This window comes from Chelativorans sp. (assembly GCF_031180965.1).
In the GTDB taxonomy this organism is placed as follows: domain Bacteria; phylum Pseudomonadota; class Alphaproteobacteria; order Rhizobiales; family Rhizobiaceae; genus Chelativorans.
Genome location: NZ_JAPSLH010000007.1, coordinates 76,782 through 133,504, shown reverse-complemented (window position 1 = coordinate 133,504; position 56,723 = coordinate 76,782). Strand labels below are relative to the sequence as shown.

Below are 56,723 nucleotides of genomic sequence, written 5' to 3'. Positions count from 1 at the left end.
CGCGTCGCTTGCGGTGATGAAGCCTTTCCTACGCAAGGCCGACAAGGATGCGGCCGCAGGCGAGCATGATATCGCCGTCTATCGCGATCAGCTGCGCGAGTTGGACGAGGAGGTCCGCCGCGGCCTCATCTCCGAATCCGACGCCGCCGAGGCGCGCGCGGAGATCGGCCGGAAAATCCTGCGGCTGACTAAGGCGCAAGAAAAAAGCGGCGCAGCGCCCCAGCACGCGAAGCTGGCGGGCGCGATCGCCATGGCCGCCGTTCTCGCCGTGCCGGTGGTCAGCTGGGGCCTTTACGCGATGCTCGGCTCACCGGGCCTGCCGACCCTGCCGCTCCAAGCCCGGCTGCAGCAGGACCCCTCCGGCGCCTCGCTCGACGAGCTGATCGCGCGCACGGAAGCCCATCTGGCCGATAATCCCGAGGACGCACGCGGCTGGGAAGTGCTGGCGCCGGTCTATGCGCGGCTCGGACGCTATGGTGATGCGATCGCCGCCTACCGCCGTACCATCGCCCTCGCGGGCGCTACGGCCGACAGGGAGGCGGGACTTGGCGAGGCGATGGTAGGGCAGAGCGGGGGCGTGGTGACCGCCGATGCGGAAGCGGCGTTCCGGCGCGCCATGGATCTGGACAAGGCCAATTCCCGCGCGCGCTTTTACACCGCGATGGCGCGGGCGCAGGAAGGCAGACACGAGGAGGCGCGCGCGATCTGGCAGGAGATGTCGGAGAGCCTTCCCGACGATTCCCCCTGGAAAGGCGTCGCCGGCCAGGCGCTTGCGAATCTGGCGGCAGCGCAGCAGCAAAGAGCCGGAGCCGGTGCGGCCGGGCCATCGCAGGAAGATATCGCTGCCGCCGGGAACATGGAGCCCGAGGCGCGCCAGGAGATGATAGAAGGCATGGTTGCCAGCCTCGATGCAAAACTGCGCGACAACCCGGCCGATCCGGAAGGCTGGCGCAGGCTGCTGCGCTCCTATGTGGTCCTGGGCAGGAGGGGCGAGGCTGCCGATGCCCTGGGGCGAGCGCTCGCGGCGCTGGGCGCCGAAAGCGCCGAAGGGCAGGCGCTCACCGAGTTTGCCGGCACGCTCGGCATCACGGCGGTGAGGTAGGCCATGACGCGCAAGCAGAAGCGGCTGGCCATCATCGGCACGGGGATGGGCTTTCTCGCCCTGGCGGCGGGCCTGACCTTCTATGCGCTGGGACAGCAGACCTCCTATTTCTACATGCCGGCCGACCTTCTCTCGCAGCATGCCGCGGCGGGCGAGCGCATCCGTCTCGGCGGCCTCGTCCAGCCCGGTTCCATCAAGCGCGGCGAGGGGACCCGCGTCCGCTTCGTGGTCGCGGACAGCGAAAACGAGGTCGAGGTGGTCTATCAAGGCATCCTGCCGGACCTCTTCCGCGAGGAGCAGGGGGTGGTCACCGAAGGAACGCTGGGATCGGACGGGGTATTCGTGGCGGACACGGTGCTCGCAAAGCACGACGAGACCTATATGCCGCGCGAGGTGGCCGAAAGGCTGAAGGAGGAGGGTGTGTGGCAGGAGCAGTGAGGGAGCGGATGTGAGCGTCGAACTCGGCCATTTCGCCCTGGTGCTGGCGCTCGCGCTGGCGCTGGTGCAGTCCGCTGCGCCGCTCATGGGCGCGCGCATCGGGAGCCTTCCCCTGATGCGTGTCGGCGAGCCGGTGGCCATCACCGGCTTTGCCTTGGTCGCGGCCGCCTTCGCGGCGCTCGTGCTCGCCTATGTCCAGTCAGACTTTTCCGTCTTGAATGTCTGGGAGAATTCCCACTCTGCCAAGCCGCTTCTCTTCAAGATCACCGGCGCCTGGGGCAATCACGAAGGCTCGATGCTGCTCTGGGTGCTCATCCTGGCGCTGTTCGGCGCGCTGGTCGCCGCCTTCGGCCGCAACCTGCCGCCGACGCTCAAGGCCAATGTGCTGGCCGTGCAGGGGCTCATCGCCAGCGCCTTTCTCCTTTTCATCCTCTTCACGTCCAATCCGTTCAACCGCCTGCAGCCCGCGCCGATCGAGGGGCGCGACCTCAACCCGATCCTGCAGGATATCGGCCTCGCCATCCACCCGCCGCTGCTCTACCTCGGCTATGTCGGCTTCTCCATCTCCTTCTCCTTTGCCGTTGCGGCCCTGATCGAAGGGCGCATCGATGCGGCGTGGGCGCGCTGGGTGCGGCCTTGGACGCTCGCAGCCTGGGCATTTCTCACCGGCGGCATCGCCATGGGTTCCTACTGGGCCTATTACGAGCTCGGCTGGGGCGGCTTCTGGTTTTGGGACCCGGTGGAGAACGCCTCCTTCCTGCCCTGGCTCTCCGGCACGGCGCTGCTCCACTCGGCCATCGTGATGGAGAAGCGGTCGGCGCTGAAGATCTGGACGGTGCTGCTCGCCATACTCACCTTCTCGCTTTCGCTGCTCGGCACCTTTCTGGTGCGCTCGGGCGTGCTCACCTCCGTCCACACATTCGCCAGCGATCCGACCCGCGGCGTCTTCATCCTGGCGATCCTCGTCTTCTTCATCGGCGGGGCGCTTGCGCTCTTCGCGGTGCGCGCGGCCGCGCTTGCGCCCGGCGGGCTGTTCCACCCGATTTCGCGGGAAGGCGCACTCGTCCTCAACAACCTGCTCCTGACCACCGCGGCAGCGACGGTCCTGGTGGGCACGCTCTATCCGCTGCTCATCGAGGCGCTCACGGGGGAAAAGATCTCCGTCGGCGCGCCCTTCTTCAACCTCACTTTCGTCCCGCTCTTCCTGCCCTTGCTGGTGGCCGTCCCGTTCGGGCCGCTGCTTGCCTGGAAGCGCGGCGACCTTCTGGCGGCTGCGCAGCGGCTGCAGATCGCCTTTGCTGCGGCGGCGCTGAGCGGGATCGTCAGCTATTTTCTCATGGACCGCGCCTCGGCTTTCGCGGCCCTCGGGCTTGCGCTCGGTCTGTGGCTCATCTTCGGCGCGCTGACGGATCTTTGTTTGAAGATCGGCATCGGCAAGGTCCCGCCCTCTGTCGCCCTCGGCAGGCTTGCCGGCCTTCCGCTGTCCATGTTCGGCACCGCGCTGGCACATGCTGGCCTCGGCCTGACGGCGCTCGGCGTCGTCGCCGTGACGACGCTGGAAGCCGAAAGCATCCTGACCATGCGGCCGGGCCAGGTCGCCGAGATCGGCGGTTATTCGCTGACTTTCGAGAATCTTCGGCCCTTCACCGGCCCCAACTACACCGAGGACCGCGCTGTGTTCGCCGTGACAGGCGAAGGCGGGGCATCTCTGGGCGAGATCGTCTCGTCCAAGCGGTTTTACGCCGCGCGGGGCATGCCCACCACCGAAGCAGGGATCAGGACGTTCGGGCTGAGCCAGCTCTATGTCTCGATCGGCGACGAGACGGCGAGCGGCCTCGTCGTGCGCATCTGGTGGAAGCCGCTGGTCACCCTCATCTGGCTGGGCGCACTGGTCATGATGGTCGGCGGGGCGGTTTCGCTGTTCGACCGCAGGCTGCGCGTCGGTGTTCCGGCAAGGCGCAAGCTGGCGGTGGCGGCCGCGGGCGAGGGGGCATGAAGAGGGCTGGGGCAGGACTGGCTGCCGTCGGCCTCCTCCTGGCCCTCTGCGGCCCTGCCGTCGCCGTTCAGCCGGATGAGATGCTCGCCGATCCCGCCCTCGAGGCGCGGGCGCGGGACCTGTCCGCCGAGCTGCGGTGCATGGTCTGCCAGAACCAGTCCATCGACGATTCCGACGCGGAGCTTGCGCGCGACCTGCGCGTCCTGGTGCGCGAACGCATCGAGGCCGGCGACAGCGACGCGGAGGTGCTGGACTATGTCGTTTCCCGCTACGGGGAGTTCGTGCTGCTGAAGCCACGCTTCAGTCCGCGCAACGCGGTGCTCTGGGCGACTCCGGCCCTCTTCCTTCTGGGCGGAGGCATTCTCGCCTTTCTCGCCTTCCGCAGGCGCGGCGGCAAAGCCACAGCCGGACTTTCGGCGGAAGAGGAAGCGGCGCTACGCAAGGTGCTGGAGCGGAACGAATAGGCTCCGAGCCGGCACTGACAACATTACGAAAGTTTCATGCCGCGGAAATGGCATCGTAAGGTGCCCGGTCCTATCTGATGCACAGCGGAGCTGCAAGGCTCGATAGGATTTGCCAGCCAAGAGGAGCTGATATCGCCATGAATGCAGGCAACAAGGTAACTTCAAAGACACGCACCCGGCTCGCTGCCGCCGTGGCGTCGGTGGCGATCGCGGGCGCGATCGGCTTCGGCGCCGTCAGCACCGGAACGGTTCCGGTCTTTGCCGAACCCGTCAAGCTCGAGCGGCCGGTCCAGGCGCCGAGCTTTGCCGATGTGGTGCAGGCGGTCACGCCCGCCGTGGTCAGCGTGCGCGTGAGCGGCGATGCGCCAGCGGCGGGCACGGTGGCGACGCCTTTCTTTGACATGCCGGGCTTCGAGAATCTGCCTGAGAACCACCCGCTGCGGCGCTTCTTCGACGAGTTCCAGGGGCCCCGGAGCGGGGCTCCGCGCGGTGAGCGCGCGCCCCAGCGCCCGCGGCCGATCTCTCAGGGCTCCGGCTTCTTCATCTCCGACGACGGCTATCTCGTCACCAACAATCACGTGGTCGAGGGCGGCAGCGAGTACACGGTCGTGCTTGATGACGGCACCGAACTCAAGGCCGATCTGGTCGGCAAGGACCCGCGCACCGACCTTGCCGTGCTGAAGGTCGATGCCGACCGCGAGTTCACCTATGTGAGCTTCGGCAGCGACGACAGCGTGCGCGTCGGCGACTGGGTGGTGGCTGTTGGCAACCCCTTCGGCCTCGGCGGCACGGTGACCGCGGGCATCGTCTCGGCGCGCGGGCGCTATATCGGCGCGGGCACCTATGACGACTTCCTGCAGATCGACGCCGCGGTCAACCAGGGCAATTCGGGCGGCCCGACCTTCAACCTAGCCGGCGAGGTGGTCGGCGTGAACACCGCCATCTTCTCTCCTTCCGGCGGCAATGTCGGCATCGCCTTCGCGATCCCCGCCTCCCTGGCGAAGACCGTTGTGGAGGACCTCATCGACGACGGCACGGTGGAGCGCGGCTATATCGGCGTGCAGATCCAGGAGGTGACCCCGGAGATCGCCGAGTCCCTCGGTCTGAAGGATCAGAAGGGCGCCCTCATCGTCGAGCCCCAGGAAGGCCAGCCCGCCGCAGAGGCCGGCATTCAGGCCGGCGACGTCGTGATCGCGCTCGACGGCAAGCCGGTCGCCTCGCCGCGCGAGCTTGCGCGCATCGTCGCGGAGCAGGACATCGGCAAGAACATCAACGTGACGGTGTGGCGCGACGGCAAGTCCCAGGAGATCACCGTCAAGGTGGCCGAGATGCCCGACACGGACCAGGTGGCTTCCGCCGCGCCCGAGAGGCGAAGCGATGGGCAGGCCGAGACCACGAGCTTCGGCATGACCGTCACCCCGTCCGATGACGGCAACGGGCTTGTCGTCACCAATGTCGAGCCTGGCAGCGCGGCGGAGGACAATGGCATCATGCCCGGCGACGTCATCCGCGCCGTCAACTCCAGGCCGGTGAAGTCGGCCGAGGATCTGTCGGCAGCGGTGGAGGCTGCGGGCGAGGCGGGCCGCGGCGCGGTTCTCCTGCAGGTCGTCCGCGACGACGCGAACCGCTTCGTCGCTCTGCCGATCGGCTGAGCCGCGGGCGCGGACCCACGGACGCTTTCCGGCGGCGGTGGCGGGGCGAACCCGCCGCCGCTTTCACATGGGCGGCCGGGATGCGCGGCAGTTAGTGTATAGTCGGGCGCCATGAAGATTCTGATCATAGAAGACGATCGCGAGGCGGCGAGCTTTCTCAAGAAAGCCTTTTCCGAGGCCGGGCATACGGCCGATCTCGCCGCCGACGGAGACGCCGGTTTCGCGCTCGCCGACAACGGGAACTACGACGTATTCGTGATCGACCGCATGCTGCCGCGCCGCGACGGCCTGTCGGTGATTGCCGGCCTCCGGGCCAAGGGGAACACCACGCCGGCGCTGATCCTCTCCGCGCTGGGCGAAGTGGACGACCGCGTGACGGGCCTTCGCGCCGGCGGCGATGACTACCTGACCAAGCCCTACGCGTTTTCGGAGCTTCTCGCGCGTGTCGAGGTGCTGAAGCGCCGCGCCGGCGCGCGCGACGTGGAGACGGTCTACAGGGTGGGCGACCTTGAGCTCGACCGTCTTTCGCACACCGTGCGGCGCGGCGGCCAGGAGATCACGCTTCAGCCGCGCGAATTCCGCCTTCTCGAATATCTGATGCGCCATGCCGGGCAGGTGGTCACGCGCACCATGCTTCTGGAAAATGTCTGGGACTATCACTTCGACCCTCAGACCAATGTGATCGACGTGCACATCTCGCGCCTGCGGGGGAAGATCGAGAAGGGTTTCGAAAAACCCATCCTCCATACAGTGCGCGGCGCGGGCTATATGCTCCGGGCCGACTGAATGGCCGCTCTCCCGGCCATCATGAAGACGACGGCCGCGCGGCTTTCCGCGCTTTATCTGGTATTGTTTGCCGCCTGCGCGGTCGTGCTGGTGATCTATGTCAGCTCGCTCTCCGCCCGCATGCTGACGGCGCAGACCCAGGACGCCATCGTCGAGGAGGTCTCCGACCTGGCGCGGGCCTATCAGCGCGCCGGCCTGCCCGGCCTCGTGCGCCTGGTGGAGATCAGGGCGCGCCAGCCGGGCGCCAACCTCTATCTCATCGCCGATCCGAACGGCCTCATCCTGTCGGGAAATGTGGAGAGCATCCAGCCCGGCGCCCTCGACGAGCCGGGGTGGACCGAGCGCCCCTTCTTCTACCGCCGCTACGGCGAACGCGGCGCCATGCGCAGCGACAGCGATCACACGGCGGTGGCGCAGGTGATCCGCCTGCCCAACCAGATGATCCTGCTCGTCGGCCGCGATCTCGGCGAGCCGGAGCAGTTTCGCCGGGTCATCCGGCGTGCGCTCGCCGCCGCCCTGGGCATGATGGGGCTCGGCGCGCTTCTGATCTGGTTCTTTGTCGGCCGCCACGCGTTGCGGCGCATCGACAGCGTTTCGGAGGCAAGCCGTCAGATCATGGGAGGCGACCTGTCGCGCCGGCTTCCCGTCACCGGAGCCGGCGACGAATTCGACCGGCTTTCGGAAAACCTCAACGCAATGCTCGACCGCATCGCCGCGCTGAATGAGGGGCTGAAGCAGGTCTCCGCCAACATAGCCCATGATCTGAAGACGCCGCTGACGCGCCTGCGCAACCGCGCCGAAGCGGCCCTGAACGGCAATGCGGGGCCGGCCGCGGCCCGCGAGGCGCTGGAGCAGACCATCGCCGAGTCCGACCAGCTCATCCGCACCTTCAACGCCATCCTGATGATCTCGCGGCTCGAGGCCGGCTATTCGGCCGAGAGCACGGCGCAGGTCGATCTCGCCGCCATCGTCGCCGATGTGGTGGAGCTCTATGAGCCGGTGGCGGAGCAGATGGGAGTGGACCTGCGCGCCCAAGCGACCGAGACCGTGCAGGTGGAGGGAAATCGCGAGCTCATTGGCCAGGCCCTGTCGAATATCGTCGACAACGCCATGAAATATTCGGCCGGCTTCGGCGATAAGCCTTCCGTCGTGGTCTTCCTGCGCTGGGAGGCTCAGGCGGTGCGGCTCGGCGTGCGCGACAACGGGCCGGGAATACCGGAAGAAGACCGGGAACGCGCGACCGAGCGCTTCGTGCGGCTCGAAGCAAGCCGCAGCCAGCCGGGCTCCGGCTTGGGTTTAAGCCTCGCCAAGGCCGTGATGACATTCCACGGCGGACGGCTGGAACTTTCCGGGGAGGGCGGCGGTCTCACGGTTGCGATGGTCTTCCCCACGGGCAAGAATGGGTGATGGCGAGCAGTATGGCTAATGGCAGAAGAGACCACGGACGGCGCGCCGCCGCTCGAAACCTCGTTGGCTGCCATGGCCGATGACCAACCGCTGAATGGCGCGGACGGCGCCGCCTGGTTCGGCATGCCCATGCGCAAGCTCGTTCCCCTCGACGCGGCCCATGCGAGGGAGGAACTGGCCTCGCTCGGCAAAGTCGCGGGAGAGCGGGACTGCCCGCAGCTGGCCGCGCTCCTTTCGGAAGGCGGGCCGCTGGCGGACTTCCTCGGCGCCGTGTTCGATCTTTCGCCTTATCTGCGCGATTGCGCCCGGCGCGCGCCGCAAAACCTTGAAGCGCTTTTCGGCGAAGGGCTGCAGGCGCGGCTCGACCGGCTGAACAGCGAGATCGGCGCGGCGGGACTGGCGGAGGGTGCCAGCGAGGCAAGCGTCATGAAGGCGCTGCGCCGGCTGAAGCGCGAGGCACATTTCCTGATCGCCCTCGGCAGTCTGGCTGGAGAGGCGAATGCTGCCAGGACCGTCTCGCGGCTCAGCTTCCTTGCCGAGGCCTGCATACGCTCGGCGGCCGATTTTCTCCTGCGCGACGCTGACCGCCAGGGCAAGCTGCGCCTGCCCGATGCATCGGAACCCGCGAAGGGGAGCGGATGGATCCTGCTTGCCATGGGCAAGCTCGGCGCGCGCGAGCTCAACTATTCCTCCGACATAGACCTCATCGTCCTCATCGATCCCGCCGCGCCGGCTATCGTCGAGCCGCTGGAGGCGGTCGATCTCTTCGTGCGGCTTACGCGGCGGCTTGTGCGCATCCTGCAGGACCGCACGGAGGACGGCTATGTCTTCCGCACCGACCTGCGGCTGAGGCCGGACCCCGGCTCGACGCCGCTGGCGCTGCCAGTGGAGGCGGCCCTCAACTACTATGAGGGCCGTGGCCAGAACTGGGAACGCGCGGCCATGATCAAGGCCCGGCCCATCGCCGGGGACCTTGAGGCAGGGACGCGGTTCCTGGGCGAACTGCAGCCCTATGTCTGGCGCAAATATCTCGACTATGCGGCGATTGCCGACGTGCATTCGATCAAGCGCCAGATCCACGCCCATAAGGGCCATGGCGAGATCGCTGTTCTCGGCCACAATGTGAAGCTTGGGCGCGGCGGCATCCGCGAGATCGAGTTCTTCGTGCAGACGCAGCAGCTTATCGCCGGCGGCCGCTTTCCGGAACTGCGCGGCCGCGAGACCGCCGCGATGCTGGAAAAACTCGCCGAGCGCGGCTGGATCACCGCCGAGGCGGGGGAGGAGCTGACCGCACAGTACTGGTTCCTGCGCGAGGTCGAGAACGCCGTCCAGATGGTGGCGGACGAGCAGACGCATCTTCTGCCCGAAAGCGCGGAGGACCTGGAGCGGATCGCCCGCCTGCTCGGCTACCCCGGCGGCGAGGCCTTCGCCGGCGCCTTCCGCCAGGCGCTGCACACGGTCGAGCGCCACTATGCAGCGCTGTTCGAGACGGCGCCGCAGCTTTCGCGCGGTGTGGGCAATCTGGTCTTCACGGGCGATGTGGACGATCCGGGCACCTTGAACACGCTCTCCGAACTCGGCTTCGAGCGTCCGAGCGATATCTGCCGGGTCATCCGCGGCTGGCATTTCGGGCGTTACCGCGTGACCCAGTCGGCCGAGGCGCGGGAGCGGCTGACGGAGCTTGCTCCGGCACTGCTCGAAACCTTCGGGCGCACCCAGCGCGCGGACGAGGCGCTGCTGCGCTTTGATGAGTTCCTTTCTGGCCTGCCGAGCGGCATTCAGCTCTTCTCGCTCCTGCAGTCCAATCCGCGGCTCCTCAACCTGCTTGCCACCATCATGGGGACCGCGCCTCGGCTTGCCGCGATCATCACGCGCCGGCCGCACGTCTTCGACGGCCTGCTCGATCCTGCGCTTCTGTCGGAGCTGCCCAACCGGGCCTATCTTTCCGAGCGGCTGGAGACGTTCCTTTCCGGCGCGCGCGCCTTCGAGGACCAGCTGGATCGCCTGCGCATATTCGCTGCCGAGCAGAAATTCCTGATCGGCATCAGGCTGCTCACCGGCAGCATTGATGCCAGCCGCGCCGGCAAGGCGTTCTCCGACCTTGCCGACCTCACGATCGGCGCAGCTTTCGAGGCGGTCCAGGAGGAATTTGCCCGCTCCCACGGGCGGGTGACGGGCGGCCACGCAGCGATCCTCGGCATGGGCAAGCTCGGCAGCCGCGAGCTGACGGCGGGCTCCGACGTGGATTTGATCCTGCTCTACGACCATGCGCCGGACGCGGAGGAATCGGATGGCGGGAAGCCGCTCGCTCCGTCGCATTATTACGCCCGGCTCACCCAGCGACTGATCGCCGCCGTCTCCGCACCCACGGCCGAGGGCGTGCTCTACGAGCTGGACCTGCGGCTGCGGCCCTCCGGCAACAAGGGGCCGGTGGCGACCCACATCGATTCCTTCCGCAAGTATCAGCGGACCGAAGCCTGGACCTGGGAGCACATGGCGCTGACGCGCGCGCGGCCGGTGGCCGGTGACGCTTCCCTAGCCGAGGAGGCCAGGGAGGAGGTGCAGGCGATCATCTCCATGCCGCGCGACAGGGCCAAGCTGGGACGCGACGCGGTGGAGATGCGCGATCTCCTCGAACAGGAGAAGCCGGCAAGGGACATCTGGGACCTGAAGCTGGTCAAGGGCGGCATCATCGATCTGGAATTCATCGCCCAGGTCGCCTCGCTCTCCGGCCAGTGCCTCGCCGATCCCCGCCCGACCGGGACAGGGGAGATCCTGGCCGCGCTTGCGCCCGACTTTGCCGACGCGCAGATGCGCGAGGAGCTGGTGGAGGCGCACCGCCTCTATATGATGCTGACGCAGATCGTGCGCCTGTGCCTCACCGGCCCGCTCGACCCACAGGACGTGCCGCCTGGCCTTGCCGACATTCTCCTGCGCAGTGTCGATCTGCCCGATCTTACCGTCCTGGAGGCACATCTTGCCGATACCGCCAGACGGGTGAGGGGGCATTTCGACCGCCTGCTGCGGAAGGGCTGACGGCGCCCTGCAACCAGCTGGAATTGGGCAAGGATGGAACGGGGCCGTTATGCCGCCGCTTTCGCCTGGGGGCGTAGCGGCAGCCGCACGCAGACGGCGGTGCCGACGCCCTCCGCCGAGCGGATGCGCAACGCGCCGCCGTGAAGCTCCGCAAGGGAGCGCGAGATGGCCAGCCCCAACCCCGAGCCGTTGTGGCTGCGCGAATACTGGTTCTCCACCTGCTCGAACGGACGCCCGAGCTTGCGCAGCGCCTCGCGCGGGATGCCGCAGCCCGTATCGACGATGGTCAGCATCAGCGAGCCGGCGACCCTGCGCGCGCGCAGCGTGACCTTCCCGCCCTGCCCGGTGAATTTCACGGCGTTGAAGAGCAGGTTGATGAGGATCTGCTTCACGGCCCGGCGGTCGGCGAAGAGAGCGACCGAGTCGGGAATGTCGGTGGTAAGCTCGATCGCCTTCTTGCTGGCCTGCAGGGTCACCACGCGCATCGTCTCGCGGATGAGCGGGGAGAGGTCGATCATCTCGCGGTGGATGGAGAACTGGCCGGCCTCGATCTTCGACATGTCCAGGATGTCGTTGATCACGCCGAGCAGATAGGTGCCGCTGGCGTAGATGTCGCTCACATATTCCTTGTAGCGTTCGCTGCCGAGCGGCCCGAACAGTCCCTGCTGCATCAGCTCGGAGAAGCCGATGATGGCGTTGAGCGGCGTTCTGAGCTCATGCGACATGTTGGCCAGGAATTCGGACTTGGCCCTGTTGGCGGCCTCCGCCCGCTCCGTCTCGCGCATATATTTGCGGTTGAGCTCGACGAGCTCCTGGCCGCGCTCCTGCTCGGCGCGCCGGGCGACGGAGAGGTCGTGGATCGTGGCCATCAGGCGCCGCTCGCTGTCCACCAGCTTCTCCTGGTGCTGCTTGAGCTGCGTGATATCCGTGCCGACGGAGACCGTGCCGCCGTCGCGCGTCTTCAGTTCAGTCACCTGGAGCCAGCGTCCGTCCGCGAGCTGCCGCTCATAGGTGATGCCGTCGCTCGGGTCGGTGGAGCCGGGCAGCCGCCGCTCGAAACGCACAGGATTCATCCGCGCCTCGATATCCTTCCGGGAGAGGCCGCGCACCACCTCGCTGGGGTCGAGCCCCGTGTCCTTCAGATAGCGCGAATTGCACATCACCAGCCGCTCTGAGGCGTCCCATAGGACGAAGGACTCGGTGATATTCTCGATCGCCGTGCGCAGCCGCTGGTCGGCCACCTCCGACTGCTGGACGAGTGTGCGCTGCTCCGTCACATCGACGGCGATGCCGATCAGGTGGATCTCCGACGCATCCGGATCCACGACCTGCGCCCTGGCGCGCACCCACACCCATTGCCCGTCCGCATGGCGCATGCGGAAGATCTGGTCGATATGGCCGATCTCGCGCGCCACGATTCCGTTGGCGACGGCGAAAAGGTCGCCGTCATCGGGGTGGATGAGGCTCGCCACGTCGCCGAAGGAAAGCATCACGTCGGCGGCCTCGTAGCCCAGCATCTCGTACATGGAAGCGGACCAGTACATCTTGCCGCGCGCCATGTCCCAGTCCCACAACCCGCATTTGCCGCGCACCAGGGCAAGGTCGATGCGCTGATGCGCCTCGAGATAGATGCGGTCGGCGGCCTGTGCCCGCGCCGCCTGGCTGAAATAAGCATAGAGGATCGCCATCAGCACGCCGGCGGTGAGCGCGAAGAGCGTCACATTGAGCGAGACCGTGCTGCGCCACTCGGCGAAGACAAGGTCATGCTTTGCAAGGGCGACAGCCGCCCCGCGCCCGTCCGGAAGCAGGCTCACGGACGCGAACCACGTGGCCCCGCCGATCTGGACGCTCAGCACCCCGGCCCGTTCGCCGAACATGAAGAGCGGCTGGCCGCCCCAGGCGCTTGCCTCCAGAGACCGTCCCCGCAACTCCTCTCCCCTCGGTGTGGTGGCGGTCACGACAAATTTTGCATCCGTGAGCGCCAGCACCCATTCCCGCTCCTCTCCCGTCATTCGGGCGGCCTGGTCGATCAGCGCTTCGGCCGTGTGCGGGTCGGGCGTCCCTTCCGGCACGGCGAGCAGCACCGACTGTTCAAGGCTGTGCGCGGCAAGGCCGAGAAGCCGCTTCGTGTCGCGTTCGATATCGTCGCGCCAGTCGAGCAGTGTCAGGAGCCGCGCCGCGGCGACGACGAGCAGGAAGATGACGATGAGCACCGGGATGGCGCGGCGCAGATAGGGCTCGACCGCGAGCAGACGCTCATAGGCCGGTGCGGCAATGATCTTCGCATTGCCCGCGACCTCTGTCCCGAATGTCCTCGGCTTGCCGCGCCTGGAAAACAGGGCGGCAGGCATTGCCCACGCGAACGCGCTCGCCATCCGGCGGTCCCCTCTCTCTTTTACGCTTGACCGATCCGCGAACGCGCACCTGCGAATCGTCCATAAGGAATCAAAGCCGATTCGCCTTGTCTAGGGGCCGCCGCGAAAATTGATTCGCGCGAAGCGGCGAAGATGCCCCCGCTAGGCCAGCGTACGCTCGACGATGTCGCGCAGATCGCGCGAAAGCCGGGGCTGCCTGGCGATATTGGCCAGCGCCGCACGGGCATGTTCCTGCCGCTTCTTCTCCAGCGAGCGCCAGGAGCGGAAAGCGACGGCAAGCCTTGCCGCGACCTGCGGATTGTGCCCCTCGATGCGCAGGATCGTCTCGGCCAGGAAGCGGTAGCCTTCCCCGTCCGCCCGGTGGAAACCGGTCTGGTTGCTGCTGCCGAACCCGCCGATCAGCGAGCGGACGCGGTTGGGATTGGTGAGCGAGAAGGCCGGGTGCGCCATCAGCCGCCGCACGAGCTCGACCGTTGCCTCGCCCGGAATGGTCGCCTGTATGGCGAACCACTTGTCGAGCACCAGCGGGTTGTCCCGATATCGGTCCTCGAATGCGGCAAGCGCCTTTTGCGCCGCCGTGGTGCCGGGAAACTGGTGCGCGAGGACGGTCAGCGCCGCGGCGCGCTCGGTCATGTTGCTCGCCTCGTCGAATTGCCGCGACGCGCGCTTCGGATCGTCCGATCCTGCCGAAAGATATTCGAGCAGCACGTTGCGCAGCGCCCGCCGACCGGCGCTTTCCGCGTCGGGGCTGAACGGGCCGTCGTCCTTCAGCTGGTCGTACACCTTTGCGAAGGTGGCCTCGGCTTCCGCCGCAATCGCCCTGCGCAGCGCCTCGCGCGCCACGGCGACGGCGTCGGGATCGATATTGCTGCCGATCTCGCGCGCGATGTCCGCCTCGGCCGGCAAGGCCAGAGCCAGGGCGCGGTATGCGGCTTCCAGGTTGTCGTTGGCGGCGATCTCCGCCGGGTAGCTCAGCAGCGCCGCATCGAAGCTCGGCTTCCTGCCGCCGCGGATGCGCGTCGCAGCCTCGATGAGCGCCTCCGTGAAGAGCGTATTCAGCGCCTGCCAGCGGGAGAAGAGGTCGCTGTCCTGCCGGGCTAGGAAGAGCCGGTCCCTCGGGCGCATCTCCAGCGACAGCGTGATGGGGGCGGAGAAGCCACGATTAAGCGAGATCACCGGCCGCGCGCTCACGCCCTTGAACTTGACGACGTGCCGCCGCTTGCGCAGGTGGATCACGCCGTTCTCGACCGTCGCGCCTTCGACGCTGTCATAGTCCATGTCCTGGCCGTTCGGTCCGACGAGGCCGAAGGCGAGGGGGATATGCATCAGCCGCTTGCGCGACTCGGACGGCGTCGGCGGAACGGACTGCTCGATTTCAAGCGTGTATTCCTTCGCCCGCGCATCGTAGGCCGTCGAGACCGTCACGTTGGGTGTGCCCGCCTGGTGGTACCAGAGGGAAAATTGCGTCAAGTCCCGGCCCGAGGCCTCCTCGAAGCATCGCAGGAAATCCTCGATGGTGACCGCCTGCCCGTCGTGGCGCTTGAAGTAGAGGTCCATGCCGGCGCGGAAATCCGCCTCGCCCAGGATCGTGCGGATCATCCGCACCACCTCGGATCCCTTCTCGTAGACGGTCGCCGTGTAGAAATTGTTGATCTCGCGGTAGCGGCGCGGGCGGACCGGATGGGCGAGCGGCCCCTGGTCCTCGGGGAACTGGTGTGCCTTGAGGGTGCGCACCTCGGCGATGCGCTTCACCGCGCGCGAGCGCTGGTCGGCGGAGAATTCGTGGTCGCGGTAGACGGTGAGCCCTTCCTTCAGGCAGAGCTGGAACCAGTCGCGGCAAGTGATTCTGTTGCCTGTCCAATTGTGGAAATACTCATGCGCGATGATCGCCTCGATATTGGCGTAGTCGGCATCCGTCGCGGTCTCGGGGTCGGCCAGGACATATTTATCGTTGAAGACGTTGAGGCCCTTGTTCTCCATCGCCCCCATGTTGAAATCGGAGACGGCCACGATGTTGAACACGTCGAGGTCGTATTCGCAGCCGAAGCGCTCCTCGTCCCAGCGCATGGAGCGCTTCAGCGCGTCCATCGCATAGGCGGCGAGCGGCTCCTTGCCGTGCTCGACATAGATGCCGAGCTTCACCTTGCGCCCCGACGCGGTGACAAAGCTGTCATGCACCGCGCCGAGGTCCCCGGCCACCAGCGCGAAGAGGTAGGACGGTTTTGGGAACGGATCGTGCCAGACGGCATAGTGCCGGCCGTCCGAAAGCCCCCCTTGCTCCACCGGGTTGCCGTTGGAAAGAAGGAGCGGCGCTTGCTTCCTGTCCGCCTCGATGCGCACCCGGTAGACCGAAAGCACGTCCGGCCGGTCGAGGTAGTAGGTGATGCGCCGAAAGCCTTCCGCCTCGCATTGCGTGCAGTAGACGCCGCTCGAGAGATAGAGCCCCATCAGGGCTTTGTTCGAGACGGGGGCGATATTCGTCACGATGGTCAGCTCGAAGCGGCGGCTGCGCGGCGGGTTGCGGATCGTCAGGCTGTCGGGCGAAACCGCATAGCTGTCGGCGGCGGGCGCCTTGCCGTCGATCAGCAGCTCCTGCAGCGACAGCCCGTCGCCGTCGAGCGAAAGCGGCGCGTCCGCGGCCACACCTTCCCGCCGCTCCACCGTGAGCTTTGCCGTGACGACCGTCTTCTCCGGGTCGAGCCGGAAAAGGAGATCCACTTCGGGGATGAGGTAATCGCTCGGGCGGTAGTCTTCGAGGCGGAACACCTGGCCGGTATCGGTTCGCATGCTGCTTCTCCTGACGGGCCGGCGCGGCTTGGCCCAAGTTTTTCGACGCTGGGTCTTTACACGATGCAGTCCGTCGACAAAACTGTTCCCACCGCCAAGCTTCCATATTCCACTCACCCGCTGGGAAACTCGTCATGACGGTTCTGACACCGAAATTCGGCATGGGCGCATCCGTGCTGCGCAAGGAAGATGAGAGCCTGATCACGGGGAAGGGCCGCTACACGGATGACATCACGCCGCCCGGCACGCTGCATGGTTTCGTACTGCGCTCGCCGGTGGCCAAGGCCCGCTTCTCCGTCGGCTCGCTCGAGGCGGCGCGCGCTGCGCCGGGCGTACACCTGATCCTGACGGCCGCCGACACCGCCCATCTGGCCGACCTGAAGACCGAAGCCTCGCCGAAGCAGCCGGACGGCACGACGCCGCCGACCCGCGACATACCGATCCTCTGCCGCGACGAGGTCCGCTATGTCGGCGATGCGGTGGCCTTCATCGTCGCCGAGACGCGCACCGCGGCGCAGGACGCCGCCGAGCTGATCGAGGTCGAATACGAGAGCGAGGAGCCGGCGGTGGCGACCGCCACCGCGCTGGACGAGGGTGTGCCGCTGGTCTGGCCCGAGCTCGGCACCAACCAGGCCTTCCTCTACCATCTGGGAGACAAGGCCAGGACCGATGCGGCCTTCGCCGAAGCCGACCGCGTGGTGAAGATCTCCTTCGTCAACAATCGCCTCGTCGCCAACTACATGGAAACCCGTTCGGCCATCGCCGAATGGCGCCCCGACGAGGACCGCTTTGTGCTGACCACGGGCACCCAGGGCGTCCATTCGATGCAGAGGATCCTGGCCGGCGTGTTCGGCATGCCGCCGAGCAAGCTGCGCGTGCTGACCTATGATGTCGGCGGCGGCTTCGGCACCAAGGCTTTCGTCTACCGCGAGTATGCGCTGGTGATGGAAGCCTCGAAGCGGCTTGGCAGGCCGGTCAAATGGACCAGCGACCGCAACGAGCATTTCCTCACCGACAGCCAGGGCCGCGACAATTACGTGACCGCCGAGATGGCGCTCGACGGCAGCGGCAAGTTCCTCGGCCTGCGCATCGAGCTGCTGGCCAATATGGGCGCCTATCTGCATCAGTTCGGGCCTTATATCCCGATCGGCGGCGCATCCATGGCGACCGGCGTCTACGACATCCAGGCGCTGGATATGACCGTGAAGGGCGTCTACACCAACACCTGCCCGGTCGATGCCTATCGCGGGGCGGGGCGGCCGGAGGCGGCCTTCCTGATCGAGAAGCTGGTGGATGCCTGCGCGCGCGAGCTCGGCCTTCCCTACGAGGAGATGCGCCGTCGCAACTTCATCAAGCCGGAGCAGTTCCCCTATAAAACGCCGGGCGGGCGGGTCTATGACATCTGCGAACTCGACGGCCACATGACGCTTGCCATGGAGCGCGCCGGCTGGGCCTCCTTCGAGGCGCGGCTGGAGGAGGCGAAGAGCCGTGGCCGCATCCGCGGCATCGGCATGGCCACCTATGTCGAGGCCTGCGCCTTTCCGGGCTCCGAGCCTGCCTATCTGACGCTCAACGGCGACGGCACGGTCACGCTTGCCATCGGCACCCAGTCAAACGGCCAGGGCCACGCGACGGCTTATGCCCAATTCGTGGCGGAGAAGCTCAATCTGGACGTGGCGAAGATCCATGTGCACCAGGGCGACACGGACGTGCTCGCGAGCGGCGGCGGCACCGGCGGCTCCCGCTCCATTCCGATCGGTGCCGTCTCGGCCGCGCGCGCCGGCGAGGACCTCGCCGAGAAGATCAAGAAGATCGCCGCCGACGAGATGGAAGCCTCGCCCGCCGATATCGAACTTGCCGAGGGAGTAGCGCGGATCGTCGGCACCGACCGGGCGATGGACTTCGCCACGATCGCCAAGGCCGCGCAGAACCCCGCCGATCTCAAGGGCTTCGGTGATTTCGAGCAGCCGGAGCCGACCTTCCCCAACGGCACCCATATCTGCGAGGTGGAGATCGATCCCGCCACCGGCAAGACCGACATCGTCGCCTATACGGTGGTCGACGATTTCGGCGCGACGGCCAATCCGATCCTGCTCGAGGGGCAGGTGCATGGCGGCATTGCCCAGGGCGCGGGGCAGGCCCTGACGGAGGACACGATCTATTCGGAGGACGGCCAGCTGGTGACCGCGACCTTCATGGACTATTCCATGCCGCGCGCGGACATTCTGCCGCTCATCCAATTCGAGACGCGCAACGTGCCCTCCAGCACCAACGCCTTCGGCATGAAGGGCGCGGGCGAGGCGGGCACCGTAGGCTCCACCCCGGCCGTGCTCAACGCGGTGACGGATGCGCTCTACCGCGCCTATGGCATCAAGCATATCGAGATGCCGACGACGCCGGCGCGCGTCTGGCAGGCCATCGCCGAGGCGCAAGGGGCGCGGTGACGCTGCAGGGGAGCAGCGCTCCGGCGAGCGGCGGGTTCTTGCCGGCCGCTCCCCGCCTCCTCCCGCAATCCTGATCAGGTGGGTGCCATGGCCGTTGCGGCGACGGAGATCGATATCGAGCCGAAGCCTCTGGTCGGCATCGCCCTGAAAATCGTGTCGGTCGCGATTTTCGTGATCATGTCGGCGCTGATCAAGGCCGCCGGCATGGTGCCGGCCGGCCAGATCGTCTTCTTCCGCTCCTTCTTCGCCATTTTCCCCATCCTCGTGATGCTTGTCTGGCAGCGGGAGCTCGCGACTGCGTTCAGGACCCGCCATCCGGTCGGCCATGTGATGCGCGGGCTCGTGGGGGTTGCCTCCATGGGACTCGGCTTCTTCGGGCTCACGCGCCTGCCGCTTCCCGACGCCGTCACGCTCAACTACGCGCAGCCGCTGCTGGTCGTGGTCTTCTCGGCTATCTTCATGGGCGAGATCGTGCGCATCTACCGCTGGAGCGCGGTGGTCATCGGCTTTGCGGGCGTGGTGATCATCGCCTGGCCGAACCTCACTCTCCTTGCCGGAAACGGCGCGGAGCTCGGCGCCGAGCAGGCGCTGGGCGTCATCGCCACCCTGCTTGGAGCAGCGGCCTCGGCCGTTGCCATGTTGCTCGTGCGCCGGCTCGTCTTGACGGAAAAGACTTCCACCATCGTGCTGTGGTTCTCCGTCACGGCCACGGTCGTTTCGCTCCTGACCATCCCCTTCGGCTGGGCATGGCTGACGGCCTGGCAATTCCTCGCGCTCGCCGCCGCCGGCATATGCGGGGGCATCGCCCAGGTGCTGATGACCCAGTGCTACCGGCATGCGGAACTGTCCACCATCGCCCCCTTCGAATACACCTCGATGCTGCTGGCGATCATGGTCGGCTATTTCGCCTTCGGCGACATACCGACGCTCTACACCCTGGTGGGCGGGCTGATCGTGGTGGGGGCGGGGCTTTTTATCATCTGGCGCGAGAGGCAGCTTGGCTTAAAGCGCGTCGCGGCACGCCGCTTCGTGCGGCCGGGGCAGGGGTAGGTGGGTAGGTGGGTAGGGGAAGAAAACTGGAGGAATGTCGGGTTGTCTAGATAATTCGACAACATTGGCAGAGGCGGCACCTTGGTTGTGCCGCCCGACTATTCCCCTATTCCCCTTAAAAACCTCGCCGTCGCCTCGTCGGCGGGGAAGAAGCTTTCGATCGCGATCTCCGACAGCGTCACGTCGAGCGGGGCGCCGAAGATGGTCGTCGTGGTGATGAAGGCAAGCTCGGCATCGCCGAGCTTCAGCCTGAGCGGCACGGCGATCATACTGGTCGGGCTCGGCCGCGGCTTGGGTCCTCGGCCCGCGGGATAAGCGGCAAGCTCCTTTTCGAGCGCTTCGAGCGCGGGATCGGCCACCCGGTCGTTCAGCTGGCGCAGCCTTTCCAGCACATGCGCGCGCCACTCCTCCAGATTGAGAATGCGCGGCGCAAGTCCCTTCGGATGCAGGCTGAGCCGCAGCGCGTTGACCGGCGGGGCGAGCAGGGAGGGGTCCTCGATGCCTTCCAGCAAGGGCGCGATGGCGCTGTTCGCCGCCAGCATCGTCCAGTGCCGGTCGATGGCGATGGCCGGGTTGGGAGCGTGCCCGTCGAGCACGAGGCGCACGGCCTCCATCGCCGGTCTCAGCGCCGGGTCCTCGAGCGGGCGCTCGGGAAATGAGGGCGCATAGCCGGCGGCAAGGAGAAGCCGGTTGCGCTGCCTGAGCGGCACTTCCAGATTGTCCGCCAGCTTCAGCACCATGTCGCGGGAGGGAAGCGCCCGCCCGCTCTCCACAAAGCTCAGATGCCGCTGCGAGATGCCCGCCTCCAGCGCGAGGTCGAGCTGGCTGAGGCGGCGGCGCTGCCGCCATTCGCGCAGCAGGTCGCCGACGCGGTGCTCCACTGCAGGTTTTTCGATCGTGTCTTGCATGAGGCCAAACTAGCCGAGCCAGCGGCAAAAGACGATTACCTCCCGCGTAGTCGCCAGAGCCCGGCAAGCAGGTCATGGTGCCGATGACCTGGCCGACAGCGCAAAGCGCGGCCAGGGATCACAACCCGGTCAAGGAGCTGGAACAATGACACTCACCGTTTCTCCCTTTCTGCGCAAGGCACTGCTGGCGGACGCATTTGTAAGTGGCGCAGCCGCCGCCCTCATGATCGGCGGAGCAGGCTTGCTCGGCCCGCTTCTCCAACTGCCCGCCGGTCTCCTGTTCTGGGCGGGGGTAGCGCTGGTGCCTTTCGTGGCGCTCGTCTTTGCGACGGCGCGCCGCGATTCCGCGCCGCGGCTGCTCGTCTTCGATATCGCATTGATCAATGTGGTCTGGGTCATGGCGAGCTTCGCCATTATGCTTGCCGGCATGGTCACGCCCAACCTGCTCGGCGTGCTCTTCATCACCGCCCAGGCGTTGACGGTGGCCCTGTTCGCTGCACTGCAATTCGCGGCGCTGCGGACCGCCCCGGTAGCGGCCTGATGGCCAGGAAGAGACCGGCCGGCCGTTGAGCCGGCCGGTTCCCGATTTAGGCGCTGAGTTCCCGAAGCCTCACCTTGACGGCGAGAAGATCGCGCCAGGCGAGTTTCTTGTGCGCCGGATTGCGCAGGAGATAGGCTGGATGCAGCGTCGGCATGGTCGGGATCTCTTGCCCGTCTTGGGTCTTGTGGACCGACCACGTGCCGCGCAGCCGCATGATCCCGGTCTGCGTGTTGAGCAGCAGCTTGGTCGACGGATTGCCGAGGGTGACCAGGATCTTCGGCGCCGCAAGCTCGATATGGCGCTCGATGAAGGGCCGGCAGATTTCCGTTTCGAGCGGCGAGGGGTCGCGGTTGCCGGGCGGGCGCCAGGGAATGACATTGGCGATGTAGGCCGTCGTGCGGTCGCGGCCGATCGCGGCCAGCATTCGGTCGAGCAGCTGGCCTGAGCGGCCGACGAAGGGAAGCCCCTGCAGATCCTCCTCGCGCCCCGGCGCCTCGCCGACCAGCATGAGGTCGGCCTCTGGATTGCCGTCGGCGAAGACCAGGTTCTTCGCCGTGAACCTGAGATTGCAGCCGTCGAACTCGGCGAGGATCGCCTTCAGTTCGTCGAGCGTCCGCGCCTGGCGGGCGATCTCGCGAGCGCGGGCGGCCTGCGCCTCGTCGGGAATGGCGGCGGCGGGCGGCATCGGCACGGGGGCGGGCCTTGCGGCGATCGGCGGCGCGCCGGTCGAGGAGCCGGGCTTCGCAGCTCTCTCCTCGGCCATGACGGGTGCCGCGTCCCGCACGGCAGGCCTTGCGCTCTCCTCGGCGAAGCGGTTGATCGGCTCCTCCGCAAGAGCCTCGTCTACGCCGGCATCGGCGTAGAAGGTGAGAAGTTCGCGGAGACGAATGGGATCGAGCGGAGCCTCGGGCATGATACCCTTATCTCCCCGCCCGTGCGGACAATGCAAGGGCGAAGCAGCCCCTCTCCTAGGAGAAGGGGATGCGCGGGTCCTGCACCAGATAGAATTTGTAGCTGGGTGTGAGGTCGGTGATCAGCATCGCGAAGGTCGCCGTCTCCTTGGGATCGACTTTCCCGTCGGTGAAGAGCAGCCGGTCATAGGGCTCGAAATTGCGGTCGTACGAGGCGAACGTGTCGGCCGAGACGGTTCCGGCCTCCCCATAGACCTGGTCGAAGGAGAGCCCGTCGCCATAGGTGCTGGGCTCCCCCAGATGCGCCTGGAGCTCGTGTGAGAATTCGACCCAGGCCAGCCCGCTCGCATTGAGTGTCTCAAGCCTCAGATGGAGGGCCATGCCGGCCCTGACGGTCTCCGCCGCCGGCGGAAGCGGGCCGTCGGCGCGGATGACGAGGATGACGGCGCTGGCCGAATGGAGCTCCTGCGTCAGCACGATGGGGTCGCCCTTCGTGCCCGTCCCGGCAACGCCGAGGATGCGGAAGCCGCCGAGCTCGTCCGAGAAGGAATAGCCGCCGGCGAGCCAGCGGCCGTCATCCGCCGGCCCCGCGCCAACGAGAAGCGGCCCGGCGAGAAGAGCAAGAAGGCGAGCAGCACGCGCCATGGCGGTCCTTCCGCATGCCGGCGTGGCCCAGTTCGAGCGCCGCGGGCACATTGGCAGCCTACGCCCGAATCCGCCCGCCGCGAAGCCCCTGCTGCGACAAAAGACAGCAGGAGCTCGCGGCCATGCCTGGATGCGGGACTGTTCATGTCCTGCCGCTATGCGTTATAGCCGCAAGAGGGCCGGCGGCATCAGCGGAGGGATTGGATGAGCGAGCGCGAAAGCATGGAGTTCGACGTCGTGATCGTCGGCGCGGGGCCGGCGGGGCTTGCGGCATCGATCAGGCTGAAGCAGCTCAATCCGGAGCTTTCCGTGGTGGTGCTGGAAAAGGGCGGCGAGGTGGGCGCGCATATCCTGTCCGGCGCCGTGGTCGACCCCATCGGCATCGACCGGCTCCTGCCCGAATGGCGCAGTGAGGATGGCCACCCCTTCACGACACCCGTCACCCATGACCATTTCCTCGTCCTCGGACCCGCGGGCTCGCTCAGGCTCCCCAATCTCTTGATGCCGCCGCTGATGAGCAATCACGGCAACTACATCGTCTCGCTCGGCAATGTCTGCAAATGGCTTGCCGCCAAGGCCGAGGCGCTGGGCGTGGAGATCTATCCAGGCTTCGCCGCCGCCGACGTGATCTACAATGACGCGAATGCCGTAATCGGCGTCGTTACCGGCGATATGGGCGTAGAGCGGGACGGCTCCCACGGGCCCGCCTACCAGCCGGGCATGGCGCTGCTCGGCAAATATGTGCTGATCGGGGAGGGCGCGCGCGGCTCGCTCGCCAAGCAGCTCATCGCACGATACGCGCTGGCCGACGGCCGCGAGCCGCAGAAGTTCGGCATCGGCCTCAAGGAACTCTGGGAGGTGCGGCCGGAGAGGCACCGGCGAGGGCTCGTGCAGCACAGCTTCGGCTGGCCGCTCGACCGCAGCACCGGCGGCGGCTCCTTCCTCTACCATTTTGGCGACAATCTCGTTTCCGTCGGCTTCGTCGTCCACCTCAACTACAAGAACCCGTATCTCGCGCCTTTCGAAGAGTTCCAGCGCTTCAAGACGCATCCGGCGATCCGCGACACGTTCGAGGGGGGCAAGCGCATTTCCTACGGCGCCCGGGCGATCACCGAGGGCGGCTGGCAGTCGGTGCCGCGCACCAGCTTTCCGGGCGGCCTGCTCATCGGCTGCTCGGCCGGGCTGGTCAATGTCCCGCGCATCAAGGGCTCGCACAATGCCGTCCTGTCGGGGATGCTGGCCGCCGAGCATGTCGCCGAGGCGATCGCCGCCGGCCGCGCCCATGACGAGCTGTCCTCCTATGAGGAGGCCTGGCGCGGCTCCGATATCGGCCACGACCTGAGGAAGGTGCGCAACGTGAAGCCGCTCTGGTCGCGCTTCGGCACGATCCTCGGCGTCGGCATCGGCGGCATCGATATGTGGTTCAACAGCCTTTTCGGTTTCTCGCCGCTCGGCACGCTGAAACACGGCAAACCCGACCACGAGTCGCTGGATCCGGCCGCCAAACACGCGCCGATCGACTATCCGAAGCCGGACGGCGTGCTCACTTTCGACCGGCTCTCCTCCGTGTTCCTGTCCAACACCAACCACGAGGAGAACCAGCCAGTACACCTGCGGGTGCGCGACATGGAACTGCAGAAGGCGTCGGAATACGGCGTCTATGCCGGCCCGTCGACGCGCTACTGCCCGGCCGGCGTCTATGAATGGGTAGACGCGGAGGGCAATTCCCTCGCCGGCGGCCCAGGCGCGGCGCAGAAGGGCGGCGCAGCGCCGAGAACCGCCGATGCCCGCTTCGTCATCAACGCGCAGAACTGCGTGCACTGCAAGACCTGTGACATCAAGGATCCGAACCAGAACATCAACTGGGTTCCGCCGCAGGGCGGCGAGGGACCGGTCTATCAGAATATGTGAGGGAGTAGGGGAGTAGGGGAATAAGGGAATAAGGGAATGAGGCGATACGGATCGTACCTGCCCCACCGTTAATTGTCTAACTGTCTAGACAACCCGGCGACGTCCATTTTCTTCCCCTACTCCCCTACTCCCCTACTCCCCTACTCCCCTACTCCCCTAAACTCGCCTGCAGCGCCTCGGGCGTTGCCGGCTTCGGCCGCAGGCTGAATTCGAGCAGCACCGGCAGGTGGTCGGAGCCGACGGTTTCGAGCCGCTTCGTGGCGAGCGGTTCGACGAGCCCTTTGACGAAGATGTTGTCGATCGGCAGGCCCGCGATGCGCCGCAGCCAGTGGGGTAGCGGCAGCTTGAGCCAGGTCGGCCCGATATTGCGCAGCATCCAGAATCCGCCCGCCTCGGCGAGCCGCTGAGCGGTATTGCTCCACGGCGCGGCGTTGAAGTCGCCGGCAAGGACCGCCGTCGAGCCGAGCCGCTCCAGCACGGGGGTCACGCTGCCGATTTGCCAGGCCTGTTCGAAAGGCCACGGCCAGGCGAGGTGCAGCGCCACTATATCCACCGCCGTTCCGGAAAAATTGATCGTGGCGACCGCGAGAGAGCCGCGGTCGTGGCAATTGGCCCGCGACGAGTGCAGGAAGGGCCGCCGCGACAGGATGGCCACGCCGCCCGTGCGCGCCCGGTGCGGGCAGATGAGGCGATAGGGATAGGCCTGTCCGGTGAAAGCCAACTGGTCCACCCACATCCCGGAGACCTCGTTGAGCGTCACGACGTCCGCATCCGAGCGGCCGATCAGCGACAACACTTTCTTCGGCGTCGAATTGTCGTAGCGCAGGTTGAGATGGAGCAGGCGGTAGATCGCCGCGGGACGGGCGGGTTCGGCCGCGTTGCTGTCGAGCCGCAGGCCGGTGGGGTCGAACACGGTGGTCAGCGCCGCCCCCGCCAAGGCGAACGCCAGCAGGCCCTGCGCGCGCCACGGCCGGAAGAACAGGAGCGGCAGCGAGGCGAGGGCAAGCAGCACGGCCAGATGCGCCCGGAAATGCGCGAAACTGTCGAAGGCCGGGTGCACGGTTTTCAGGAAACCGAGCACCAAGGGTGCGGAGAGGAGGAGCGCGAGCACCATCGTCACGATGGCGAGCGGCCGCGGACGGCTGGAGCTGGGCATGGCGGCTTGTTACGGCGCGAATGCGCCAGCGGCAAGGGCGGCTTGAAGTGTCATCGAAGGAGGCTCGGCGGGCCCCGCCCGCTCGCTGCAGCTTTGAGGCGAGTTGCCGGCCCGCGAAAATGGCGCTAGCTTGCCGGCACTTCCCGGGGCCGGCACATGATGCGCTGCAATTCTTTGAAGACCGCGACAGCATCGGACGTGGTGCCTTTCCTTCGCGCATGGTTTTCCAACCCGCTGCGCGTCTCGGCGATCGCTCCATCGAGCCCGGCCCTTGCCGACCTGATCACCTGCGAGATCACCGCCCGCTCGGCCCCGGTAATCGAGCTCGGCGCCGGGACCGGCGTCTTCACGCGTGCCCTTCTCAGGCGAGGGGTCGCCGAACGCGACCTGACCATCGTCGAGCTCGGGGCGGATTTCGTGGCCATGCTGCGCGCCCGGTTCCCCGAAGCCCGCGTGCTGTCGGTCGATGCCACGCGGCTCGGCCAGCTTGGGTTGTTCGAGGGCAGACCGGTGGGCGCGGTGGTGAGCGGATTGCCGCTTCTGTCCATGAGCCCGCGCAAGGTGATGGCGATCCTTGCCGGCGCCTTCGTCCATATGCGTCCGGGCGCGGCCTTCTACCAGTTCACCTATGGTCCCCGCTGCCCAATTCCCCGGCCGATTCTCGACCGGCTCGGGCTCAAGGCCGTGCGCATAGGCCGCGCCATGCTGAATGTCCCGCCGGCGGCGGTCTACCGCATCACGCGCCGCCACCAGCTTTCCCGAACCGCCGCGCACGCGTAGCAGCGGCGACTGGAAGGCCGTTTCCCGAGAAGCTGCGCAACTTAGCTCAAGGGACCAGCCGATCGCCGAGATCGCCACGAAGGCACGCAAGTAAGCGACGGCTGGGTTCTGGTGCGATTCTGGGCGACGAGGTAAAAAACGGGCGCGGAGACCGATAGGTGGCCGCGCAGAGGCGCTTCCTGGAAAGCGGCTCTCATGCGACGGGCTTTCTCCGGCTTCATTGACGGGAGTTCGAAATGTCTGAACGCGATCTGTTCCCCGGCTTCGATGCCCTTCGCCTGCGCGGCGCCACGGGCGAACTGTTCTGCCGCGTCGGTGGGGAGGGGCCGCCCCTTCTGCTCCTCCATGGCTATCCGCAGACCCATGCCGCCTGGCACAGGGTGGCGCCGGGGCTGGCGCGGCATTTCCGCTGCGTCGTCGCCGATCTGCCCGGATACGGCGCCAGCTTCATCCCGACGCCCACGGCCGATCACGCGGCCTATTCCAAACGAGCAATGGCACGGGAGCTCGTGGCGGCGATGGCGGAACTTGGTCACCAGCGTTTCAGCGTCATTGGCCATGATCGCGGTGCGCGGGTCGCCTATCGTCTCGCCCTCGACGCGCCGGAACGCATCGAGCGGCTTGGCATCCTGGAGGTGGTGCCGACGGCGCAGATGTGGGACAGCTTCAATGCCGAGATGGCGATGAAGGCCTACCACTGGACCTTCCTGGCGCAGCCTCACCCTTTGCCGGAGCGCATGATCGCAGCCGACCCCGTCGCCTATGTCGAATGGACCCTTGCGTCCTGGTCGCAGTCCGGCTCGCTCGGCACCTTCGATCCGCTGGCGCTCGAGGCCTATCGCCGCGCCTTCGCCGAGCCGGAGCGGATCCGGGCCTTCTGCGAGGACTACCGCGCCGGGGCGACGATGGACCGCGCGCTCGACGAGGCGGACCGGAAGGCGGGGCGCCGGATCAAGCCGCCGCTCCACTTCGTCTGGTCGCATAACGGCTTTCCCGCACGGACGGGCAAGCCGCTTGCCCTATGGGAGGAATGGGCCGAGCAGGTCTCCGGCGAAGCGGTCGAGGGCGGCCATTTCCTGCCCGAGGAGAATCCGGACGCGGTGCTTCGAGCCCTCGTCCCGTTTTTCCGCGGCGGCTAAGGCGCCTTACTGGAAGGCGGTTTCCGAGAAGCTGCGCAGCTTGCGCGAGTGCAGCCGCTCGGGCGGCATTTCCGCCAGCTTTTCGACGGCGCGGATGCCGATCTTGAGGTGCTGCGACACCTGGCGCTTGTAGAAATCCGTGGCCATGCCCGGCAGCTTCAATTCGCCATGCAGCGGCTTGTCGGAGACGCAGAGAAGCGTACCGTAGGGTACGCGGAAGCGGAAGCCGTTGGCGGCGATGGTCGCCGATTCCATGTCGAGCGCGATGGCGCGCGACTGCGACAGCCGCTGCACCGGCCCGCGTTGGTCGCGCAGCTCCCAGTTGCGGTTGTCGATCGTGGCCACCGTGCCCGTGCGCATGATGCGCTTCAGCTCGTAGCCTGAAAGGCCGGTGATCTCGGCCACAGCCTCCTGCAGCGCCACCTGCACCTCCGCAAGCGCCGGCAGCGGCACCCAGACGGGCAGGTCGTCGTCGAGCACATGGTCCTCGCGCACATAGGCATGCGCCAGCACATAGTCGCCCAGCGCCTGCGTGTGGCGCAGGCCCGCGCAGTGGCCGAGCATCAGCCATGCATGCGGCCGCAGGACCGCGACATGGTCGGTGATGGTCTTGGCGTTGGAGGGGCCGACGCCGATATTGACCATGGTGATGCCGCCATGGCCGGGCTTCTTCAGGTGATAGGCCGGCATCTGCGGCAGGCGCGACAGCGTCATGTCGGGGGGTGTGCTGTCGCCCGCCTTGGTGATGATGTTGCCCGGCTCGACGAAGGCCTCGTAGCCGCCCCCGCCGGCCGCCATGAGCTCGCGCGCCAGCACGCAGAACTCGTCGATATAGAACTGGTAATTGGTGAAGAGCACGAAGTTCTGGAAATGCTCGGGCACCGTCGCCGTATAGTGCGAAAGGCGGTGCAGCGAATAGTCCGTGCGCTGCGCCGTAAAGGGGGCAAGAGGCATCGGATCGCCAGGGCCGGGCTCATAGGTGCCGTTGACGATGTGGTCGTCCATCGAGTTGAGGTCCGGCACGTCGAAGAGGTCGCGCAGCGGCCGCTTCAGATGCGTGGCGATGGCGCCTTCCACATAGGTGTCCTTGAGGAAGGCGAAATGCAGCGGGATCGGCGTTTCCGACTCGGCGACGGTCACCTCCACGCCGTGATTGCGGATGAGAAGGCCGAGCTGGTCGACAAGGTAGTTCTCGAAGAGGTCCGGCCGGGTGACGGTGGTGCTGTAGGTCCCGGGAGCCGGCACATGGCCATATGCCAGTCGGCTGTCGATCTGCGCGAAGGAGGCGGTCGACAGACTTATCTCCGGATAGAAGGCCCTGTACCGGCAATCGCTCTCGCCGGTCTCGCCGACGCGCATGAAGGCTTCGCGCAGGAAGGAGGTGTTCCGCTCGTAGATCGTCTTCAGCGCGGCCACCGCCTTGCGCGGATCGGTGAAGGATTGCCGCGGCAGCGGGTCCGGGCTGGCGATGGTCTCGATGGGTTGTGGGTAGATTCGCTTGTCCATGTCCCATTATAGGGACTTCGCGTGGCGTTTTCGAGATGTCAGCCCGCGCGCTGCAGCGCGACGAGAAGCACGAATCCCGCCCCGGCCGACTTCTTCTCGTAGACGCCGCCCACGGGCGCGTCGTCTCCGGCGCGCGCGGCGATCAGGGGAGCGGCCAGCACCAGGACCACCACCGCCGCCCTGGTGAGGAGCCGCCGCAGCTCTGCAAGATTTCCGTTCGTTCTCGACATATGTTTCCTGCCCGCCCCACGGGGTCCGCAACAAGGCTCTCCTGGAAAGCCGATCTCTTGATGGGTTTGATGGAGCGTCCGCCCCGCAACGCCGCGCAATCTGCCTTGGTGCGGCTGAACGCGTTCTGAGGCGGCCATTCATCCGCGGTTCAAGATTCTTTGATCCTGCCGCGGGGGGCCGGGCTCTTGAAACGCGCGCCCGGTTCATCGACTTAGCATTGGAAAACCGGCGATTTTATGATTCATGCCGGCTGGAAATTCAGGAGAGACAGACATGACCGCGCAGAACAAGCCGATCGAGCTGCACTATTGGCCGACGCCCAATGGTTGGAAGATCACGATCATGCTTGAGGAGCTTGGGATCCCATACGAGGTCCGCTTCGTGAATATCGGCAAGGGCGAGCAGTTTCGTCCGGAATTCCTGAGAATCTCGCCGAACAACCGCATGCCTGCCATCGTCGACCCGGAAGGGCCTGGCGGCGAGCCGATCTCCGTTTTCGAGTCCGGCGCGATCCTGCAGTATCTCGGCCGCAAATTCGGCCGCTTCTACCCCACGGACGAGCGCCAGCGGGTGGAGGTCGAGCAATGGCTGTTCTGGCAGGTGGGCGGCCTCGGGCCTATGGCCGGGCAGGCGCACCACTTCCGCCAATACGCGCCGGAAAAGATCCCCTATGCGATCGAGCGCTACACCAACGAGTGCAACCGCCTCTACGGCGTCATGAATAAGCGGCTCGCCGACCGAGAATTCCTCGCGGGGGACTATTCGATCGCCGACATGGCCTCGATCGGCTGGATCAAGCCGCATCAGAACCAGGGGCAGGATCTGGGCGATTTCCCCAATCTGAAGCGCTGGTTCGAGACGCTGCTCGCCCGCCCCGCCGTCCAGCGTGGCCTGGAGGTCGGGCAGGAGCACCGGCGCAATATCGCCGAGGACGAGGAGGCCAAGAAGGTGCTTTTCGGGCAGAAGGCGCGCTGAGCCGTATCTTTGCGGATCATTACAGTTGCAGGGATGTCTCTGCCCTTCGCGCTCCCTCTGACCTGCCGGGCATCTCCCCCACATGGGGGAGATCACGCTAGCCGCTGCTCCAGTGTCCATTGTGGAACGCCTTTGCAACGCCTTTGAGTGGCGAAAAGAACCGTGACGGCTGATCTCCCCCTTGTGGGCAGGTCAATCGCATAGGGGGGTCGACCACTCCGATCGGCTTCGCCGACCACCTCTCCCCCGCTCGACGAGGAAACGCCGGCCGCATGGCTCTGCGCTCTTCCTCCACCCCACAAGGTGGGGGAGAGGTGGCCCGCGAAGCGGGACGGAGTGGCGGGAACAAGCCCTGCCGTTGCGGGGAGATCTCCACGCTTCGACAAGCTCAGGAGGACAGAGAGGGGCGTGAAGGGGCCCCGCTTGGATCGCAGCTGTAATGCCGGAAAAAGGGCAGGCCCGTGCCCGTCGTTTCTCGCGGCTACATCCGCGTCCAGGTCTCGTTGCGGCAGATGAGCCCGCCGAGCACGCAGCCGCCCATCGTGAAGGAATTGCCCTTGAGGGTGCCCTTGCCCCTGTAGGTCTTGTTGCTGGCCGGATCGGTGACGGTGCCGGCATAGGCGCCGCCTCCCTGCAGCTCGAAACGGCCGATCTGCTTGCCCGCGTTCGGGCCGGTCTTCAGCGTGATGCAGTAGGCGCCGCCGCAATTGGCAATCTCGGCGGTGTTGCCGGCCTTGGTCCTCCACCTGCCCTCGATCGGGTCTGCCTGCGCGGCGCCTGTCATCAACAAAATCGCCGCCGCTGCCAGAATTGCTCTCATGATCTTCCTCCCACGGATTACCGGCAGCCCCGCTGCCTTACGAGCACGTAAGCGTAATCCAAGCCGGGCGGCAGCGAAAGACGGATCCGGCGCCCTGCCGGGAGACCTCGCGGCGGCTTTTCGCAAGAAAGCTTGAGGGACAAGCGCTCGGCGTGGTTAGGGAAGGGTTGCTGCGCCGCCATCCGCGTTTGCCTACAATTTTAGCCAAATGCCCGGCATTCCGCCATTCCGATGCTTAACGGATTCTGGCGCTTAACTGTTTGTTTGAGGTTTGTTTTCAGCGCGTTAAGCAAGCGGTTTAACGGCGATTTCAAGCCTGTCGCGCATGATCGGGACCATCGCAGCACCGCCAGGAAAAAGAAAAGGCGGGCAGCTCTCAGGACGAACAGGGATCCGAAAAATGGCGCGTTTGAACATTCAGGAGATGGGGACCGGTGCGATCGGCGGCGGCGCCCAGGCCGAGGTGCTCTTCCAGCTCGGCATGATGTATGCGACGGGCCGCGATTGCGACGTCGATCTGGTTGCGGCGCACAAATGGCTCAACATCGCCGCCATCAAGGGCTCCGAGCGCGCCGCCCAGATGCGCGCGGAGCTTTCTGCCTCCATGTCGAAGGCCGACATCGCCCGCGCGCTGCGCGAGGCGCGCGAATGGATGACGATGCACTGAAGCTTACCAGAGGCTCGGGCTCGGAGGGCGGCCGCGGCGGCTGCCAAGCGAAGGCGCCGCGACCGGCTTGAGGCCGGCGCGGCGTTCGCTGTGGGGGCAGGGAACGGGTACCGCTGAACGGAACCCTATGAGCGCCTTTGTCCACCCGCATTGCGGCAATTCTGCGGAAAAGTTACTCGAGGGTTAACGCGGCTCCTCGAAGCGCACGAGCACGGTTCCATCATTCACCTGCACGCCTTCCGCGACAATCTCGGCGATCACCCCGTCATGGGGAGCGGCGATGGTGTGCTCCATCTTCATGGCCTCGAGGACCAGGAGCGGCTGGCCCTTCTTGACCTTCTCCTTCACGCTTGCTCGCACGAGCTTCACGAGGCCCGGCATCGGGGCGCGCAGGCTGTCGGCGGCAAGGCCGCCTCCGCCGGCTTCTTCCAGAGGGTCGTGCAGGCGGAAGGTGTGGCTGTGGGGGCCGTCGAAGACGGTGAGATGCCCCGGCCAGGCGGCGATGCTCCGCTCGGCCTCGGCGGAAAGGCGCAACGCCTCGCCCTCGCCATCCGCTGGCCTCACCGCGAAGCGCCCGTCCGGGAGGCCGGTGATGGAGTGGGAGAGGGCGCGGTCGCCGGAAAAGAGGGTTTTGCGGTGGGTGAGCGGGTGAAAATGGGCATAGGCGGGGATGGCGTCGAACGGGTCGGGAGCCTCGGGACGGTATCTGGCCCCTGAGGCGGCAAGCGCCGCCACGGCCATGGTGCGGGCGCTGGGCTGCGGCAATTCGGTCAGGGCATCCTGGCGGCGGGCGATCAGGCCGGTATCAAGCTTGCCAGCGGCAAAGTCGGGGTCGCGGGCAAGGCGGGCGAGGAAGGTGGTGTTGACGGTGGAGCCGGCGATCTCCGTCTGGTCGAGGGCGGTGGCGAGGACGGAGAGGGCGGTGCCCCGGTCCTCGGCATGGACGATGAGCTTGGCGATCATGGGATCGTAATAGGGCGTGATGGAATCCCCCTCGCGCACGCCGGTATCGACGCGGACGGTGGCTCCCGGCACGGCCTGGGGGAAGCGCAGATGGTGCAGCGTTCCGGTGGCCGGGAGGAAGTCGCGCGCCGGATCCTCGGCATAGATTCGCGCCTCGAAGGCGTGGCCGGAAAGGGCGATCTCTTCCTGCGCCCGCGGAAGGGCCTCGCCGGCCGCCACGCGGATCTGCCATTCGACGAGGTCGATGCCGGTCACCATTTCGGTGACGGGGTGCTCGACCTGGAGGCGGGTGTTCATCTCCATGAACCAGAACCGGTCCGGTTTCAGGCCTTTGGAGGCATCGACAATGAACTCGATCGTGCCGGCGCCGGAATAGCCGATCGCCTGGGCGGCCTTTTTGGCCGCCTGGGTCATGGCAGCGCGCATGGCGGCGGTCATGCCGGGGGCGGGCGCTTCCTCGATCACCTTCTGGTGGCGGCGCTGGGCCGAGCAGTCGCGCTCGAACAGGTGGACGACATTGCCATGCCGGTCCCCGAACACCTGGACCTCGATGTGGCGCGGCTTCTCGATGAGTTTTTCGACCAGCACCCGGTCATCGCCGAAGGAGGCCTTCGCCTCGCGCCTTGCGGCGGCGAGCGCTTCGGCGAATTTTTCCGGCTCGTCGACGCGGCGCATGCCCTTGCCGCCGCCGCCGGCGCGCGCCTTGATCAGCACGGGATAGCCGATCTCGCGCGCCTTGGTGGCGAGGACGACGAGTTCCTGGGCCTCGCCGTGATAGCCGGGGACGACGGGCACGCCCGCCTTTTCCATGAGGCGCTTGGCGGCGTCCTTCAGGCCCATGGCGCGGATGGCCTTTGCCGAGGGGCCGATGAAGACGAGGCCGGCCTTCTCCACCGCCTCCACGAAATCCGGGTTTTCCGACAGGAAGCCGTAGCCCGGATGGATGGCTTCCGCGCCGGTCGCCTGCGCCGCCGCGATGATGCGCGCGCCATCGAGATAGCTTTCGGCGGCGGGGGCGGGGCCGATATGCACGGCCTCGTCGGCGGTTGCCACATGCATGGCTCCCGCATCCGCATCGGAATAGACGGCGACGGTGGCGATGCCCATGCGCTCGGCGGTGCGCATGATGCGCACGGCGATCTCGCCGCGATTGGCGATCAGGATCTTTCTGAACATCCGGTCTCCCCGGTCTGCGCTTCGATTTGCATCGATCTATAGCGCAGAGGGGAGGCGCGCGTCATCGCTGCCACGCCCGGCTTTTGCCGTCTGGCCATTGAAGAAGGTGGGAAGCGGGGCGCGTGGTCCGTGCCGCGTTCAACGCGCCCCGCCGGCCGCTGTCCCGACATTGGCCGGTCACTCGGGTTTTTTCTCCTGCCCGGCTGCACCCAATTAGGGGGTGGTCTTTGCCGGGCCGAAGGAAAAGCCCTAGCGGCTTCTCCGCGGTTTCCGCGATGCTGTCTGGAACCCAGCATCCGTTTTTCCGAGATGCAGTCTCTGACCCTGCATCCCGGCACCGCCGGCCTGTCGCGGGCCCTCAGCATGCCTCCAGGTACCGTTCCCTGGAGGGGGAGGTTGCCGCCGCTCTTCCTGATCCCCGGTCCGGACCCGGTTCCCGCAAGAGCGATGGGGTGGATTGTAAGAGGGCTGCCGGGGGTGGGGATAAAAAAACCTGGAAAAAGACGAAAAAAGTTTGCCGGCCATTGTTTTTGCTGGCGAATTTTCTTCGAGGAGGCCCAAACCCGTCCACACCCTCGCGGGCCGCGCCGCGCGCTTCGGTTGCAAGATGAATCGCATGCTCGTGCAGGTTATCGCAAAGATTTGCCTGACGAAGTTGTGGGGAACATCTTCGGGCGCGGTAGGTTTGCGGGGCAGGAAGGGACTGAAGCCAACTACGAGGAGAATGGAATGAAACGTATTGTTTCACTGCTAGCGGCTTCGCTCCTGATATCGACTTCCATCAGCGGCGCTGCCCTTGCCCAGAACGGCAATGGCAACGGGAACGGCAATGGCGGCGGCAATGCCGGCATGAGCGATTCCGCGCCCGGCCAGCAGAAGAGCGAGGGCGAGAGCGCCCGCGACCATGCGCCGGGGCAGCAGAAGGAGGACGGCGAGAGCGCCCGCGACTATGCGCCCGGACAGCAAAATTCCGGCGGCGGCGTGGACGAGGGCACGACAGGCAGCGTCGGCGGCCGGGATTTCGGCAGCGCGATGAGCCTGATCCGCTCCGGCATGGATGTCGACAGCTTCCCCGAAGATGCGGATGTGACTGTGGTGGAGCTCTCCGACCTCACGGAGGGGCAGCGCCAGGCCCTGCAGCGGGCGATCGAGGCCAATGAGGATGAGATCGGCGAGCTGCGCGACTATCTGGCGGGGCTCGACACGGACGAGATCGACGACCTCGACAGCGTCGTGGCGGCCGATCTCGGCTCCGACGGCACGATCACCGTCTATGTCGAATAAAGCCCTGCGCGGCCGGCCCCTCGCGGGCCGGCCGTCATTCCTTCTTCCGCCCATCAGGACGACGCCGGTTGAAACCGTCCGGCGTTTTTTCTAAGCCTTGCGCTCCAGCGGCGCGGGAACGGGGTTTTGATGCGGTCCTCTGCTTTTCTCGTGAGCGTGCTTCTCGCCGCCCTGCCGGGCGCCGCGCGCGCCGACTGGAAGCCGGTGGAAAGGGTCGAGACCTACGCAGTCTCGGGACAGACCGGATTCGAGCTCTACCAGTCCATCGGGGAGAACGGCCCGAAGATCGGCATCGGCCGGGCCATCGCCTATACGGATTTCGACCTGAAGTGGTCGCGCAAATATGTGCCCGAGAATGGCGGCTGCCGGCTCGCCTCCGCCCGCCCGCACCTCATCATCATCTACCGGCTGCCGAAAGTTTCGGGAAAACTGCCGGCCGCGACGCGCCGCCTGTGGGAGGTTTTTGCGGCCGGCGTGGAGAAGCACGAGCGGGTGCATGGGGAGATCATCACCGAGATGGTGCGGCAGATCGAGGCTTATTCCGTCGGCCTCACCGTGGCGGACGATCCGGCCTGCAAGAAGATCCGCGAAGTGCTGACGAAGCGGCTGGGGGAACTTTCACAGGAGCAGCGGCAAAGGAGCCGCGAGTTCGACCGGGTGGAAATGAGCGAGGGCGGCAATGTGCACCAGCTGGTGCTGGCGCTGGTGAATGGGGGGTGAAGGGCGCGTTTCTCGTTAGTTCCTCGCCTGAAGAATCTATCGCCGGTCCCACATAAAGGGTTTGCATAATTTATCTAGCAGTTCGAAATGATGATAGGGAAACTGCAAAAATTCGGCGCGGGTAAATGCATCTTCGATTTTCGGCTTTTGAGCGCGGTAGAATAGAAACCGTCCAGAATAAACCTGAGTAGCATAGTTCACCTGGAGTACCTCCTCTCTGGTTAGGTGAATAGCTCTCAAGCCGCCCTCATATGGTCCGGTAGGCGATATGAATGCTAGGGCGATCTGAGGAACAATCGGTATAAGAAGTCGAGCGCTATAGTTTGGGTCTGCCCAGCCATTGAAATTGTGAAGGCAGCCGTCCCCAAATACAAATTCATCATCACCGCTAAAGAGGACAAATTTGAGGCCGCAATGTTCTAGTGATCTTGTAACTGCTGGAAAGCAGCTTCCAATGTTCATTGCTATTATCTGGTGCCGTTCAGAGACCGGATCCTTGTAAGCTCCAAAGCTGTTCACGCTGCGCATCACTATGTCTCGAAAGCGAGGCGAACGGACAACTAGAGAAGCCACGCATTCTGCTAATAGCCGAGCCGTTTCCGTGTTGAACGACATCTTTTCAGAGAACCGGTTACGGCTACCGTTGAGCGACTTGCCAAAAATTGGGTCAAGTTGGAGTAGCTCAGTGACTAATTTTGGAAAGGCGGAATCTGCATCGTGAAACAGCGGTTCATAAGTATGTGTCCAAGGTCCATCTAGTTCGACATGGTGGGCATTTCGCAATGAGGAAAATTTATGCGGCTCAAGACTGAGTCTCTCTCCATCCGGGGTTATTCTGGTAACCTTACCGGCATTGTCAGCCCATGATTTAGATAGTGATTTGGGCCACCAATGGTGCTGTTCCGACTTCAATTTAACCCCAAGGGGAACCTTGCGCATCATTTCAGCCAGCGAGAGTAGGCGGTTATATCGATCATCCGCACCGTAGCTACTGCCTGCAAGCGGGCAATCAGTTTGAAGAGGAATGCGGTCGCGGCCATCGCCCGCTCGTCAAAAACGTAAGCGGCCTCCTCTAGGCCGAAGATGCCCGTAGTGGCTATGCAACCCAAGTCCAGACATCCCTCCCCCCTATCATTCTCCAGCGCACGGACAATCGGTTTGCCGAAGGCTGGTTTCCATGCACTTTCGAGCGACAGAAGACCACCGATGATATGTTGGGGAGGTTGTGCAGGTTGTTTTCCGGCCGCCGTAGGGATGTCGACGCTGGTTCGGTTTAGTACACGGACACTCCTCACCTTTTGCTGGGCATAGGCGACATTTGGCGCGTTCATTTCCTGTTTTGCCTCGAACACTGCGTAGACGCTTTCTGCTGGCACAATTTTCTGCTCACCGAACGTGAAGATGAATGGCGAATACTGTCGATCATAGATCACGATGTCGAGTTGCTCGCTAAAATTCCCCTCGCTGTCGACGACGAAGGCACGCGTCGTGCGATACCGTTCCGGCAGATAGGTCTGCAGTAGGTGCAACCACACCTGCTCGCTGGCGTCCCCTTTGGTCCCGGCATGGGCGAACGCCTCGCGAGCCTGCGCTAGCCGCTGCTCAATATCTGAGTGGAGACCGGCGAGTAGTCCCTGGAGAGACCACGTCATTTGACGAAATCTCCCCAATATTTCGAATCGTGCGCGTCCGATGCGGCATCGCGGATCGCCTGCTTCTCCGGAACTGTCAAATCGTCGGACAGAACATTGTTGGTATTCGCAGGATCAACGACCCGCAGCGTCATGATGTTATCGCGTATGTACGCCAGTGCGTAGGTAAGGCGTCGTTCAAGGCAAGGAATGAGAAACGGGAGCGGTAATGCCCCCATTAGCATCATTTCAAGATAGAAGGAGGGAAATTCCAGCCTCAATTGGTCCCGCCATATCTTGAAGAGGCGAATCTCGTCGAGCAGGCCGCTCGATCGGACGAGCTGCACATGCTTCACGACATCGGTCATTTTCCATGTACCGGTTTTTTTGCGGAAGAGGCTATGGTTTGCCGTTGTCGGACTTTGGCGCTTGCCAGGCACCAAATCGATTTCGAAGCCAGCGTATCTGATTCCGATCGCAGTGTTCTTTGGCCGCGGATCTAGTTGTTCAGCAGACATCCAGCGAAAGAGCTTTTCATGAACAGTATGCAAGGGTTCGGGCGTATTGTGGTGAAGCGAAATAAATAAATCGAGGTCGGTGCCGGTCCATACTGCAGTACCCTTCGCGAATGATCCGCTAGGCGCCATCCAATTCATATTTCCGTTGGCCCATCTTGTAATTATCGGAGACAGCATGTCTCGGAAAATGAGCAATGAGGAATTTGGGCTTGTGTCTACAGAGTGGAAGGCTAAGACCTTCCTTAAGTATTTCTCACCATCCGTCATGTTCTGTGTCCGATCAAGGCCGGTACCTAGGTGTAAAGCATATCAAACCATCCCTTCGCGCGAACTATTATGCACGATTTCCCCGTAAGGTGTTGCGGTTTGCCTGGCTGTCCACCATTTCGTAGCTAGGGCTGACACTCTTGGCGCCGCAGACGCAGCGGAGATGCCGGAAAGGCGATCGCGCGGCAGCCGTGGTCTCGCGCCAGCTCCAGCCGGCGGCGGTATCAGGAGCGAGGAGTTCCCGTCGCCTTCAGGCCTCCGTGCCGAAGCGGGCCGGCAGCGTGCATGATCCGGCGGGGTGGGAAGGCGATGGGCCTCGGTAATCTATGCGTCGCCCGTCTTGGTGCTGGCGGCGCGGTGCTGGGACCATGCCCCCTCACTTGCGATTTCTAACACTTAGCCTCCGCTTCGCTCCAGCTAAGATGTTGAAATCGCTTTCTCTCCCGCAAGGGGAGAGATAGCCCCCCGCATGGACCTTGCCGCCACTCGCAGTTGTCCCCGATTTGCGGAAGCGGGCGTGCAGCGCGCCTGGTCTCCCCCTCCTGAGCATCTGCGGTGACGGCGGTCGTGCGGTCCGCAATGGCATGGAAATGTTGCCGGCTGCGGCTGCAGACGACCCCTCTCTTGCGTGTTCCAAGCGCTTGCTCGGGGACAAGCCCGCTCGCAAGTGCAGGAAAACGCTTTCTCTCCCGCAAGGGGCGAGATAGGGCGCGCGTCGCCGTTGATCGCGGCGGGCCCAATGACCTCAGTGCGCGGCGGAGAGAGCGATACCGCCGCGCATGCCTGCGCTTTGCGCGTGCCGTTTCAGCTATGGCGCGCCGCCTTCTCACCCACCTTTTTCATGAAGCGGTCGACATCGATGACGGCCCGCTGGTGGCTTCCGCGCCCGATCGGTCCGGCCTCGTCGAATGCCTCGACCCGGAAGGTGAGGGTCCGCCCCTCGACACGTTCCAGCTCGACCACCGCGCGGAGCTTCATGCCTTCCGGCGTCGCGGCCAGATGGCTGACATCCACATGGATGCCGACCGTGTGCTCTCCGGCGTCCAGATGCCCCCGGAGACATTCGATGCAGGTGGATTCGATGAAGCCCACCATCATCGCCGTGGCAAGGACCGGCGGCATGTCGGCGAAAGCGGGCAGCTCGCCCGAAAGGCTCGGCACGAGCATTTCGCGGGTGACGGTGATTTCCGCTTCGTGGGTCAGTCCTGCGACGAGCGTATCCTTCATCCTGGTGCATCCTCTCGGAAAAAGCCGCCCGGGGCGGGGCAGCGGCCGGTCAGCCCTGGGCCTGGGCGCGGTGATAGGCGACGAGCGCATTGGCGTGCCCGTGGCCGAGCCCGTGCTCCGACTTGAGGGCGGCGACCATCTGCATATGCGTCTTGTCCTTCATGCCGTCGAGGATGGCGAGCCAATGGCTGATCGGCTTGCCGTAGGTCTTCTCGATGGAAGGAAAATAGGACGCGGGGCCCTTTACCTTTTCTTCCGGCATTTCGTCTCCTCCTCTTCCCATGATGCAGCAGCCTGCCGGACAATGACGGTCGGGATGGGCTCGGTCATGGCCTTGCTCACATCCGGAACAGGCCGAACCGCGTCTCCTCGATGGGCGCGTTGAGCGCGGCGGATAGGGAAAGCGCCAGCACCTCGCGCGTTCTGGCCGGGTCGACGATGCCGTCGTCCCACAGGCGCGCGGAGGAATAGAGCGGCGCGCCCTCGCGCTCGTATTTTTCGAGAATCGGCTTCCTGAAGGCGGCCTCCTCCTCTTCCGGCCAGGTGCCGCCCCTGCGCTCGATGCCCTCGCGCCTGACGATGGCAAGCACCGTCGCTGCCTGCTCGCCGCCCATGACGGAGATGCGCGCATTGGGCCACATCCACAAGAAACGCGGCGAGAAGGCGCGGCCGCACATGCCGTAATTGCCCGCGCCGAAGGAGCCGCCGATGATGGCGGTGATCTTCGGCACCTTCGCCGTGGCGACGGCGGTGACGAGCTTGGCGCCGTCCTTGGCGATGCCGCCGGCCTCGTATTTGCGGCCGACCATGAAGCCGGTGATGTTCTGCAGGAAGAGGAGGGGGATTTTGCGCTGGCAGCAGAGCTCGATGAAATGGGCGCCCTTGAGCGCGGATTCGGAAAAGAGCACGCCATTGTTGGCGATGATGCCGACGGGCATGCCGTGGAGGCGGGCAAAGCCGGTGACGAGGGTCGTGCCGTAATTCTGTTTGAACTCGTCGAGCTCCGAGCCGTCGACGAAGCGGGCGATCACCTCGCGCACATCATAGGGCTGGCGGACATCGGCCGGGATGATGCCGTAGATCTCCTGGCTGTCGTAAAGGGGCGGACTCACCTTCTGAAGATCGAGGGGGAAGGTCTTTTTGCGATTGAGGTTTTTCACGATGCGCCTGACAATGGCGAGCGCGTGCTCGTCATCCACCGCGTAGTGGTCGGCAACGCCGGAAAGGCGGGTGTGGACCTCCGCGCCGCCGAGCTCTTCGGCCGTGACGACCTCGCCTGTGGCGGCCTTCACCAGCGGCGGGCCGCCGAGGAAGATGGTGGCGTTGCCCTTCACCATCACCGTCTCGTCGGACATGGCCGGCACATAGGCGCCGCCCGCCGTGCACGAGCCCATGACGCAGGCGATCTGCGGGATGCCGCGCGCGGACATGGTGGCCTGGTTGAAGAAGATGCGGCCGAAATGGTCGCGGTCCGGGAAGACCTCGTCCTGGTTGGGAAGGTTCGCGCCGCCCGAATCGACCAGGTAGATGCAGGGCAGGCGGTTTTCGAGCGCGATCTCCTGCGCGCGCAGGTGCTTCTTCACGGTGAGCGGATAATAGGTGCCGCCCTTTACCGTGGCGTCGTTGACGACAACCATCACCTCGCGGCCCTCGACGCGGCCGATGCCGGCGATGAGGCCGGCCGACGGCACCTCGCCCTCGTAGAGGCCATGGGCGGCGAACTGGCCGATCTCGAGGAAGGGCGCGCCCACATCGAGGAGCTGCGCCAGGCGCTGGCGGGGGAGGAGCTTGCCGCGCGAGGTGTGGCGCTGGCGGCTTTCCTCCGAGCCGCCGCGCTCGATGGCCGCGGCCGTCTCGGCGAGCTCGGCGACCAGCGCCTTCATGCGCGCCTCATTGGCGCGGAAGGAATCGGAGGAGGGTGAGAGCTGGGATTTTATCACGGGCATGGGAGGCTCAGCGGATGACTTCGATGGGGCAGCCGATATCGAGCGAGGCCCAGAGGCGATCGGTGGTGACCGCCGGCAGCTTCTCACGTATGGCCAATGCTAGGCAAACCCTATCGGCCAAAGAGAGGCCCTTCGCCCGCGTGTTTTTCCGAAGCGCAGTGGCCGACGCGGCAAGGCCGGCATCCACGTCCACCAGCGTGACGTCGAGCAACTCGATTGCCTCCCAGGCGGCCTCGTTGGTCATCCCGCGGTCCATCAGCTTGCTTCCCACTTCGATGGCGTTCACCACGCTCATGGCGGACCCCGGAAAGCGCGCTGCCGCCTCCTCGGCGCCGGCCTCGCCGTTGAGGAAGGCCAGCACCGCCGAAGCGTCGAGAACGAAGGTCACGCCTCGTCCTCGCGGCGGGCCTCGGCTCGCCGCTCCGCTATGAGCTCATCGACCAGCTTCGTGCCTTCCGGGATATACCGGCGAACCAGTTCCTGGGCGCGGCGCAGCGCGGTGGGTTGAGACATCAGCCTGAGTTCGCCGTCGATCACACGCGCGTGAAGCGTATCGCCCTCCGCCACACCCATAGCGGAACGCATTTCGGCGGGGATAACCACCCTGCCGCCGGCGCCGACCTGCACCTTGCCTTTGAGGCTGCCCAGCGCCTCAGACGCCGCGGCCGGCCCTCCGGAAGAGGGGGCGCCTTTCTTCTTCGGCCGAGGGGCTACGAGAACATTGCGGACGTGCTGATAGCGCTTGTCGAGGAATCGGGCGATGTCCGCCCGGTCGAACCCGGCTTCGTCAAGAGCTCGGATCTTGTCCGAAGTGGTCGTCAATCCCTTGACGATCTCGCGCATCCGATGAGTTTCAAGCGCTGCCATGGACATCCTCCTGAGCCGCATGCCAGACAAGATGACGCTCAAAGGCGATATTGTCAATGCTATATGTAGAATGGCAAGGTTGTAGGTTGAGCTGCTAGTCCTCCCCCATCATCTCTCGTCCGATCAGCCAGCGCCTGATCTCGCTGGTTCCGGCGCCGATCTCGTAAAGTTTGGCGTCGCGCAGCAGGCGGCCGGTGGGGAACTCGTTGACATAGCCGTTGCCGCCCAGCACCTGGATCGCGTCGAGCGCAAGCCGTGTGGCCCGCTCGGCGGCATAGAGGATGCAGCCGGCCGCGTCCTTGCGCGTCGTCTCGCCGCGGTCGCAGGCGCTGGCCACGGCATAGACATAGGCGCGGCAGGCATTCAGCGTCGTGTACATGTCGGCAAGCTTCCCCTGGACAAGCTGGAAGGAGCCGATCGGCTGGCCGAACTGCTTTCGTTCGCGCGCATAGGGCACTGCCGCGTCGAGACAGGCGGCCATGATGCCGAGCGGTCCGCCGGCGAGCACCACGCGCTCATAGTCGAGGCCGGACATCAGGATCTCGACGCCGCGCCCTTCCTCGCCGAGCACGTTGTCGAAGGGGACCTCGACATTGTCGAAGACGAGCTCGCCCGTGTTGGAGCCGCGCATGCCGAGCTTGTCGAGCTTCTGCGCGACGGAAAAGCCGGGCATGGCGCGCTCGACGATGAAGGCGGTGATGCCGCGGCTGCCGGCCTCGGGGTCGGTCTTGGCGTAGACGACGAGCGTGCCGGCGTCCGGGCCGTTGGTGATCCACATCTTCGAGCCGTTGAGGACGAAGCGGTCGTTCCGCTTCTCGGCCTTGAGCCGCATGGAGACGACGTCGGAGCCCGCGCCAGTCTCCGACATGGCCAGCGCGCCGACCGTCTCGCCGGCGCAGAGGGAGGGCAGGTATTTCTGCTTCTGCTCCGGCGTTCCCCAGCGGCGGATCTGGTTGACGCAGAGATTGGAATGGGCGCCATAGGAGAGGCCGACCGAGGCGGAAGCCCGCGAAATCTCCTCCATCGCCACCACATGGGCGAGATAGCCCATGCCGGAGCCGCCGAAATCCGGCTCGACGGTGATGCCGAGCAGGCCGAGCTCGCCGACTTCCTTCCAGAGTTGGGCGGGAAAGTCGTTGCTCCGGTCGATCTCGGTCGCAAGTGGCGCGATCCGATCGCGGGCGAAGCGGGCGACCATGTCGCGCAGGGCATCGATCTCCTCGCCGAGGCCGAAGCTCATCGTTTTCGTGTACATTCTTCCTCCACTTGGGCACGCGGTGGGGCCGGCAATGATTTGCCCGAAACTACCGCCCGCACCGGCGATAGGAAAGCTTAGGTTGGAGGCACCCGCGCCAAAGCCGGGCCGGGCATGGAACTTGTCCGCCCGTCGCACCATTTGAAATACGGGTCTCACCACAAGGGAGTGTTCCATGGCCACGCTGACCAGCGAAGGGGTGCGACGCATATTGGGCCCGGTGGACAACGCGCTGCTGGCGGAAATCGCTTCCGTCGGCGCGTCCGAGCGCGAGCTGGCGGAGGCTCATGCCTGGGTGATGAGCGACGAGGCGCTCGTGAACGATTTTCGGCCGATGCCCAAGGGCAAGGTGGCCGAGCTGGTGGACATCCTGCACCGGCGCTTCGGCCCGGGCGGCGAGGAGGAGCTCGGCTGAAGCCGCTCGGCTTCGGCAGCAAAGAAGAATTCCGGATTCGCAGAAGGAAGCAGGGACATGCCGCGCGCCAAGATCCGCCGCACCATGTACAATATCGCCGCCGACGATCTCGGCGCGGTGCGGGACTTCTACCGTAACCTCCTCCACATGGATGTCATCTATGAGAGCGACTGGTACATTGTGCTGGTGCCCAGCGAAGGTCCGCGCTTCGAGCTAGGCATTATCGCCCGCAACAGCGATGTGACTCCGCCCGTCGCGGCGCGGCCGGTAGGCGGCGGATACCTCACTTTCGTGGTCGAGGAGGTGCTGGTGGCCTTCGAGCAGGCCAAGGCCATGGGCGCGGAGATCCTGGAGCCTCCGACCGATCTCTTCTACGGTCAGCGCCGGCTGCTCCTGCGCGACCCGGCCGGCACGATCGTCGATATCTCCTCGCCGGTCCCCGGAACGGTGGTGGTGTAACGGCCGAGCGGGAGGAGTGCGTCCCACCAAGGACGGAGGAATAGGGTCCGTTCAGAACGAGCGCGCAGTTCCTGCGGACATCTTGGCTCTGCTGACTCCGTTGTGTCAGCAGAGGGCGCAGCCGCCGTGCCGTTCGGCTTGTCTCCCCTGGCCCGGTCCGGTTTTCTCGGCGAAGATTTGGGACGACGGCCAGGGTGGATCAGATGACTGGCTTGAGCGACAAGGTTGCGATTGTCACGGGTGCGGCGACGGGGATCGGTGAGAGCATTGCCCGCCGGCTGTTCGCCGATGGCGCGAGGCTGGTCCTGGTGGGCCATGGCGGGCGACCGCTTCAGGACCTGGCAAGAGAGCTCGATCCGGGCGGCGACAGGGCCCTCACGGTCGTCGGGGACGTCCGCGATCCCGAATGCATGAGGAAGGCCGCGGCACTGGCCGAGGAGGCTTTCGGCGGGCTGCACATCGCCGTCAACAATGCCGGAACGCCGGGGCCGGGCGGCACCCTCATCGAAGATCTGTCGCTCGAGGACTGGGAGACCGTGATCGGAACGAATCTGACCGGCATGTTCCTGAGCCTCAAGGCCGAGCTGCCGCTCATTGCCAGGAGCGGGGGCGGCGCGGTGCTAAACCTTTCCTCTGCCAACGGCATTGTCGGCGTGGCGGGGCTCGCCGCCTACACGGCGACCAAGCACGGCGTGATCGGGCTGACGCGGAGCGCCGCGCTCGAATATGCCGACAGGAATGTGCGCGTGAACTGCATCGGCCCCGGCTATGTGGCGACGCCCCGCATGAGCGAGATGCCGGCCGAAGCGCTGGAAGCGCTCGGCAGCCAGCATCCGCTGGGACGCCTGGCCACGCGGGAGGAAGTCGCCGAATTCGCCGCCTTCCTGGTCTCGGACCGCGCTTCGTTCTGCACCGGCGGTTTCTATCCCGTGGACGGCGGGTATACAGCACAGTAGCGTGCGCCCGGCAAAGGCCTTCAGGTCGGTGCTATGTCGCGCGCCCCTCTGGCCTGCCGGCCATCTCCCCCACCTGGGGGGAGATCGGCCGTCGCCATCGGTTTCGCCAATTGCCAGCGTCTCAAAGAAGGTGCCGCAGCAAGCCGCCGGGTCATCCGCCCGTGCCCGGCAGATTCTTTTCGATCCCCTGCCTGAGCATACGGATGCGCTCCACATAAAGCTGATGCAGGCAGGCGGTATCGCCACCACAGGCGCCGCGGCGGCGCAGAAACGCCTCCGCCTCGTCGTGGCGCGCGCCGCTTGCGCCGATGAGCATCGGCAGCTTGCTGTAGGTGAACCACAGCGCCCCCATCTCGCTGTCGAGCGCAGAGAGGTCGGGGTTACTGCAGATTGCGATTTCGTCGGGCTCCGTGGCTTTGGAGCAATCGAAGCTGGCGGCCTGCGCTGCCGTCGGAACCAGCGCGGCGGCGGTCAACACCACCGCGGCCGGAGAGGGGATGAGGATGCGGATCATTGCACGGCTCTCCTCAATTTGAGCGAGAGGAGATCGTGCCTGCGGGACTGAAAGGAAGAATGAATAGGTTGCGCTCAATTTGATGCGACGCAGGTCAGCCTCAGGATTGCCGCAGCGCCGCCTCCAGCGCGGGGCGGAGTTCGGCTTCGAAGATGGCGATCTCCGGCTCCGGCCCGACGCTGACGCGGATACAGCGATCGAGGACCGGCGCCATCGGCTTGCGCACGAAGACGTCGCGCTCGGTGAGCGCTTGCAGGACTTTCAGGGCGAAGGCGCCGTCGCCGCCGCAATCCATGGTGACGAAATTGGTGGCCGACGGGAGCGGCGTCAGGCCATGTGCCTCGGCGATGCCGATGATGCGTCTCCGGCAGGCCTCGACGGCCTCTACCACCCCACGAAGATGCGCCCGGTCGGCAAGGGCTGCAAGGCCCGCAGCTTGGGCCATCCGCGTGACGCCGAAATGGTTGCGCACCTTGTCGAAGGCGCGGATCGTCTCTTCCTCGCCGACGGCGTAGCCGCAGCGCATGCCGGCCAGGCCATAGGCCTTGGAGAAGGTGCGCATGCGCAGGACGTTCGGCCGCGAGAGATCGAGCGGCGGCAGCGCCGAGGCGGGCGCGGTCTCGCAATAGGCCTCGTCGAGGATCAGAAGCGTAGTCTCGGGAAGCGCTTCCATGAAGCGCTGGACCTCGCCCGCCTGCCACCACGTGCCCATCGGATTGTCGGGATTGGAGAGATAGACGATCCGGGCATTTTCCCGTCTTGCGGCTTCCAGAAGGCCATCCAGGTTTTCCCGGTCGTTCTCATAGGGAACGGTTACGAGGCGGCCGCCGAATCCCGCCACATGGTAGTTGAAGGTGGGATAGGCACCGAGCGATGTGACGATCGGCGCGCCCGGCTCGCAATATTGCCGCACGACCAGGCCGAGAAGCCCGTCGATGCCCTCGCCGACAGTGATGTTCCCGGCTTTTATTCCATGGTGGGCGGCGAGCGCCTGCTTCAGTTCGTGGTTTTCCGGATCGCAGTATTTCCACATCTCCGGCGCGGCCGCCCGCATTGCCTCGACCACCTGCGGGGAAGGGCCGAAACCGTTCTCGTTCGCGCCGAGACGCGCCCGGAAGGGGCGGCCGCGGGCGCGCTCCTGGGCTTCCGGGCCGACAAAAGGCACGGTCGCGGGCAGCGTCTGGACAAGGGGGGTGAGGGCAGGGCGTTCGCTCATGGATCCTAATCCCGAATTCGGCTGACCGGCAGGTTCGACGCCCATGCGGTCAGCCCATGAGAATTGGCCGCACCAGGTGCAGATGCTCGACCACAAAGTCAAAGAAGGCGCAAATCCTCGGGTTGCGGCGCAGGTCCGGATGCGTCAGCAGATACCATCCGCGGTCGAGCTCCGCCACAGGCGGCAGCACCTGGACGAGATCGTCATGCATATCGGCGATGGTCGTGGGCAGGGGCGCGATGCCCACGCCCGATTTCACCGCCATCAGCACCCCGAGCACGCTGTTGTTGGTCGCGGCCACCCTGGCGCCGGGAGCCACCGCCGAAAGCCATTTTGCCGCCCGGTGATTTGCCAGCATCCCGTCAAAGCCGATGATGGCGTGGTCCGCCAGGTCTTCCACGCGCCAGGGGCGGCCGTGGTGCTGGACGTAGCTCTTGCTGCCATAGACGGCCCATATGGAATCGCCGATCTTGCGTCCGACCAGGCTTTCGTCTTCCGGCTCGCCGGACCGCAGGGCGATATCCGCCTCGCCCCTGGAAAGATCGAGATAGCGGTCGCTCATGACGAACTCGACGCGCAGTGCCGGGTAGCGCTCCTGGAACAGGGCGAGGAGCGGCGAACCGGTGATGCGTGAGACAAGCGGCTCGGGGCATGTGAGCTTTATGACGCCGGTGAGCTCCCGGCTGTAGGACTGGATCTGCCGCTCGAGCGCGATGATCGACGCCTCGACATTTTCCACGGCCGGCAGCATGGATTTGCCGAATTCGGTGAGCTGATATCCGGAAGGGTGCCGCTTCACCAGGGCATGGCCGACGCGCCGTTCCAGCTCCGCGATCCGTCTGTGGACGGTGGACTGGTTGACGCCAAGAAATCTGGCAGCCGACAGCGTGCTGCCATGACGGGCGACGGCCAGGAGATAACGCAGGTCATTCCAGTCGAACATCGCCTGTTATGCATCCTTGCGCGGGCGCTCGGCAACCTTGCTGCTGCCGCGGGACCCCGGGCGGGTTTACCGTCCGGTGGTTCAAAAACGGAGGCAGCAATGCACAAGACGATGGAAGCGGCCCAGGCGATCGCCGGGCTTCAGGTGGGCACCACGACGTCGGCCAGGGAAACCGGCGCGGCAAAACTGACGGCCTTGCACCGCGAGATCGTGGAGGCGATGCCGACAGACCCGCGCCAGGAAATCCGCGTGCTCTTCGCCAGGCTGGATCCGGGAGACCGCACGCCCCGCCACTCGCACCGTTTCCCGGTAACGGTCTATATCCTCACCGGCACCTTCACCCTGCAGCTTGACGGACGGGAGCCGGTGAGCGTCCGCGCGGGGGAGGTGTTCGTGGAGCCTTCGCAGGTGAAGATGACGGGGAGAAATCTCGACCCGGAGAACCCCGCCACCATGGTGCTGTTCTATGTCAGCACGCCCGACACGCCGTTCGCCGATTCGGCCGACTGACTGAGCGCTGAGCAGCCCGGAGCGAGGCCGGGCTAGCTTGTCATCTGCCTCAAGGGGATGACGTCGCCGCCCTTGCCCGTCAGCCTGTGGATGATGTCGAGGGCGTCGTTGCGGGTGAAGGGCTTGTTGACCATCGGCGCCTGGCGGAACGCTTCCGGCAGGCCTTCCCGCTCGTAACCGGTGAGGAAGGCGAAGGGCACGCCGCGGCGGGTGAGCTCCGATGCAAGCTCGTCGACGCGCCGGCCGTTGAGATTGGCGTCGAGAAGCGCTGCGTCGAACTCGCCTTTGCCGATGAGTTCCCTCGCTCTTTCCGTGGTCGCCGCCGGACCGACGACGATGCAGCCGGCATCCGCGAGGATATTGGCGATTTCCATCGCGATGAGGGATTCGTCTTCTATGACGAGGATGCGCTTGCCCTGAATGTCGAAATCGACCCCCGGCTCGTCGGCATGGGGGGACGTGGTCGCCTGGATGCGCCCGAAGGAATTGTCCCGGCTGTGCGCCTGATCCGATATGGGCAGCATGATTTCGCAGCTGAGGCCGTCGGCCTGGTACTGGACGGAAACCTCGCCGCCATGGGCAGCCAGGCTCTTTTCGATGAGCGTGGTGCCGAAGCCGCGCCGGGTGGGCACTTCCACCGCCGGCCCGCCGCTCTCCTGCCAGTTTAGGATGAGGCTGCTGCCCGATCCGGTTCTGACCGTCCAGGTGACCGCCAGCCGGCCGCCGGGCACGGAAAGCGAGCCGTATTTGCGCGCATTGGTGCCGAGCTCATGCAGCACCAGCGCAAGGTGCAGGGCCGGCTGCGGCTCGAGGGTGAGCGCGGGGCCGGAAAAGGTGATCCTCTTGTCCTCCTCCCCGTTCAGCATCAGCTGCTCCTTGACGAGAAGCAGGATCTCGGCGCCCTGCCAGGAATTGCGCGTGAGCAGGTCGTGGGTATGGGCCAAGGCCTGGATCCGGCCGCTGAAGCTCGCGGCGAATTCCTCGGGGCTGCGCGACAGGCGCACCGTCTGGTTGGCGATGGACTGGACGGTGGCCAGCGTGTTCTTGACGCGGTGGTTGAGCTCGCTGATGAGCAGCCGCTGCAGCTTCTCCGCCCGCTTGCGGTCGGTGACGTCGCGCGCCACTTTCGAAGCGCCGATGACGCGCCCGTTCCGGTCGTGCACGGGGGAGACCGTGAGCGAGATGTCGAGCCTGCGCCCGTCCTTGGTCACGCGCTCGGTCTCGAAATGCTCGATCCGCTCGCCGCGCTGCAGCCGCGAGAGGATCTCTTTCTCCTGCCCGTGCAGCTCCGGCGGGATGATCGTGGTGATTGGCCGGCCGACGATCTCCTCCGCCGAATAGCCGAAGATGCGCTCCGCTCCGGCGTTCCAGGAGCGGATCACGCCTTCGAGCGTCTTGCTGACGATGGCGTCGTTGGAGGAGGCGATGATCGCCGCAAGATGCCCTGCCTCGAGCTCGCTCCTGTGCCGCTCGGTCACATCCACGAGGATGTTGGCCACGCCGCTGATGCGGCCCTCGGCATCGAAAAGCGGAGTGGGGTGCGGCATGTAGCGGATGCGGGTGCCGTTGGGGCGTTCGGCGACGAGCTCTATCCCCTTCAGGGCGCGCCCTTCGCGCAGCGCCATCGCCACCGGCGAGTCCTCCGGCGCCACCGGTTCTCCCTCGAGCGTGTAGAGCCGGTGCATGATCGACCACCTGTCGACGCCGATGCGCGGCTCGCGCCCGGCTATCGCCGCGGCAGCCTGGTTGTAGAAGGTGATCACCCCGTCGGCATCGGTGGTGTAGACCGCGACCGGAAGCCCTTCGATGAGATTTTGGAAGCGGCGCTCGCTCTCGCGCATGCGGTCCGCTCCCAGGACGATGTCGGTGACGTCCTGGGTGAAGCAGCGGGTGCTTTGGAAGGCGCCGTCAAGGAAACGGCCGCTGGAGGTGATCAGCACATGCTTGATGGAGCCGTCCTTGGCGACAAGCCGGGCGGGATAGCGGTCGAGCGTCTGTCCGTCCGACAGGCGCGCCAGGATATCGTCAATGGCACGCTTGTCGGCATGGAAGTCGGTGATGCGCCGGCCGACATATTCGGACCGGTCATAGCCCAGAAGCTCGAGCTCGGCCTTGTTGGCGCGCAGGATCGTGCCGTCGCCGGCGACCACATGCAGGCCAATGGCGGCGTTCTCGAAGAAGTCGTCGAGCTCGTCCCTGCTTTTCCGCAGCTCCTCATGCGCCCGCACGATCTCGGAAACGTCCTGGAAGCAATTCACGGCCCCCACGAAGCGGCCGTCCTCGTCGAAGAGCGGGTCTATATTGACCAGGACGTGGACGCGGCTGCCGTCCGGCCGCTCCACTACGACCCGCAGGTCCCGCGCCGGGACGTGATCGCGCAGCACGTCGACCATGGGCGTCCTGTCGTGAGGGAGGGGCGTGCCGTCGGGCAGGAAGAGCTTGTGCGAGCCGCAAAAGCGCTCGTCCGTCTCACCGATCCTCGGCGTCCGGCCCCACAGCTCGGCGGCGCGGCGGTTGAACTGCGTGATCGTGCCGTCGGCGGCGCAGCAATAGACGCCGACCGGCAGCGCTTCCAGCAATGCTCCTGACCCGAGGGTTCTTTGCAGCGCTTTGACCTCAGGCCCGGGTTGGTTCTTGTTCATTAAGCCCGCCTCGGGTGAACTTCCTGAAACTCCGCTGTCTAGCACTAGTTCCTGGGGAGGTAAAATTTCTCGGGGCAATGCCGGTCCTTTTCGCGAAGGCCGGCGATTCGATCCGCGGCAGCGCAGCGCTGCAAGGTGCCACGCCGGCACCGGTCCCGGCTTTCCCCGCGGCAGCGGCGAGCCGCCTTGCAATCGAGGGGGGTTGCGGCTATGTGCGGAGCGACCGGAGAGGTGGCCGAGTGGTCGAAGGCGCTCCCCTGCTAAGGGAGTAGGCCCCAAAAGGGCCTCGTGGGTTCGAATCCCATCCTCTCCGCCATCTCCCGCCGATTGCAACCACTGCCCTTGAGTACGCCTGCCGAGTTGGCTACACCTTGGCCATGATGTTCATGTGCACATTCTTCCCTCTGGTCTGAACGGCTGAAAGTCGTGCCGGCGCCTTGCGCCGATCAGATCAAGACGCCCTCGCCGACGCGAGGGCCATGGAGAATGTATATGCCCAAAAATGAGCACACCGGCTTGACCGCGCGTCAGGTCCAGGACTTCGTCGAGGACGGCTTCGTCAAAGTCGAAAACGCCTTCAGCTCCGAGCTTGCAAAGCAATGCAGGGACGAGCTCTGGCGGGATATCGGTCTTTCGCCGGACGAGCCGCAAAGCTGGACTCGTCCAGTCATCCGTGTCGGATCCAAGTCTTCGGCTCCGTTCATAGAGGCTGCCAACACTCCAACCCTGCAAAAGGCCTACGACCGGCTCGCCGGCGAGGGGCGCTGGCTCACACCCCAAGGCCTTGGAACCTTCCCGATCCGTTTTCCCTCACCGGAAGCGCCGGGGGATGACGGATGGCATGTGGATATGAGCTTCGGCGATTCCCCCGATTTCATGGAGTGGCGGGTGAATGTGAAGAGCAGCGGGCGGGCACTGCTGATGCTCTTCCTCTTCTCGGATGTCGGCCCGGACGACGCGCCTACCAGAATCCGCAAAGGATCGCATCGCACCATCGCGCGGGAACTGCTGCCCTATGGGGACGCTGGCGCGACGCTGCGGCAGCTCTCGGCGGAGGGATACGCATCGACGGAGAATTGCGAAGTCGAGCTCGCGACAGGCTCTGCCGGCACCGTCTATCTGTGCCACCCATTCCTCGTTCATGCCGCACAGCCCCACCGGGGAAAGCGGCCGCGTTTCATGGCGCAGCCGCCGCTTTTGCCGAAGGATGAGTTTGATCCTGCGTTGCCGCCGTCGCCGGTTCAGGCCGCCATCCGGCGGGCATGCGGGTTGGCGCTGTAGCCGAAGGATCCGGGGCCGTCCGCCGGTCCCCGGCTTCCGGGTCGCCATGCATTTGCCTCCTCGGGGCCCGATTCGCCCTGCCACTGCCATGGATCGTGGCGCAAACCGCCTCTTCGAGCGGGATGCCGAAGGTCAATCCGCGTATCGTGCTTAACGAAGTGGAAAAACCGGTGCTTCAAACGTGGCTTTTGTGCAACAGGCTCCGTGCATAGCGCTGGATTACCCCGCTTCCCGTAGCAATGACAGTTGAACCCCGCCGCGCCATGGGTAATGTCGGCTGCGGAGAAGGAGCGCCGGGGGCGCAACTTTTCAAACCTTGGGGATGGGGCAGGGAACGCTGTCCTTCAGCAAAAGATACCCAGACCCTTTCTTTAGAACTTTGACTGGAGGTCAGAAATGAACATCAAGAGCCTTCTTATCGGCTCCGCGGCTGTCACGGCAGCCGTATCGGGCGCCCAGGCGGCTGATGCCATCGTCGTTCCGGAGCCGGAGCCGATGGAATATGTGCGCGTCTGCGACGTTTACGGCGCAGGCTTCTTCTACATTCCGGGGACCGAGACCTGCCTGAAGATCGGCGGCTATGTCCGTTACCAGATGGGCTATTCCGACGGCGATTTCGTCGAGCAGGAAGGCTGGGACAAGTATGCCCGCGCGACCGTCACCCTCGACGCCCGTTCGGAGACGGAACTCGGCACCCTGGGCGGCTTTATCGAGCTGCGCTTCCAGTCCGAGGCCACTCCCGGATCTCCGTTGGAAATCGACGGGATCAATGAGGGTGGTGCTCTCTCCTACAACCTCACCTCTGCCACGTCCCGCGTTCAGCAGGCGATCATCTCGCTGGGCGGCCTCTCCATGGGCGTGGCCGATACGCTGTATGACGCCGGCCTCTCCGCTGAGTTCGACGTTGGCGGCGGTGACCGCGCGCACTTCATCCGCTACACCTTCGACGCTGCCAACGGCTTTCAGGCCACGGTCGCCCTCGAAGAGGTGGACGACGCCTATGACTGGACGCCGAATGTGGTCGGCAAGGTCGGCTTCACCCAGGGTTGGGGCGGCCTGAATGTGTGGGGCGCCTACGACGCCACGGCGGAAGAGTTCGCCGCCAAGGCCATCGCAAGGGTGAACCTCACGGACGCTCTCTGGCTCGAAGGTATCGCCACCTACGAAAGCGGCATCAATTTCTACTCGGTCGATGTGTTCGATGCGACGGGTGGAGACATTGCCGGATTTCCGTTCCGGGCCGGCGCCGAGTGGTCTGCTGGCGGCTTGATCGGCTACCAGTTCAACCCGCGCTTCAAGGCGTCGATCGGCGCTCAGTACCTGAGCGGCGTTGGTCACGAACTGGGCGAAGCCTTCTCGGTTGACGGTATCGACGCGATCCGCGCCGGTGCGACCATCGACTACGCGATCGTCGAGAACTTCAACGCCAAGCTGGCCATCAACTACACGACCTTCGACGGCACCTTCCTGACCTCGGGCGGTGTTGTGGAGGATCCGGAGCAGTGGCACGGCTTCCTGCGCCTTCAGCGCGACTTCTAATCTCGGTTAGAAGACAAGCTTGATGAGACCCGGCGGGCTTGCCCGCCGGGTTTTCTTTTGTGAGAGCGGGGCGAGACTTTTCTCGTGACGGGGATGAGCGACCCGGCGGCGGCGGCGCCCCTTCACGCCCCTTTTGGCCTCCGGTAGTTGGCGTGGGCGGCCTGGCCTCAGCCATGACTCCGGGCCTTCGTCGCTGAAGCCAATCGTTGGCAATTTCGTCCGCTTTGACGGTCGGTGCTCACCCGCACAGGGGGGATCAGGTATGGATCGACCCACACTCCGCCTCCCCGGGTATGCTTGGCGCCGGCATCTCTCCCCGATCGAAGAGCAGAGCTGTCGCATATGCGTTTCCCCCACTCCGTCCCGCTTTCGCGGGACACCTCTCCCCCACTTTGTGGGGTAGAGGAAGGGTGCCGAGCCTTGCGGCCGGCGTTTCCTCTCCTCGTCGAGCCGGGGAGAGGTGGTCGGCGAAGCCGATCGGAGTGGAGGTCGAACCCCATACGCGATTGCCTTGGATCGAAGGGGGAGAGGAAGCGGTCTACTCCAAGGTTTGGCGCCCTTTCCTCTACCTGCGAGTGGGGGAGAGCTAGCGAGGCGAAGCCAAGACGAGCTGGGGCAAAGGTCAGTCGGCATTGTCCTGCCACAAGGGGCGGTCGCGCGGCTCGCCGGCGACGGCACTTTTTCTCAGGCCGGAGCCCCCCCTACCCGCGCCCGTTCACGAGGTCATCGGCGATTTCGAAGCGGCCGGTCAGCCGCATCTTGTAGACTTGGTAGTTTTCCAGCACGCGCTGGACGTAGTTGCGCGTCTCGGTGAAGGGGATGCGCTCGATCCAGTCCACCACCTCCTCGATCGGCTTGCCGCGCGGGTCGCCATAGCGCTCCATCCAAGTCTTGGCGCGACCCGGCCCGGCATTGTAGCCGATGAAGGTCAGGATGTAAGAGCCGTCGAAGCGGCCGAGCTGGTCGCTGAGATAGGCAGCGCCGAGCGTGGCATTGTAGCTGGCATCTGAGGTGAGCCGCGCCGCCGAATAGGGCAGGCCACTTTTCTGGGCCATCATCTTGGCTGTGGCGGGCATGAGCTGCAGCAGGCCGCGTGCGCCGACACCCGAGACGGCCTCCTTGTTGAACTCGCTCTCCTGGCGCGCGATGGCATAGGCGAGCGCCTTGCCGGCGCCGGAGATCGACGCCTTTTCCGGAATCGCTCCGACCGGGTGGGCGAGGGCGCCGATCTCGAGCCCGCGCGAGGCGGCGATCTTTCCGACGCGCAGCGCCAGGGTGTGGTCGCCCCGCTTCTCGGCCATCACAGTGAGGAGGGTGAGCTCCCCTTCGCTCTCAAGCTCTCCTGCCAGATCGCGATAGAGCATGTCCGCATACCGCTCATAGCCGGCCTGCTCCAGCCTCCTGATCGCCCGTACCGCCTCGCGCCCGAAAAAATTCCTGCGGTCGAGGGCAGTCGGCTCAGGCGCGCCGGCATCGATGCTGGTGCGCCCCAGCCGCGCAGCCGCGAGCTGGCCGTAAAAGGCGGTGCCGTGGACGGCCGCCCGCTCGTAAAACGGTGTGGCCTCGCCCGGACCGCCCGCTTCGGCGGCGCGACCGAGCCAGTAATAGCCGCGCGCTTTGGAGATCGGCCCGTCGGCGATGGCCGGGATGCGCGCGAAATGAAGGGCTGCCTTGTCGGGGTCGTTCAGATAGCGGAGTGCGTACCAGCCTGCATGGAACTCTGCATCGGCGCGGCTGGCGGCGCTCCCGCCCACATGGTCGGAAGCGATTCGGTAGGCGGTCTTCGCGTCCTCAAGGTCGAGAAGCTCGCGCGACAGCGCGCGCCGCTCGAACCACCATTCGTCCGGATCAATCAGGGCCGAGGCGTGGCGCGGCGCGAACAGCATGGCCTTGGCGGCCTCGTGATACTTGCCCGCGCGCCGCAGATAACGTGCCTTGGCGAAATAATAGCCGGCCGAGCGCTGCGCGATCGGAACCGCATCGAGGAGCTTGCCAGCGTCCGCGCTGCCGCGGATCACGGCGGCCCACGCCTTCAACAGCGCCTCCGCCCCGGCAAGAGGGGCGACCCGCTCGGCCGAACGCACCCGCTCCTCATAGAGCATCCGCTCCATGCGGTGGCGGTGATCGGATGGCGGGATCAGCTCGCCGAATTCCTTGAGCAGGGAGGCCTCGGTACCCGGCTCGAGCTTCTGCTCACGCCAGAGCGGCGCGAGAACGGCGCGGGCAGCATCCTCGTCGCCGAGGGCCGCATGCGCGCGGGCAAGCGCCAGCCTGCCCTGATAGGTCGTCGGCTCCGCCTTGGCGAAGGCGGCAACGACTTCCTCCGGCGCCGCCTTTTCGCGCGAGAGCGCGCGCTCGATATTGGCGCGCAGCCGGTCCTGCCCTGGCCAGGCGGACAGGGTTTCGGCAGCCGCCGCGACTTCTCCGCTCGAAACCCAGTCGCCCTGGGCGGCAATGGCCCATGTCAGCACGCGGTGGTCGAGAGATGCGGTATTCAGTTTGTCGCGCGCCTGCTTGGCGGCAGACGTATCGCCCCGCGACAGGGCCTCCAGACCGTCCTTCAGGACGGCAAGATCGCCTTTTGCCAGAAGGCCGGCTGAAAACGGGAAGGACGCGGCCATCGCCGCCCTGCTGAGGGGCGCGTAGGCCTGCGGCTCCGGCGAGGCG

The 56,723-nt window shown here is 65.6% G+C and carries 48 protein-coding genes and 1 tRNA gene (2 of these 49 cut by a window edge); 25 read left to right on the top strand and 24 right to left on the bottom strand.

The genetic code is table 11. From position 1 onward, the window contains the following. The 8 genes from ccmI to RIN79_RS07855 all read left to right on the top strand — a co-directional run. Window positions 1–1,102, top strand: the 3' portion of a protein-coding gene (gene ccmI / locus RIN79_RS07890) for a c-type cytochrome biogenesis protein CcmI (protein WP_309084088.1). The gene continues 38 nt to the left of window position 1, outside the view; only the last 1,102 of its 1,140 coding nucleotides appear in the window; its start codon lies beyond the left edge, outside the window; its stop codon occupies window positions 1,100–1,102. A 3-nt stretch (window positions 1,103–1,105) separates the two neighbouring features. Further along, window positions 1,106–1,540, top strand: a complete 435-nt coding sequence (gene ccmE / locus RIN79_RS07885; RefSeq protein ID WP_309084087.1) for a cytochrome c maturation protein CcmE — start codon at window positions 1,106–1,108, stop codon at window positions 1,538–1,540. Window positions 1,541–1,550: 10 nt separating this feature from the next. Beyond that, window positions 1,551–3,536: a heme lyase CcmF/NrfE family subunit gene (locus tag RIN79_RS07880; protein ID WP_309084086.1), complete on the top strand. Its 1,986-nt coding sequence runs from the start codon at window positions 1,551–1,553 to the stop codon at window positions 3,534–3,536. Then, window positions 3,533–4,000 carry a cytochrome c-type biogenesis protein CcmH gene (locus tag RIN79_RS07875; protein ID WP_309084085.1) on the top strand — a complete coding sequence of 156 codons (468 nt, stop codon included), beginning with the start codon at window positions 3,533–3,535 and terminating at the stop codon, window positions 3,998–4,000. The genes RIN79_RS07880 and RIN79_RS07875 overlap by 4 nt, the downstream gene beginning before the upstream one ends. Window positions 4,001–4,137: 137 nt before the next feature. Next, on the top strand, window positions 4,138–5,652 hold the full coding sequence (locus RIN79_RS07870; protein WP_309084084.1) for a Do family serine endopeptidase: 1,515 nt from the start codon (window positions 4,138–4,140) through the stop codon (window positions 5,650–5,652). A 111-nt stretch (window positions 5,653–5,763) separates the two neighbouring features. After that, entirely contained in the window at window positions 5,764–6,438 is a 675-nt protein-coding gene (locus tag RIN79_RS07865; protein ID WP_309084083.1) for a response regulator transcription factor, read from the top strand. After that, window positions 6,439–7,845: a HAMP domain-containing sensor histidine kinase gene (locus RIN79_RS07860; protein WP_309084082.1), complete on the top strand. Its 1,407-nt coding sequence runs from the start codon at window positions 6,439–6,441 to the stop codon at window positions 7,843–7,845. 72 nt (window positions 7,846–7,917) lie between these two features. Continuing rightward, complete coding sequence (locus tag RIN79_RS07855) at window positions 7,918–10,881, top strand: bifunctional [glutamine synthetase] adenylyltransferase/[glutamine synthetase]-adenylyl-L-tyrosine phosphorylase (protein ID WP_309084154.1); 2,964 nt, start codon at window positions 7,918–7,920, stop codon at window positions 10,879–10,881. 47 nt (window positions 10,882–10,928) lie between these two features. Here RIN79_RS07855 and RIN79_RS07850 read toward each other — a convergent pair whose 3' ends face one another. Then, a complete protein-coding gene (locus RIN79_RS07850; RefSeq protein ID WP_375165891.1) occupies window positions 10,929–13,256 on the bottom strand; it encodes a PAS domain-containing sensor histidine kinase in 2,328 nt (775 codons plus the stop codon). Window positions 13,257–13,397: 141 nt separating this feature from the next. Then, window positions 13,398–16,043, bottom strand: a complete 2,646-nt coding sequence (gene pepN, locus RIN79_RS07845) for an aminopeptidase N (RefSeq protein ID WP_309084081.1) — start codon at window positions 16,041–16,043, stop codon at window positions 13,398–13,400. 134 nt (window positions 16,044–16,177) lie between these two features. Here pepN and RIN79_RS07840 point away from each other — a divergent pair, with 134 nt between their 5' ends. Together RIN79_RS07840 and RIN79_RS07835 are read left to right on the top strand one after the other, a co-directional pair. Beyond that, the gene (locus RIN79_RS07840; RefSeq protein ID WP_309084080.1) at window positions 16,178–18,487 is read left to right on the top strand and encodes a xanthine dehydrogenase family protein molybdopterin-binding subunit; all 2,310 of its coding nucleotides are present in this window, start codon (window positions 16,178–16,180) and stop codon (window positions 18,485–18,487) included. A gap of 87 nt (window positions 18,488–18,574) precedes the next feature. Then, window positions 18,575–19,537: a DMT family transporter gene (locus RIN79_RS07835; RefSeq protein ID WP_309084079.1), complete on the top strand. Its 963-nt coding sequence runs from the start codon at window positions 18,575–18,577 to the stop codon at window positions 19,535–19,537. 98 nt (window positions 19,538–19,635) lie between these two features. Here RIN79_RS07835 and RIN79_RS07830 read toward each other — a convergent pair whose 3' ends face one another. Further along, window positions 19,636–20,445 carry a helix-turn-helix transcriptional regulator gene (locus RIN79_RS07830; protein ID WP_309084078.1) on the bottom strand — a complete coding sequence of 270 codons (810 nt, stop codon included), beginning with the start codon at window positions 20,443–20,445 and terminating at the stop codon, window positions 19,636–19,638. A gap of 145 nt (window positions 20,446–20,590) precedes the next feature. Here RIN79_RS07830 and RIN79_RS07825 point away from each other — a divergent pair, with 145 nt between their 5' ends. Then, a complete protein-coding gene (locus RIN79_RS07825) occupies window positions 20,591–20,986 on the top strand; it encodes a hypothetical protein (protein WP_309084077.1) in 396 nt (131 codons plus the stop codon). Between the two features lie 46 nt (window positions 20,987–21,032). Here RIN79_RS07825 and RIN79_RS07820 read toward each other — a convergent pair whose 3' ends face one another. Beyond that, window positions 21,033–21,899, bottom strand: coding sequence for a uracil-DNA glycosylase (locus RIN79_RS07820; protein ID WP_309084076.1), 867 nt, complete (start codon window positions 21,897–21,899; stop codon window positions 21,033–21,035). A 55-nt stretch (window positions 21,900–21,954) separates the two neighbouring features. After that, a complete protein-coding gene (locus RIN79_RS07815) occupies window positions 21,955–22,542 on the bottom strand; it encodes a hypothetical protein (RefSeq protein WP_309084075.1) in 588 nt (195 codons plus the stop codon). A 204-nt stretch (window positions 22,543–22,746) separates the two neighbouring features. On the opposite strand from RIN79_RS07815, the gene RIN79_RS07810 reads away from it, so the two are divergent. Further along, entirely contained in the window at window positions 22,747–24,453 is a 1,707-nt protein-coding gene (locus RIN79_RS07810) for an electron transfer flavoprotein-ubiquinone oxidoreductase (protein WP_309084074.1), read from the top strand. Window positions 24,454–24,601: 148 nt separating this feature from the next. Here the strand turns inward: RIN79_RS07810 and RIN79_RS07805 are convergent, their stop codons facing one another. After that, window positions 24,602–25,567: an endonuclease/exonuclease/phosphatase family protein gene (locus RIN79_RS07805; RefSeq protein ID WP_309084152.1), complete on the bottom strand. Its 966-nt coding sequence runs from the start codon at window positions 25,565–25,567 to the stop codon at window positions 24,602–24,604. 198 nt (window positions 25,568–25,765) lie between these two features. Between RIN79_RS07805 and RIN79_RS07800 the strand changes: the two genes are divergently transcribed. Beyond that, complete coding sequence (locus tag RIN79_RS07800) at window positions 25,766–26,389, top strand: class I SAM-dependent methyltransferase (RefSeq protein ID WP_375165890.1); 624 nt, start codon at window positions 25,766–25,768, stop codon at window positions 26,387–26,389. A 236-nt stretch (window positions 26,390–26,625) separates the two neighbouring features. Beyond that, window positions 26,626–27,528, top strand: coding sequence for an alpha/beta hydrolase (locus RIN79_RS07795; RefSeq protein ID WP_309084073.1), 903 nt, complete (start codon window positions 26,626–26,628; stop codon window positions 27,526–27,528). Window positions 27,529–27,534: 6 nt separating this feature from the next. Here the strand turns inward: RIN79_RS07795 and RIN79_RS07790 are convergent, their stop codons facing one another. Together RIN79_RS07790 and RIN79_RS07785 are read right to left on the bottom strand one after the other, a co-directional pair. Next, window positions 27,535–29,034 carry an AMP nucleosidase gene (locus RIN79_RS07790; RefSeq protein ID WP_309084072.1) on the bottom strand — a complete coding sequence of 500 codons (1,500 nt, stop codon included), beginning with the start codon at window positions 29,032–29,034 and terminating at the stop codon, window positions 27,535–27,537. A gap of 38 nt (window positions 29,035–29,072) precedes the next feature. After that, complete coding sequence (locus RIN79_RS07785; protein WP_309084071.1) at window positions 29,073–29,264, bottom strand: hypothetical protein; 192 nt, start codon at window positions 29,262–29,264, stop codon at window positions 29,073–29,075. 274 nt (window positions 29,265–29,538) lie between these two features. Between RIN79_RS07785 and RIN79_RS07780 the strand changes: the two genes are divergently transcribed. Beyond that, window positions 29,539–30,240 (top strand): glutathione S-transferase N-terminal domain-containing protein, encoded by a 702-nt coding sequence (locus RIN79_RS07780; RefSeq protein ID WP_309084070.1) that lies wholly within the window; start codon window positions 29,539–29,541, stop codon window positions 30,238–30,240. A gap of 481 nt (window positions 30,241–30,721) precedes the next feature. Here the strand turns inward: RIN79_RS07780 and RIN79_RS07775 are convergent, their stop codons facing one another. Further along, the gene (locus RIN79_RS07775) at window positions 30,722–31,060 is read right to left on the bottom strand and encodes a DUF2147 domain-containing protein (RefSeq protein WP_309084069.1); all 339 of its coding nucleotides are present in this window, start codon (window positions 31,058–31,060) and stop codon (window positions 30,722–30,724) included. A 400-nt stretch (window positions 31,061–31,460) separates the two neighbouring features. On the opposite strand from RIN79_RS07775, the gene RIN79_RS07770 reads away from it, so the two are divergent. Further along, complete coding sequence (locus RIN79_RS07770; protein WP_309084068.1) at window positions 31,461–31,727, top strand: sel1 repeat family protein; 267 nt, start codon at window positions 31,461–31,463, stop codon at window positions 31,725–31,727. Window positions 31,728–31,910: 183 nt separating this feature from the next. Here the strand turns inward: RIN79_RS07770 and RIN79_RS07765 are convergent, their stop codons facing one another. After that, complete coding sequence (locus RIN79_RS07765) at window positions 31,911–33,866, bottom strand: acetyl/propionyl/methylcrotonyl-CoA carboxylase subunit alpha (protein WP_309084067.1); 1,956 nt, start codon at window positions 33,864–33,866, stop codon at window positions 31,911–31,913. 729 nt (window positions 33,867–34,595) lie between these two features. Between RIN79_RS07765 and RIN79_RS07760 the strand changes: the two genes are divergently transcribed. After that, on the top strand, window positions 34,596–35,150 hold the full coding sequence (locus RIN79_RS07760; RefSeq protein WP_309084066.1) for a hypothetical protein: 555 nt from the start codon (window positions 34,596–34,598) through the stop codon (window positions 35,148–35,150). Window positions 35,151–35,279: 129 nt separating this feature from the next. Beyond that, complete coding sequence (locus tag RIN79_RS07755; RefSeq protein ID WP_309084065.1) at window positions 35,280–35,870, top strand: DUF922 domain-containing protein; 591 nt, start codon at window positions 35,280–35,282, stop codon at window positions 35,868–35,870. A gap of 36 nt (window positions 35,871–35,906) precedes the next feature. Here RIN79_RS07755 and RIN79_RS07750 read toward each other — a convergent pair whose 3' ends face one another. The 9 genes from RIN79_RS07750 to RIN79_RS07710 form a co-directional block, all read right to left on the bottom strand. After that, window positions 35,907–36,812, bottom strand: coding sequence for a DUF4238 domain-containing protein (locus RIN79_RS07750; protein ID WP_309084064.1), 906 nt, complete (start codon window positions 36,810–36,812; stop codon window positions 35,907–35,909). After that, the gene (locus RIN79_RS07745) at window positions 36,809–37,522 is read right to left on the bottom strand and encodes a DUF6602 domain-containing protein (protein WP_309084063.1); all 714 of its coding nucleotides are present in this window, start codon (window positions 37,520–37,522) and stop codon (window positions 36,809–36,811) included. The genes RIN79_RS07750 and RIN79_RS07745 overlap by 4 nt, the downstream gene beginning before the upstream one ends. Then, a complete protein-coding gene (locus tag RIN79_RS07740; RefSeq protein ID WP_309084062.1) occupies window positions 37,519–38,148 on the bottom strand; it encodes a nucleotidyltransferase in 630 nt (209 codons plus the stop codon). The genes RIN79_RS07745 and RIN79_RS07740 overlap by 4 nt, the downstream gene beginning before the upstream one ends. 942 nt (window positions 38,149–39,090) lie before the next feature. Then, window positions 39,091–39,513 (bottom strand): thioesterase family protein, encoded by a 423-nt coding sequence (locus RIN79_RS07735; protein ID WP_309084061.1) that lies wholly within the window; start codon window positions 39,511–39,513, stop codon window positions 39,091–39,093. Between the two features lie 49 nt (window positions 39,514–39,562). Further along, a complete protein-coding gene (locus RIN79_RS07730; RefSeq protein ID WP_309084060.1) occupies window positions 39,563–39,775 on the bottom strand; it encodes a DUF4287 domain-containing protein in 213 nt (70 codons plus the stop codon). A gap of 76 nt (window positions 39,776–39,851) precedes the next feature. Next, on the bottom strand, window positions 39,852–41,459 hold the full coding sequence (locus tag RIN79_RS07725) for a carboxyl transferase domain-containing protein (RefSeq protein ID WP_309084059.1): 1,608 nt from the start codon (window positions 41,457–41,459) through the stop codon (window positions 39,852–39,854). A 7-nt stretch (window positions 41,460–41,466) separates the two neighbouring features. Then, window positions 41,467–41,847 (bottom strand): type II toxin-antitoxin system VapC family toxin, encoded by a 381-nt coding sequence (locus RIN79_RS07720; RefSeq protein ID WP_309084058.1) that lies wholly within the window; start codon window positions 41,845–41,847, stop codon window positions 41,467–41,469. Then, window positions 41,844–42,326 (bottom strand): AbrB/MazE/SpoVT family DNA-binding domain-containing protein, encoded by a 483-nt coding sequence (locus tag RIN79_RS07715; protein WP_309084057.1) that lies wholly within the window; start codon window positions 42,324–42,326, stop codon window positions 41,844–41,846. The genes RIN79_RS07720 and RIN79_RS07715 overlap by 4 nt, the downstream gene beginning before the upstream one ends. 94 nt (window positions 42,327–42,420) lie before the next feature. Continuing rightward, complete coding sequence (locus RIN79_RS07710) at window positions 42,421–43,581, bottom strand: isovaleryl-CoA dehydrogenase (RefSeq protein ID WP_309084056.1); 1,161 nt, start codon at window positions 43,579–43,581, stop codon at window positions 42,421–42,423. A gap of 175 nt (window positions 43,582–43,756) precedes the next feature. Here RIN79_RS07710 and RIN79_RS07705 point away from each other — a divergent pair, with 175 nt between their 5' ends. From RIN79_RS07705 to RIN79_RS07695, 3 genes are all read left to right on the top strand, one after another. After that, window positions 43,757–43,996 (top strand): hypothetical protein, encoded by a 240-nt coding sequence (locus RIN79_RS07705; RefSeq protein ID WP_309084055.1) that lies wholly within the window; start codon window positions 43,757–43,759, stop codon window positions 43,994–43,996. Window positions 43,997–44,053: 57 nt separating this feature from the next. Continuing rightward, the gene (locus RIN79_RS07700) at window positions 44,054–44,455 is read left to right on the top strand and encodes a VOC family protein (RefSeq protein ID WP_309084054.1); all 402 of its coding nucleotides are present in this window, start codon (window positions 44,054–44,056) and stop codon (window positions 44,453–44,455) included. 203 nt (window positions 44,456–44,658) lie between these two features. Then, window positions 44,659–45,411, top strand: coding sequence for an SDR family NAD(P)-dependent oxidoreductase (locus RIN79_RS07695; protein WP_309084053.1), 753 nt, complete (start codon window positions 44,659–44,661; stop codon window positions 45,409–45,411). 151 nt (window positions 45,412–45,562) lie between these two features. Here RIN79_RS07695 and RIN79_RS07690 read toward each other — a convergent pair whose 3' ends face one another. From RIN79_RS07690 to RIN79_RS07680, 3 genes are all read right to left on the bottom strand, one after another. Then, a complete protein-coding gene (locus tag RIN79_RS07690) occupies window positions 45,563–45,925 on the bottom strand; it encodes a hypothetical protein (protein WP_309084052.1) in 363 nt (120 codons plus the stop codon). Window positions 45,926–46,025: 100 nt separating this feature from the next. Next, a complete protein-coding gene (locus RIN79_RS07685; protein WP_309084051.1) occupies window positions 46,026–47,141 on the bottom strand; it encodes a pyridoxal phosphate-dependent aminotransferase in 1,116 nt (371 codons plus the stop codon). A gap of 49 nt (window positions 47,142–47,190) precedes the next feature. After that, window positions 47,191–48,084 carry a LysR family transcriptional regulator gene (locus RIN79_RS07680; RefSeq protein ID WP_309084050.1) on the bottom strand — a complete coding sequence of 298 codons (894 nt, stop codon included), beginning with the start codon at window positions 48,082–48,084 and terminating at the stop codon, window positions 47,191–47,193. Between the two features lie 99 nt (window positions 48,085–48,183). Here RIN79_RS07680 and RIN79_RS07675 point away from each other — a divergent pair, with 99 nt between their 5' ends. Then, on the top strand, window positions 48,184–48,594 hold the full coding sequence (locus RIN79_RS07675; RefSeq protein ID WP_309084049.1) for a cupin domain-containing protein: 411 nt from the start codon (window positions 48,184–48,186) through the stop codon (window positions 48,592–48,594). Window positions 48,595–48,626: 32 nt separating this feature from the next. On the opposite strand, the gene RIN79_RS07670 is transcribed toward RIN79_RS07675, so the two are convergent. Next, window positions 48,627–51,236 carry a PAS domain S-box protein gene (locus RIN79_RS07670; protein ID WP_309084048.1) on the bottom strand — a complete coding sequence of 870 codons (2,610 nt, stop codon included), beginning with the start codon at window positions 51,234–51,236 and terminating at the stop codon, window positions 48,627–48,629. A gap of 225 nt (window positions 51,237–51,461) precedes the next feature. On the opposite strand from RIN79_RS07670, the gene RIN79_RS07665 reads away from it, so the two are divergent. The 3 genes from RIN79_RS07665 to RIN79_RS07655 all read left to right on the top strand — a co-directional run bounded on the left by RIN79_RS07665 (window position 51,462) and on the right by RIN79_RS07655 (window position 54,056). After that, window positions 51,462–51,552 (top strand) — tRNA-Ser (locus RIN79_RS07665). A gap of 176 nt (window positions 51,553–51,728) precedes the next feature. Beyond that, window positions 51,729–52,517 (top strand): phytanoyl-CoA dioxygenase family protein, encoded by a 789-nt coding sequence (locus tag RIN79_RS07660; RefSeq protein WP_309084047.1) that lies wholly within the window; start codon window positions 51,729–51,731, stop codon window positions 52,515–52,517. Window positions 52,518–52,913: 396 nt separating this feature from the next. Next, complete coding sequence (locus tag RIN79_RS07655; RefSeq protein WP_309084046.1) at window positions 52,914–54,056, top strand: porin; 1,143 nt, start codon at window positions 52,914–52,916, stop codon at window positions 54,054–54,056. 701 nt (window positions 54,057–54,757) lie between these two features. On the opposite strand, the gene RIN79_RS07650 is transcribed toward RIN79_RS07655, so the two are convergent. Continuing rightward, window positions 54,758–56,723, bottom strand: partial view of a lytic transglycosylase domain-containing protein gene (locus RIN79_RS07650; RefSeq protein ID WP_309084045.1) — the 3' portion only. The gene runs 80 nt beyond the window's last position; the window shows 1,966 of its 2,046 coding nt (coding positions 81–2,046); its start codon lies beyond the right edge, outside the window; it ends in the stop codon at window positions 54,758–54,760.

Coding starts and splice junctions, on each gene's coding strand:
- RIN79_RS07835 (WP_309084079.1), top strand. CDS start 18,575: ATGGCCGTTGCGGCGACGGAGATCGATATCGAGCCGAAGCCTCTGGTC.
- RIN79_RS07735 (WP_309084061.1), bottom strand. CDS start 39,513: ATGAAGGATACGCTCGTCGCAGGACTGACCCACGAAGCGGAAATCACC.
- RIN79_RS07755 (WP_309084065.1), top strand. CDS start 35,280: ATGCGGTCCTCTGCTTTTCTCGTGAGCGTGCTTCTCGCCGCCCTGCCG.
- RIN79_RS07840 (WP_309084080.1), top strand. CDS start 16,178: ATGACGGTTCTGACACCGAAATTCGGCATGGGCGCATCCGTGCTGCGC.
- RIN79_RS07760 (WP_309084066.1), top strand. CDS start 34,596: ATGAAACGTATTGTTTCACTGCTAGCGGCTTCGCTCCTGATATCGACT.
- RIN79_RS07655 (WP_309084046.1), top strand. CDS start 52,914: ATGAACATCAAGAGCCTTCTTATCGGCTCCGCGGCTGTCACGGCAGCC.
- RIN79_RS07725 (WP_309084059.1), bottom strand. CDS start 41,459: ATGCCCGTGATAAAATCCCAGCTCTCACCCTCCTCCGATTCCTTCCGC.
- RIN79_RS07820 (WP_309084076.1), bottom strand. CDS start 21,899: ATGCCCGAGGCTCCGCTCGATCCCATTCGTCTCCGCGAACTTCTCACC.
- pepN (WP_309084081.1), bottom strand. CDS start 16,043: ATGCGAACCGATACCGGCCAGGTGTTCCGCCTCGAAGACTACCGCCCG.
- RIN79_RS07700 (WP_309084054.1), top strand. CDS start 44,054: ATGCCGCGCGCCAAGATCCGCCGCACCATGTACAATATCGCCGCCGAC.
- RIN79_RS07810 (WP_309084074.1), top strand. CDS start 22,747: ATGAGCGAGCGCGAAAGCATGGAGTTCGACGTCGTGATCGTCGGCGCG.
- RIN79_RS07765 (WP_309084067.1), bottom strand. CDS start 33,866: ATGTTCAGAAAGATCCTGATCGCCAATCGCGGCGAGATCGCCGTGCGC.
- RIN79_RS07790 (WP_309084072.1), bottom strand. CDS start 29,034: ATGGACAAGCGAATCTACCCACAACCCATCGAGACCATCGCCAGCCCG.
- ccmE (WP_309084087.1), top strand. CDS start 1,106: ATGACGCGCAAGCAGAAGCGGCTGGCCATCATCGGCACGGGGATGGGC.
- RIN79_RS07745 (WP_309084063.1), bottom strand. CDS start 37,522: ATGACGTGGTCTCTCCAGGGACTACTCGCCGGTCTCCACTCAGATATT.
- RIN79_RS07715 (WP_309084057.1), bottom strand. CDS start 42,326: ATGGCAGCGCTTGAAACTCATCGGATGCGCGAGATCGTCAAGGGATTG.
- RIN79_RS07675 (WP_309084049.1), top strand. CDS start 48,184: ATGCACAAGACGATGGAAGCGGCCCAGGCGATCGCCGGGCTTCAGGTG.
- RIN79_RS07690 (WP_309084052.1), bottom strand. CDS start 45,925: ATGATCCGCATCCTCATCCCCTCTCCGGCCGCGGTGGTGTTGACCGCC.
- RIN79_RS07710 (WP_309084056.1), bottom strand. CDS start 43,581: ATGTACACGAAAACGATGAGCTTCGGCCTCGGCGAGGAGATCGATGCC.
- RIN79_RS07770 (WP_309084068.1), top strand. CDS start 31,461: ATGGCGCGTTTGAACATTCAGGAGATGGGGACCGGTGCGATCGGCGGC.
- RIN79_RS07705 (WP_309084055.1), top strand. CDS start 43,757: ATGGCCACGCTGACCAGCGAAGGGGTGCGACGCATATTGGGCCCGGTG.
- RIN79_RS07670 (WP_309084048.1), bottom strand. CDS start 51,236: ATGAACAAGAACCAACCCGGGCCTGAGGTCAAAGCGCTGCAAAGAACC.
- RIN79_RS07740 (WP_309084062.1), bottom strand. CDS start 38,148: ATGGCGCCTAGCGGATCATTCGCGAAGGGTACTGCAGTATGGACCGGC.
- RIN79_RS07815 (WP_309084075.1), bottom strand. CDS start 22,542: ATGGCGCGTGCTGCTCGCCTTCTTGCTCTTCTCGCCGGGCCGCTTCTC.
- RIN79_RS07855 (WP_309084154.1), top strand. CDS start 7,918: ATGGCCGATGACCAACCGCTGAATGGCGCGGACGGCGCCGCCTGGTTC.
- RIN79_RS07775 (WP_309084069.1), bottom strand. CDS start 31,060: ATGAGAGCAATTCTGGCAGCGGCGGCGATTTTGTTGATGACAGGCGCC.
- RIN79_RS07865 (WP_309084083.1), top strand. CDS start 5,764: ATGAAGATTCTGATCATAGAAGACGATCGCGAGGCGGCGAGCTTTCTC.
- RIN79_RS07860 (WP_309084082.1), top strand. CDS start 6,439: ATGGCCGCTCTCCCGGCCATCATGAAGACGACGGCCGCGCGGCTTTCC.
- RIN79_RS07730 (WP_309084060.1), bottom strand. CDS start 39,775: ATGCCGGAAGAAAAGGTAAAGGGCCCCGCGTCCTATTTTCCTTCCATC.
- RIN79_RS07830 (WP_309084078.1), bottom strand. CDS start 20,445: ATGCAAGACACGATCGAAAAACCTGCAGTGGAGCACCGCGTCGGCGAC.
- RIN79_RS07805 (WP_309084152.1), bottom strand. CDS start 25,567: ATGGTGCTCGCGCTCCTCCTCTCCGCACCCTTGGTGCTCGGTTTCCTG.
- RIN79_RS07825 (WP_309084077.1), top strand. CDS start 20,591: ATGACACTCACCGTTTCTCCCTTTCTGCGCAAGGCACTGCTGGCGGAC.
- RIN79_RS07780 (WP_309084070.1), top strand. CDS start 29,539: ATGACCGCGCAGAACAAGCCGATCGAGCTGCACTATTGGCCGACGCCC.
- RIN79_RS07875 (WP_309084085.1), top strand. CDS start 3,533: ATGAAGAGGGCTGGGGCAGGACTGGCTGCCGTCGGCCTCCTCCTGGCC.
- RIN79_RS07800 (WP_375165890.1), top strand. CDS start 25,766: ATGATGCGCTGCAATTCTTTGAAGACCGCGACAGCATCGGACGTGGTG.
- RIN79_RS07660 (WP_309084047.1), top strand. CDS start 51,729: ATGCCCAAAAATGAGCACACCGGCTTGACCGCGCGTCAGGTCCAGGAC.
- RIN79_RS07870 (WP_309084084.1), top strand. CDS start 4,138: ATGAATGCAGGCAACAAGGTAACTTCAAAGACACGCACCCGGCTCGCT.
- RIN79_RS07680 (WP_309084050.1), bottom strand. CDS start 48,084: ATGTTCGACTGGAATGACCTGCGTTATCTCCTGGCCGTCGCCCGTCAT.
- RIN79_RS07795 (WP_309084073.1), top strand. CDS start 26,626: ATGTCTGAACGCGATCTGTTCCCCGGCTTCGATGCCCTTCGCCTGCGC.
- RIN79_RS07695 (WP_309084053.1), top strand. CDS start 44,659: ATGACTGGCTTGAGCGACAAGGTTGCGATTGTCACGGGTGCGGCGACG.
- RIN79_RS07685 (WP_309084051.1), bottom strand. CDS start 47,141: ATGAGCGAACGCCCTGCCCTCACCCCCCTTGTCCAGACGCTGCCCGCG.
- RIN79_RS07750 (WP_309084064.1), bottom strand. CDS start 36,812: ATGATGCGCAAGGTTCCCCTTGGGGTTAAATTGAAGTCGGAACAGCAC.
- RIN79_RS07850 (WP_375165891.1), bottom strand. CDS start 13,256: ATGGCGAGCGCGTTCGCGTGGGCAATGCCTGCCGCCCTGTTTTCCAGG.
- RIN79_RS07785 (WP_309084071.1), bottom strand. CDS start 29,264: ATGTCGAGAACGAACGGAAATCTTGCAGAGCTGCGGCGGCTCCTCACC.